Origin of the sequence: Salegentibacter agarivorans (genome assembly GCF_900113135.1) — a bacterium.
Classification (GTDB): domain Bacteria; phylum Bacteroidota; class Bacteroidia; order Flavobacteriales; family Flavobacteriaceae; genus Salegentibacter; species Salegentibacter agarivorans.
The window spans coordinates 57,672-115,342 of sequence record NZ_FOOH01000012.1 but is presented as its reverse complement, the minus strand read 5'-3'; the positions used below and the strand labels follow the sequence as shown (position 1 = coordinate 115,342).

Annotated in this window: 55 protein-coding genes, 1 tRNA gene and 1 pseudogene (2 of these 57 cut by a window edge); 36 read left to right on the top strand and 21 right to left on the bottom strand. The window is 37.3% G+C overall.

The features are described 5' to 3' along the window. Together amaB and BM084_RS19695 are read left to right on the top strand one after the other, a co-directional pair. A protein-coding gene (gene amaB / locus BM084_RS10580) for an L-piperidine-6-carboxylate dehydrogenase (protein ID WP_093304661.1) crosses the window boundary here: on the top strand, positions 1 to 1,363 show its 3' portion. It extends 191 nt beyond the left edge of the window; only the last 1,363 of its 1,554 coding nucleotides appear in the window; its start codon lies beyond the left edge, outside the window; its stop codon occupies positions 1,361 to 1,363. A gap of 463 nt (positions 1,364 to 1,826) precedes the next feature. Then, a pseudogene (locus BM084_RS19695) lies at positions 1,827 to 1,931 on the top strand (YkvA family protein); the annotation flags it as partial. Positions 1,932 to 2,090: 159 nt separating this feature from the next. Here BM084_RS19695 and BM084_RS10570 read toward each other — a convergent pair. The 4 genes from BM084_RS10570 to BM084_RS10555 all read right to left on the bottom strand — a co-directional run bounded on the left by BM084_RS10570 (position 2,091) and on the right by BM084_RS10555 (position 6,051). Continuing rightward, on the bottom strand, positions 2,091 to 3,095 hold the full coding sequence (locus tag BM084_RS10570; RefSeq protein ID WP_075325296.1) for an acyl-ACP desaturase: 1,005 nt from the start codon (positions 3,093 to 3,095) through the stop codon (positions 2,091 to 2,093). Positions 3,096 to 3,259: 164 nt separating this feature from the next. Further along, a complete protein-coding gene (locus BM084_RS10565) occupies positions 3,260 to 3,988 on the bottom strand; it encodes a metallophosphoesterase family protein (protein WP_075325295.1) in 729 nt (242 codons plus the stop codon). A 1-nt stretch (position 3,989) separates the two neighbouring features. Further along, complete coding sequence (locus BM084_RS10560) at positions 3,990 to 5,126, bottom strand: ATP-binding protein (RefSeq protein WP_075325294.1); 1,137 nt, start codon at positions 5,124 to 5,126, stop codon at positions 3,990 to 3,992. A 175-nt stretch (positions 5,127 to 5,301) separates the two neighbouring features. Further along, entirely contained in the window at positions 5,302 to 6,051 is a 750-nt protein-coding gene (locus tag BM084_RS10555; RefSeq protein WP_075325293.1) for an SDR family NAD(P)-dependent oxidoreductase, read from the bottom strand. 153 nt (positions 6,052 to 6,204) lie between these two features. Between BM084_RS10555 and BM084_RS10550 the strand changes: the two genes are divergently transcribed. The 11 genes from BM084_RS10550 to BM084_RS10500 all read left to right on the top strand — a co-directional run bounded on the left by BM084_RS10550 (position 6,205) and on the right by BM084_RS10500 (position 18,420). Beyond that, positions 6,205 to 7,023: a DUF4382 domain-containing protein gene (locus BM084_RS10550; RefSeq protein ID WP_093304658.1), complete on the top strand. Its 819-nt coding sequence runs from the start codon at positions 6,205 to 6,207 to the stop codon at positions 7,021 to 7,023. A gap of 135 nt (positions 7,024 to 7,158) precedes the next feature. Continuing rightward, positions 7,159 to 8,163: an AAA family ATPase gene (locus BM084_RS10545; RefSeq protein ID WP_093304656.1), complete on the top strand. Its 1,005-nt coding sequence runs from the start codon at positions 7,159 to 7,161 to the stop codon at positions 8,161 to 8,163. Positions 8,164 to 8,229: 66 nt separating this feature from the next. Continuing rightward, positions 8,230 to 9,096 carry a DUF58 domain-containing protein gene (locus BM084_RS10540; RefSeq protein WP_075325290.1) on the top strand — a complete coding sequence of 289 codons (867 nt, stop codon included), beginning with the start codon at positions 8,230 to 8,232 and terminating at the stop codon, positions 9,094 to 9,096. Between the two features lie 6 nt (positions 9,097 to 9,102). Continuing rightward, positions 9,103 to 10,737, top strand: a complete 1,635-nt coding sequence (locus BM084_RS10535; protein WP_093304654.1) for an LPXTG cell wall anchor domain-containing protein — start codon at positions 9,103 to 9,105, stop codon at positions 10,735 to 10,737. Further along, entirely contained in the window at positions 10,737 to 11,741 is a 1,005-nt protein-coding gene (locus tag BM084_RS10530) for a vWA domain-containing protein (RefSeq protein ID WP_075325288.1), read from the top strand. Before BM084_RS10535 ends, BM084_RS10530 begins: the two co-directional genes overlap by 1 nt. A 20-nt stretch (positions 11,742 to 11,761) precedes the next feature. Beyond that, entirely contained in the window at positions 11,762 to 12,808 is a 1,047-nt protein-coding gene (locus BM084_RS10525; RefSeq protein WP_075325287.1) for a VWA domain-containing protein, read from the top strand. Positions 12,809 to 12,866: 58 nt separating this feature from the next. After that, complete coding sequence (locus tag BM084_RS10520) at positions 12,867 to 13,757, top strand: tetratricopeptide repeat protein (protein WP_232228885.1); 891 nt, start codon at positions 12,867 to 12,869, stop codon at positions 13,755 to 13,757. Between the two features lie 58 nt (positions 13,758 to 13,815). Further along, a complete protein-coding gene (locus BM084_RS10515) occupies positions 13,816 to 15,570 on the top strand; it encodes a BatD family protein (RefSeq protein ID WP_093304651.1) in 1,755 nt (584 codons plus the stop codon). Position 15,571: 1 nt separating this feature from the next. Beyond that, complete coding sequence (locus tag BM084_RS10510) at positions 15,572 to 16,321, top strand: tetratricopeptide repeat protein (protein WP_075325284.1); 750 nt, start codon at positions 15,572 to 15,574, stop codon at positions 16,319 to 16,321. Positions 16,322 to 16,435: 114 nt separating this feature from the next. Beyond that, positions 16,436 to 16,690 (top strand): hypothetical protein, encoded by a 255-nt coding sequence (locus tag BM084_RS10505; RefSeq protein WP_075325283.1) that lies wholly within the window; start codon positions 16,436 to 16,438, stop codon positions 16,688 to 16,690. 170 nt (positions 16,691 to 16,860) lie between these two features. Continuing rightward, positions 16,861 to 18,420 (top strand): SulP family inorganic anion transporter, encoded by a 1,560-nt coding sequence (locus tag BM084_RS10500; RefSeq protein ID WP_075325282.1) that lies wholly within the window; start codon positions 16,861 to 16,863, stop codon positions 18,418 to 18,420. A gap of 130 nt (positions 18,421 to 18,550) precedes the next feature. On the opposite strand, the gene BM084_RS10495 is transcribed toward BM084_RS10500, so the two are convergent. After that, positions 18,551 to 19,096 carry a CvpA family protein gene (locus BM084_RS10495; protein ID WP_075325281.1) on the bottom strand — a complete coding sequence of 182 codons (546 nt, stop codon included), beginning with the start codon at positions 19,094 to 19,096 and terminating at the stop codon, positions 18,551 to 18,553. A 202-nt stretch (positions 19,097 to 19,298) separates the two neighbouring features. Here BM084_RS10495 and BM084_RS10490 point away from each other — a divergent pair, with 202 nt between their 5' ends. The 4 genes from BM084_RS10490 (at position 19,299) to BM084_RS10480 (ending at position 21,345) form a co-directional block, all read left to right on the top strand. Then, a complete protein-coding gene (locus BM084_RS10490) occupies positions 19,299 to 19,655 on the top strand; it encodes a hypothetical protein (RefSeq protein WP_075325280.1) in 357 nt (118 codons plus the stop codon). Positions 19,656 to 19,721: 66 nt separating this feature from the next. Then, positions 19,722 to 20,741, top strand: coding sequence for a phenylalanine--tRNA ligase subunit alpha (pheS, locus tag BM084_RS10485; protein WP_075325279.1), 1,020 nt, complete (start codon positions 19,722 to 19,724; stop codon positions 20,739 to 20,741). Positions 20,742 to 20,782: 41 nt separating this feature from the next. Then, on the top strand, positions 20,783 to 20,950 hold the full coding sequence (locus BM084_RS19180) for a hypothetical protein (protein ID WP_156858127.1): 168 nt from the start codon (positions 20,783 to 20,785) through the stop codon (positions 20,948 to 20,950). Further along, entirely contained in the window at positions 20,950 to 21,345 is a 396-nt protein-coding gene (locus BM084_RS10480; RefSeq protein WP_093304649.1) for a hypothetical protein, read from the top strand. Before BM084_RS19180 ends, BM084_RS10480 begins: the two co-directional genes overlap by 1 nt. Here BM084_RS10480 and BM084_RS10475 read toward each other — a convergent pair whose 3' ends face one another. Further along, complete coding sequence (locus BM084_RS10475) at positions 21,346 to 22,341, bottom strand: NAD(P)H-dependent glycerol-3-phosphate dehydrogenase (protein WP_093304647.1); 996 nt, start codon at positions 22,339 to 22,341, stop codon at positions 21,346 to 21,348. Between the two features lie 372 nt (positions 22,342 to 22,713). On the opposite strand from BM084_RS10475, the gene lysM reads away from it, so the two are divergent. Continuing rightward, positions 22,714 to 23,217, top strand: a complete 504-nt coding sequence (lysM, locus tag BM084_RS10470; RefSeq protein WP_093304645.1) for a peptidoglycan-binding protein LysM — start codon at positions 22,714 to 22,716, stop codon at positions 23,215 to 23,217. Positions 23,218 to 23,374: 157 nt separating this feature from the next. Here lysM and nadD read toward each other — a convergent pair whose 3' ends face one another. The 4 genes from nadD to BM084_RS10450 form a co-directional block, all read right to left on the bottom strand. Continuing rightward, the gene (gene nadD, locus BM084_RS10465) at positions 23,375 to 23,959 is read right to left on the bottom strand and encodes a nicotinate (nicotinamide) nucleotide adenylyltransferase (protein ID WP_075325275.1); all 585 of its coding nucleotides are present in this window, start codon (positions 23,957 to 23,959) and stop codon (positions 23,375 to 23,377) included. After that, positions 23,952 to 24,545 (bottom strand): guanylate kinase, encoded by a 594-nt coding sequence (gene gmk / locus BM084_RS10460; protein ID WP_075325274.1) that lies wholly within the window; start codon positions 24,543 to 24,545, stop codon positions 23,952 to 23,954. Before gmk ends, nadD begins: the two co-directional genes overlap by 8 nt. Further along, entirely contained in the window at positions 24,546 to 25,403 is an 858-nt protein-coding gene (locus BM084_RS10455) for a YicC/YloC family endoribonuclease (protein ID WP_093304643.1), read from the bottom strand. Positions 25,404 to 25,465: 62 nt separating this feature from the next. Beyond that, positions 25,466 to 26,452: a YheT family hydrolase gene (locus BM084_RS10450; protein ID WP_075325272.1), complete on the bottom strand. Its 987-nt coding sequence runs from the start codon at positions 26,450 to 26,452 to the stop codon at positions 25,466 to 25,468. Between the two features lie 55 nt (positions 26,453 to 26,507). Between BM084_RS10450 and BM084_RS10445 the strand changes: the two genes are divergently transcribed. Continuing rightward, positions 26,508 to 27,032 carry an acyl-CoA thioesterase gene (locus BM084_RS10445; protein WP_093304640.1) on the top strand — a complete coding sequence of 175 codons (525 nt, stop codon included), beginning with the start codon at positions 26,508 to 26,510 and terminating at the stop codon, positions 27,030 to 27,032. A gap of 144 nt (positions 27,033 to 27,176) precedes the next feature. Further along, positions 27,177 to 27,734 (top strand): hypothetical protein, encoded by a 558-nt coding sequence (locus tag BM084_RS10440; RefSeq protein ID WP_093304638.1) that lies wholly within the window; start codon positions 27,177 to 27,179, stop codon positions 27,732 to 27,734. A 3-nt stretch (positions 27,735 to 27,737) separates the two neighbouring features. Here the strand turns inward: BM084_RS10440 and BM084_RS10435 are convergent, their stop codons facing one another. The 3 genes from BM084_RS10435 to BM084_RS10425 are packed head-to-tail and all read right to left on the bottom strand — an operon-like array spanning position 27,738 to position 29,787. After that, the gene (locus tag BM084_RS10435) at positions 27,738 to 28,637 is read right to left on the bottom strand and encodes a DMT family transporter (protein WP_075325269.1); all 900 of its coding nucleotides are present in this window, start codon (positions 28,635 to 28,637) and stop codon (positions 27,738 to 27,740) included. Continuing rightward, a complete protein-coding gene (locus tag BM084_RS10430) occupies positions 28,630 to 28,983 on the bottom strand; it encodes an arsenate reductase family protein (RefSeq protein ID WP_075325268.1) in 354 nt (117 codons plus the stop codon). Before BM084_RS10430 ends, BM084_RS10435 begins: the two co-directional genes overlap by 8 nt. 12 nt (positions 28,984 to 28,995) lie before the next feature. After that, positions 28,996 to 29,787 (bottom strand): DUF3298 and DUF4163 domain-containing protein, encoded by a 792-nt coding sequence (locus tag BM084_RS10425; RefSeq protein ID WP_177195692.1) that lies wholly within the window; start codon positions 29,785 to 29,787, stop codon positions 28,996 to 28,998. Positions 29,788 to 29,875: 88 nt separating this feature from the next. Here BM084_RS10425 and BM084_RS10420 point away from each other — a divergent pair, with 88 nt between their 5' ends. After that, entirely contained in the window at positions 29,876 to 31,018 is a 1,143-nt protein-coding gene (locus BM084_RS10420) for a cystathionine gamma-synthase (RefSeq protein ID WP_093304634.1), read from the top strand. A gap of 141 nt (positions 31,019 to 31,159) precedes the next feature. Here the strand turns inward: BM084_RS10420 and BM084_RS10415 are convergent, their stop codons facing one another. Together BM084_RS10415 and BM084_RS10410 are read right to left on the bottom strand one after the other, a co-directional pair. Next, positions 31,160 to 32,386 (bottom strand): cysteine desulfurase-like protein, encoded by a 1,227-nt coding sequence (locus BM084_RS10415; protein WP_075325265.1) that lies wholly within the window; start codon positions 32,384 to 32,386, stop codon positions 31,160 to 31,162. After that, complete coding sequence (locus tag BM084_RS10410) at positions 32,386 to 34,779, bottom strand: S9 family peptidase (RefSeq protein ID WP_093304632.1); 2,394 nt, start codon at positions 34,777 to 34,779, stop codon at positions 32,386 to 32,388. The genes BM084_RS10415 and BM084_RS10410 overlap by 1 nt, the downstream gene beginning before the upstream one ends. Before the next feature lie 142 nt (positions 34,780 to 34,921). Between BM084_RS10410 and BM084_RS10405 the strand changes: the two genes are divergently transcribed. Further along, on the top strand, positions 34,922 to 36,472 hold the full coding sequence (locus BM084_RS10405; protein ID WP_093304631.1) for a M20/M25/M40 family metallo-hydrolase: 1,551 nt from the start codon (positions 34,922 to 34,924) through the stop codon (positions 36,470 to 36,472). 218 nt (positions 36,473 to 36,690) lie between these two features. On the opposite strand, the gene BM084_RS10400 is transcribed toward BM084_RS10405, so the two are convergent. From BM084_RS10400 to BM084_RS10385, 4 genes are read right to left on the bottom strand one after another with little or no spacing between them, the layout of a single operon-like run. Continuing rightward, positions 36,691 to 37,065, bottom strand: a complete 375-nt coding sequence (locus BM084_RS10400; RefSeq protein WP_093304629.1) for a hypothetical protein — start codon at positions 37,063 to 37,065, stop codon at positions 36,691 to 36,693. Between the two features lie 43 nt (positions 37,066 to 37,108). Then, positions 37,109 to 38,098 (bottom strand): DUF1028 domain-containing protein, encoded by a 990-nt coding sequence (locus BM084_RS10395; RefSeq protein WP_093304627.1) that lies wholly within the window; start codon positions 38,096 to 38,098, stop codon positions 37,109 to 37,111. A 50-nt stretch (positions 38,099 to 38,148) separates the two neighbouring features. Then, entirely contained in the window at positions 38,149 to 38,844 is a 696-nt protein-coding gene (locus tag BM084_RS10390) for a DUF2490 domain-containing protein (protein ID WP_093304625.1), read from the bottom strand. Positions 38,845 to 38,895: 51 nt separating this feature from the next. Further along, positions 38,896 to 39,195: a hypothetical protein gene (locus BM084_RS10385; RefSeq protein WP_075325259.1), complete on the bottom strand. Its 300-nt coding sequence runs from the start codon at positions 39,193 to 39,195 to the stop codon at positions 38,896 to 38,898. Positions 39,196 to 39,315: 120 nt separating this feature from the next. Between BM084_RS10385 and BM084_RS10380 the strand changes: the two genes are divergently transcribed. The 14 genes from BM084_RS10380 to BM084_RS10315 all read left to right on the top strand — a co-directional run bounded on the left by BM084_RS10380 (position 39,316) and on the right by BM084_RS10315 (position 55,781). Beyond that, positions 39,316 to 39,387 (top strand) — tRNA-Arg (locus tag BM084_RS10380). A gap of 259 nt (positions 39,388 to 39,646) precedes the next feature. Next, positions 39,647 to 40,252: a nicotinamide riboside transporter PnuC gene (gene pnuC / locus BM084_RS10375; protein ID WP_075325258.1), complete on the top strand. Its 606-nt coding sequence runs from the start codon at positions 39,647 to 39,649 to the stop codon at positions 40,250 to 40,252. After that, complete coding sequence (locus tag BM084_RS10370; protein WP_075325257.1) at positions 40,221 to 41,234, top strand: acyl-CoA dehydrogenase family protein; 1,014 nt, start codon at positions 40,221 to 40,223, stop codon at positions 41,232 to 41,234. Before pnuC ends, BM084_RS10370 begins: the two co-directional genes overlap by 32 nt. Before the next feature lie 108 nt (positions 41,235 to 41,342). Further along, positions 41,343 to 42,005: a hypothetical protein gene (locus BM084_RS10365; protein ID WP_075325256.1), complete on the top strand. Its 663-nt coding sequence runs from the start codon at positions 41,343 to 41,345 to the stop codon at positions 42,003 to 42,005. A gap of 64 nt (positions 42,006 to 42,069) precedes the next feature. Continuing rightward, positions 42,070 to 43,092 carry a hypothetical protein gene (locus BM084_RS10360; protein WP_075325255.1) on the top strand — a complete coding sequence of 341 codons (1,023 nt, stop codon included), beginning with the start codon at positions 42,070 to 42,072 and terminating at the stop codon, positions 43,090 to 43,092. A 40-nt stretch (positions 43,093 to 43,132) separates the two neighbouring features. After that, the gene (locus BM084_RS10355) at positions 43,133 to 44,224 is read left to right on the top strand and encodes a Gfo/Idh/MocA family protein (protein ID WP_075325254.1); all 1,092 of its coding nucleotides are present in this window, start codon (positions 43,133 to 43,135) and stop codon (positions 44,222 to 44,224) included. Positions 44,225 to 44,496: 272 nt separating this feature from the next. Continuing rightward, positions 44,497 to 44,757 carry a hypothetical protein gene (locus BM084_RS10350; RefSeq protein WP_143083648.1) on the top strand — a complete coding sequence of 87 codons (261 nt, stop codon included), beginning with the start codon at positions 44,497 to 44,499 and terminating at the stop codon, positions 44,755 to 44,757. An 86-nt stretch (positions 44,758 to 44,843) separates the two neighbouring features. Continuing rightward, positions 44,844 to 45,620: a hypothetical protein gene (locus BM084_RS10345; protein ID WP_075325252.1), complete on the top strand. Its 777-nt coding sequence runs from the start codon at positions 44,844 to 44,846 to the stop codon at positions 45,618 to 45,620. Between the two features lie 5 nt (positions 45,621 to 45,625). Continuing rightward, the gene (locus tag BM084_RS10340) at positions 45,626 to 48,412 is read left to right on the top strand and encodes a TonB-dependent receptor plug domain-containing protein (RefSeq protein WP_075325251.1); all 2,787 of its coding nucleotides are present in this window, start codon (positions 45,626 to 45,628) and stop codon (positions 48,410 to 48,412) included. 18 nt (positions 48,413 to 48,430) lie between these two features. Further along, the gene (locus BM084_RS10335) at positions 48,431 to 49,594 is read left to right on the top strand and encodes a DUF4249 domain-containing protein (RefSeq protein WP_075325250.1); all 1,164 of its coding nucleotides are present in this window, start codon (positions 48,431 to 48,433) and stop codon (positions 49,592 to 49,594) included. A gap of 10 nt (positions 49,595 to 49,604) precedes the next feature. Next, a complete protein-coding gene (locus tag BM084_RS10330) occupies positions 49,605 to 51,317 on the top strand; it encodes a hypothetical protein (protein WP_143083647.1) in 1,713 nt (570 codons plus the stop codon). Positions 51,318 to 51,397: 80 nt separating this feature from the next. Further along, a complete protein-coding gene (locus BM084_RS10325) occupies positions 51,398 to 53,539 on the top strand; it encodes a glycoside hydrolase family 97 protein (RefSeq protein WP_093304621.1) in 2,142 nt (713 codons plus the stop codon). A gap of 280 nt (positions 53,540 to 53,819) precedes the next feature. Then, entirely contained in the window at positions 53,820 to 55,187 is a 1,368-nt protein-coding gene (locus BM084_RS10320; RefSeq protein WP_093304619.1) for a short-chain fatty acid transporter, read from the top strand. 123 nt (positions 55,188 to 55,310) lie between these two features. Beyond that, positions 55,311 to 55,781, top strand: coding sequence for a hemerythrin domain-containing protein (locus BM084_RS10315; protein WP_075325246.1), 471 nt, complete (start codon positions 55,311 to 55,313; stop codon positions 55,779 to 55,781). A 20-nt stretch (positions 55,782 to 55,801) separates the two neighbouring features. Here BM084_RS10315 and BM084_RS10310 read toward each other — a convergent pair whose 3' ends face one another. After that, a complete protein-coding gene (locus tag BM084_RS10310; RefSeq protein WP_075325245.1) occupies positions 55,802 to 57,031 on the bottom strand; it encodes a hypothetical protein in 1,230 nt (409 codons plus the stop codon). A gap of 203 nt (positions 57,032 to 57,234) precedes the next feature. Continuing rightward, positions 57,235 to 57,671: the 3' end of a BamA/TamA family outer membrane protein gene (locus BM084_RS10305; protein WP_232228883.1), read on the bottom strand. It continues 3,187 nt past the right edge of the window; only the last 437 of its 3,624 coding nucleotides appear in the window; its start codon lies off the right edge, out of view — the gene reads right to left on this strand; the stop codon is at positions 57,235 to 57,237.

Genomic DNA, 57,671 nt, shown 5'->3' with positions numbered 1-57,671 from the left:
AATTACTACTGCCACTGCAGGTTTTAAAGAATGGCGCACCTGGCCGGCACCTCAGCGTGGTGAAGTGGTTCGCCAGTTCAATGATGAATTAAGAAGATTAAAAGAACCTTTGGGGAAACTGGTTTCCTACGAAATGGGAAAATCTTACCAGGAAGGTTTGGGCGAAGTTCAGGAAATGATAGATATCTGTGATTTCGCAGTGGGACTTTCCCGCCAGTTACACGGATTAACCATGCATTCTGAACGCCCCGGGCATAGAATGTATGAGCAATACCACCCGTTAGGAATAGTTGGAATTATTTCGGCATTTAACTTTCCCGTAGCGGTTTGGTCATGGAATACCGCTTTAGCCTGGGTTTGTGGAGATGCTTGCGTTTGGAAAGGATCAGAAAAAACTCCGTTAACTTCTGTGGCCTGTCAAAATATCGCAGCAAGAGTTTTTGCTGAAAATAATGTTCCTGCAGGGATTTCTTCATTAATCACTGGCGATTATAAAGTTGGTGAAATGATGACCAACGATAAACGAGTGCCGTTAATTTCGGCTACCGGTTCAATTAGAATGGGAAAAATAGTTGCCCAGGCCGTGGCCGCAAGGTTAGGAAAATCACTTCTTGAATTAGGAGGAAATAACGCGATAATCGTAACGCCAGATGCCGATATTAAAAATACGGTGATCGGTGCGGTGTTTGGAGCCGTAGGAACCTGTGGGCAGCGTTGTACTTCTACCCGAAGATTGATAATTCACGAATCTATTTACGATAAAGTAAAAGATGCTATTGTAAAAGCTTATAAGCAATTGCGTATTGGAAACCCATTAGATGAAAATAATCACGTGGGGCCGCTTATTGATAAAGATGCGGTTAAAAATTATCAAAGCGCTTTAGATAAAGTTGTAGAAGAAGGCGGTACGATCTTATTTGAAGGCGGTGTTTTGGAAGGCGAAGGTTATGAAAGCGGATGCTATGTGAAACCAGCCATTGCGGAAGCAAAGAACGAGTTTAAGATCGTGCAGCACGAAACTTTTGCGCCGGTGCTTTATATTATGAAATATTCCGGAGATGTTTCTAACGCTCTGGAATTACAAAATGGGGTAGTGCAGGGACTTTCTTCAGCAATAATGACCAACAATTTAAGGGAGGCCGAGCGTTTTCTTTCGGTTGAAGGTTCAGATTGCGGGATTGCAAATGTGAATATTGGAACTTCAGGTGCTGAAATTGGCGGTGCTTTTGGCGGTGAAAAAGAAACCGGAGGTGGAAGAGAATCTGGTTCTGATGCGTGGAAAATCTATATGAGACGTCAAACCAACACTATTAATTATACCACTGAATTGCCATTGGCGCAGGGTATTAAATTCGATTTGTAGTATTTAATAATAGAATCGTCACCCTGAACTTGTTTCAGGGTCTAATGTGTAGATTATAAAAAACTTAGATTCTGAAATAATCCGCAGTTTCGGGAAAGAATGACGGAGTAGCTTAATTGGAATTATGAACAAAACCTCACAGCATTTAAAATCTGTGAGGTTTGTTTTTTCTCAGATTTTAGCATTTCCCTAATTAAACCTTCAATAATAATTTTATATTTTGTGGTCATCAAAAAAATAGACAATGAGTAAAATCGATAACGAAACAATTAAGAAAGAGCATAAAAAGCTTCAGGACGATTTTGAAGAAGAAGATATAGATGATGTACTGGAAGATGAAGATGCGATAAAATCTAAATTTGAAAATAAAGGAAAATTACAGCGTTATCTGGATGATGCGGTAATACTTTTTAGTTTGCTAAAAGATTATGCGAACGGGAATTACAGGGAAGTACCCTTTAACGTAATTGCAGCTATTGGAGGCGCTCTTCTTTATGTACTTTCGCCCATAGATCTAATCCCCGATTTTATTCCAATTATTGGTTATTTAGACGATGCTGCGGTAGTTGCTTTTTGTCTAAATCTCATAGAAAAAGATCTAATTTCTTATAAAATTTGGAAGAAACAGGAAGTGTAGTTTTAAAGATTTCTCACGAATAAATTCAAAAAAAAGACCTCACAGGTTTTCATAACTTGTGGGGTCTAATTTTTTTATAGACAAATTGCCTTAAATTCTTCCGTTAGGCTCAACCCATTTAAAGATATGCTGATCTTGCGGAACAGCCATACGGTCTGCAATTCTTCGCATTCTATCGGGCAATCTCATAAGATAATCCCTGGCTTTTTCAGCTTCATCGGTAAGGGAACGCATTTTATCAATTTCCCAGTATCCATTTAGTTTTTCAAGGATTTCAATATAATCGTAAGTGGTGTATACGCCAAGTCTTTGGGCTGCGTTAGAGAAGTTTTCAAAAGCTTCGGCAATTCCCTGTCCGCTTTCACGTAAAAACTGAGCTGGCATAACAATCTTTCTTTTCATCATATCGTGAAAAGCCAGCATCATTTGGCTGGGATCGTGTTCAAAGATGGTTTTTACAAATTCCCGGTAAGCCATATAATGTCTCATCTCGTCTCCGGCAATAATATTACACATTTTTCCCAGCATTTTATTGCCTTTTTTCTTAGCTAACTGGCCAACACGCTTATGCGAAATATTGGTTGCCAATTCCTGGAAACTGGTATATACAAAGTTCTTATAAGGATCACGCCCCGTTCCAATGTCAAAACCATCATTTATTAAATGTTGTGTGGTTTTTTCAATTTCACGCATATTTACCCTACCAGAGAGGTAAAGGTATTTGTTAAGCGTATCTCCGTGGCGGTTTTCTTCTCCGGTCCAGTGACGAACCCACTTAGACCAGGCGTTTTCTTCACCACGGCTTTTACCGTGTTGTTTTACCCCTTCCATGTCCATAAGCCAAGATTCGTAGGTTGGGAGGGCTTCTTCGGTAACCATATCGGCAACTAAAACTACCCAAAAATCGTATTCAAGTTCTTTTGCTTCTTCCCTAATTTGGGTAAGCTCATTCATATAATCCTCTCCCTGTAAATTTGGAAGTAAATCTGTAGGTTGCCAGATTTCTTCTACCGGGATAAGGTATTTTTCAATGAAACCGTCTACCTCTTTCTCAACGGTGTTCATTACTTCTAATCTAATATTATCGAGGGCCATTTTATGTGGATTGGAGCAGGTATTTTAGAAACCCTGCTGGGATTTATAATTATGCTACAAAAACTGTGTTTTAGTTTTTACTAATATAATTCAGCTTAAATAAAACTCAAAATCATTAAAGTACAAAGATATAAAGAGTAAAGGCGTTTTCTGGTAAAATCGTCTTAATTTCTACCTTCCTCCTCGGGATATAGCTTAAAAACTGGCTCACTTTGCCATATTTCCTTTGAATTTACATCTATAGCCGATAATTTTCCCATAAAAGCAGCGCCGGTATCTACATTCCAAATGTTTGCTTTTTTTACCGGGACATCTTCGTTAATTCGGGTAACCGGGGTATGGCCAATAAATATTTCATCAAAAAGTCTTAGGCGCTTTGGGTAATTTATATCATCTGGCTTTATATTTTTATCTAAAGAAAGTGCCATTTCCCATAGGGTTCTATCCCAGTAAAATCCGGTATCGTGGTATTCCTGTTCGGGACCATGTTGATTTGTAAACCCCGCGTGCACAAAAAGCCTGTTTTTTTTATCTACGTAATAATTAACCATCTGATTAAAAAACTCGATATGCGCTTTTATTTCTTCTGAAGAAAAATTTCTATACGCATCAATACTGGATTGCCCGCCGTGCTCCAGCCACTTTTCATTAAGCTCTCCAGATTCCAGCCAGCGATGAGTAAGATCGTCATGATTTCCCCGTATAAAAATACAGGTATTTTGCTTTGCGAATTCTATTAAATAGGAAACCACGTTTGCCGAATCACTCCAGCCATCTACATAATCGCCCAAAAAAATTAGTTCATCGTCTGGGGTGACTTCAATTTTTTTAAGCAGTTGTATTAATGCTTTTAATCCTCCGTGAATGTCTCCAATGGCAATACTTCTACCCATATTAATTGTATTTTACTTTTCTTAAAATTCGCATACTTTCCTTATAATAATTATAAACTTCCTGGCTGTATTCTTTTAAAAATGGTTTGGCTTCTTCCAGTTTGTCTATTGCCTGTGCAAAGTTATTTAAATAACAAAGTAAATAAGTTGAAGGCAAATTTTTGAGATCTTTTATTTGTTGTTTATTTAACGGAAGTTTCTTTTTAAGTCTTTCCAGAAGTTTATTGTTTGTGTTGTATATATGATAAAGTGTTTTCTTGTCGAATTCTGGTGGCTCAAATAGCAATTTGCTTTCTATCTCATAACTCACGCTGTCTTTAAAACGAATAGTTACCTCTTCTAAGGGATAAAACTGGTATTTATCGTGCAGTCCCAATTGTACATATTCCAGGATTTTAAATTGTTCTTCGGTAAGGCTAATACTCACCTGGTCCAAATCTGAATAAAACAATTTCACCTGTTCGTTTATTAATTCTATATCTACACGGGAGTAAAATGTTTCATTTTTTACCTGAATCTTTTTTCCGGCCCAACAAACCACAAAATATTCTTTAAAAACTTTATAAGTGGCGTTATAATCTTTTCTCTTCTGAAGAAAATCAAACACCCCGTCCAGGGTTAATTCTATATTATTATGGGAATGGTTTTCTATAGAATTTACCACTTCTGAATTCACATCGCTAATAGTAATATCAAAAACCTTGGGCATACTAATGCTCCCGTCTCTAAGAAAAACCGAGCCACCATAATATTTCCAAATGTTTTTTCTAAGCGAGCATATTTTTCCGTGGTTGGGCTTAATGGTCACCAGGCCAACCACAAGGTTTCCCGGCAAATGCGGAAAAGGAATATTTTCATAAGATATTAATGGCGGATTACTTAAATAAGCATTCACCAGGTTTTGAATTTTACTATCGTCAAAAAAATCGGTGCCAACAATACGGTTATCTTCGTCCTGGACTCCAATTACGATATAAGAATTGTTTTCAGGATTGGAATTAGAAAGTGCGCAAACGTGCTTTAAAAACTTGGCTTTTCCTTCGCGTTCGCCAATATTAAGCTTCAGCTTTTTATCATAAAAGCTATTCTCGTCGTTGTGTGCGAGTAAGTTTTTTATTAAAAGCCGTTTGTTGATCATATTTACTTTGTCATTTCCGTGAAGACGGAAATCTCTTTAATTATTATCTATTCTTTTTCCCATTACATATCTGCGTTAAACCATATCATTTTTCAATATTTTTATTCCTAGGGTATTCCAAAAACTAAACCTATAAGGTTTTTAAAACCTTGCAGGATGTAAATCTCAAGAAATATTAATTTTTATTCACCGTAGTGCTGTTTGCTTGCGCGGTTGGCATCACTACTAAATCTGCAATATTTACGTGATAAGGCCGGGTTACCACAAACCTGATTATATCTGCGATATCTTCCGGGCGTAAAGCTTGAAATCCTTCATAAACACTTTTCGCTTTTTCGGAGTCGCCTTTAAATCTCACTTCGCTAAATTCTGTTTGAGTAAGCCCCGGGTTTACGGCGCCAACTTTAATTCCGTGTTTGTTGAGGTCTATACGCATTCCCTGGTTTAAGGCATCTACCGCGTATTTGCTTGCGCAATAAACATTTCCGTTAGGGTAGACTTCTTTCCCTGCGGTAGATCCAATATTAATAATATGCCCGGTTCCCTGGTTTATCATTTTTGGAAAAATTGCTTTGCTAATATATAGCAGACCTTTTACGTTAATGTCTAACATGGCATCCCAATCGTCTATATTTCCATCCTGTATGGGGTCTAAACCGTGTGCGTTTCCGGCATTATTTATTAGAATATCAATTTTGCTGAATTTCTCTGGAAGTCCATTTATTTTTTCAAAAACCGCAGCTTTGTCACGAATATCAAAACAAAGGGTATAAACCGCGACCCTTTTTGACAATTCTTTTTTTAATTCGTCTAAACGTTCTTCCCTTCTTCCACAGAGAATTAAATTAATGCCTTCTCTTGCAAAAGCATTGGCGGTAGCTTTTCCAATTCCACTGGTGGCGCCGGTAATTAGTGCAGTTTTCATAAGTTTTTCTAAGTTATAAAGCTTCTACAAGAAACTAGCTTAAATGTATAAATGCAATTTAAAATCCTGTTAAATTTAGTTAATCTAGTCATCTGGATAAAATTTATTCAATGATGCTGCGTTTTCCTCTCTAAACAATTAATAAACCTATTTATGAAAAGAACGATGAAGAACCTAAAATTAAAAAGCTTATTGCTTGCGGCAGTAGTTGCTTTTGGATTTACCAGTTGTAGTGATGATGATGAAAACGGAGTGGAAGAAGGCAACGCCCAATTAACGGTTAGAATGACAGATGCCCCCGGAGACTACGATGAAGTTTGGGTAGATGTGCAGGATGTAATGATTAAAACAGAAGCCGCCGTTGGCGAAGAAGAAGCGGAATGGGAAAGCCTTTCTAATGTAGAAACTGGCCGTTATGACCTTCTACAATTAACCGGCGGAGTATCACAATTACTGGCCGATGTTGAAATTCCTGCAGGTTATCTTGATCAAATAAGACTGGTTTTAGGACCAGACAATGTGGTGGTAATTGATGGAGAAGAGAATCCTATGGCTACCCCAAGTGCACAACAATCTGGATTAAAATTAAATGTGCAACAAGAGCTGGAAGCAGGAGAAAGCTACGAATACCTTCTGGATTTTGATGTAGACGAATCTATCGTGACAACCGGGAATGGAGGTTACATCCTTAAACCTGTAATTAGAATGTCTGCTATGGCTAATACCGGTTTTATTGTAGGCGAAGTACATCCTAACGATAGAAAATCTTTGGTAAAAGCTCAGAATGCAAGTCATACTATTTCGGCTTATACTGACGAAGACGGCAATTTTGCGCTGCACGGGGTGCCGGCAGGAACTTATAAAGTTATTGTAACTCCAGATGCCGAAACTGGGTATGATGCCATTACCGAAGACAATGTCGAAGTAGTACAGGGGGAAGCAAAAGATCTGGAAACTATTTATTTGGAATAATTAAAAGATTTCCCTTATAAAAAAAGAGCGGCTATTTTTAGCCGCTTTTTTGTTTTTTAACCATACATTAACAGCAGAAACGCTAATAATTTTCCAATTTGCGGCCTCGAATTCACGGTCTTAAATACGCATAAAATGATAGATAACAACGCCTCTGTAGATATTGCAAGTTTAAATGAAAAAATAGAGAGGGAAAGTGCTTTTGTAGATTTACTAAATACTGAAGTCAATAAAGTAATAGTAGGGCAAAAGCATATGATGGAGCGCTTGCTTATTGGTTTATTGGGGCAGGGCCATATTTTGCTGGAAGGTGTTCCCGGTTTGGCAAAAACCCTGGCTATTAATACCCTTTCTCAAGCCGTTCACGGTAGCTTTAGTAGAATTCAGTTTACTCCAGACCTTTTGCCTGCAGATGTTGTGGGTACTATGATCTACAATATGAAGCTGAATGATTTCAGTATTAAAAAAGGACCCATTTTTGCAAATTTTGTCCTGGCAGATGAGATTAACCGGGCTCCAGCCAAAGTACAATCGGCTTTACTGGAAGCCATGCAGGAAAAGCAGGTAACCATTGGCGAAGAGACTTTTATTTTAGATAAACCGTTTCTGGTAATGGCCACGCAGAACCCGGTAGAGCAGGAAGGAACTTATCCTTTACCTGAAGCCCAGGTAGACCGTTTTATGCTGAAAACCGTAATTGATTATCCCGAAATTAACGACGAGCAGTTAATTATGCGCGCCAATTTAAAAGGGGAATTTCCGAAAGTGAATCCGGTGGTGAGCATTGAGCAAATTTTACGTGCACAACAGGCTGCCAGGGAAGTTTATATGGATGAGAAAATTGAAAAATATATCCTTGATATTATTTTTGCCACTCGTAATCCTGAAAAATATAATTTAAAAGATCTAAAACCTTTAATAAGTTTTGGCGCTTCTCCAAGGGGAAGTATTAACCTTGCGCGGGCTTCAAAATGTTACGCATTTATAAAACGTCGTGGTTATGTAATTCCAGAAGATGTTAGAGCCGTGGTTTTAGACGTGCTTCGCCATAGAATTGGAATTACCTACGAGGCGGAAGCCGAAAATGTAACTTCAGAAGATATTGTGCATAAAATAGTGAACGAGATTGAAGTTCCATAAACCTTGTAGTTCACTTAATTTTCGCATTTTCCAATAATTGCTGTGTAAACACACAACCGCTTCCTGATGGATACCAAAGAACTTTTAAAAAAAGTAAGAAAGATTGAAATAAAAACCCGGCGTTTGAGCGATCACGTTTTTGGCGGGGAATATCATTCTACTTTTAAAGGTCGTGGGATGACGTTTAGTGAAGTGCGGCAGTACCAATTTGGCGATGATGTTAGAAGTATAGACTGGAATGTTACCGCTCGCTACAATGAGCCCTTTGTAAAGGTTTTTGAAGAAGAACGTGAACTTACCATGATGCTTATGGTAGATGTTTCGGGTTCAGAATTCTTCGGAACACAAAATCAGCTTAAAAAAGATGTGATTACCGAAATTGCTGCAACTTTAGCTTTTTCGGCTACCCAAAATAACGACAAGATTGGGCTGATGCTTTTTTCAGACAAAATAGAGCTTTATATTCCGCCTAAAAAAGGGCGTTATCACGTGCTTAGAATTATCAGGGAATTAATAGAATTTAAACCGCAATCTAAAAAAACTGATATCGCGGTAGCCATAAAATACCTTTCTAATGTGATGAAGAAAAAGGCGATTGTCTTTATGCTTTCAGATTTTATGGATGATGATTACCAGCAAACTTTAAAGATTGCGGGTAATAAACACGATGTCACCGGAATAAGGGTTTACGATTCGGCAGAGGAGGAAATTCCAAATTTAGGATTGGTACAAATGTTGGATGAGGAAACCGGGGAATATGTTACGGTAAATACTGGCTCTAAATCGGTTAGAAGAAATTATGCAGAATATTATCGTGAAAGAGCGGCTTATTTTAACGAAAGTTTTACCCTAAGTGGAGCTGGCGTTATCAACAATCGTGTTGACGAGAGTTATGTGAAAAAATTACTGGGTTATTTTAAAAGAAGAGGTTAGAAACAAATGAATAATAGATTTACAACAACATTAAATAGTTTTAAAGCGGCGGCCTTGTTGCTTTTTTTGTTGTTGTCTTTTTCAGCTTTCGCCCAGCAACTTCAAATTAATGCTGGCATAGATTCAACTTCCATAAAAATTGGAGAACAAATAATTTATAGTATTGAAGTAGAAACTGATTCTACCAATTTGGTGGTTTTCCCTGAGGGCCAAACTTTTGACCCAATGGAAATGGTGGAATCTTTAGGGGCCGATACTACCACAGTTGAAGATCGTTTCAGGCTTTTAAAGAAATATTCGCTTACGCAGTTCGATTCCGGTGCATATACTATTCCGCAGCAAAAAATTATTATTCAAAATAGGGAATATTTAACCGATTCTTTTAGAGTTGAGGTTGCCGATGTGAAGGTGGATACCACTCGCCAGAAAATGTATCCTATAAAACCGGCGGTAGATGTTCCAAAACCTTTTAGTATTCCGAACTGGATTTGGTGGTTACTTGCCGCTTTAGTAATTCTTGGACTTGCTTTTTACTTTTTTAGAAGAAGAAAGAAAAGAAAAGAAGCAGAACCCGAATTACCACCTTACGAGCAGGCCATGTTCGAGTTAAAACAATTAGATAATTCTTCTTTGTTGCAAGACAGGGAAATCAAGGAATATTACTCAAATCTTGCCTTTATTGTTAGAAAATATTTAGACAGAAAAATTTACGATAGGGCACTGGAGAGTACAACCTCAGAACTTATTGCGTACCTGGAATTAAGAAAACAAGCGGGAGAATTAAGTTTAAAAGATAAATCTATAGATAATTTTCAGCAATTATTAAAACGCGCCGATTTAGCCAAATTTGCTAATTCGCGCCCCGATGTAATTACCGCAAAAAGTGATAGAACTAAAACCGAGCATCTTATAAAAGACATTCGCCAGGTAGTTCCTGAGCCAACCGAGGAAGAATTGATGCAGGATGAAAAATACCGAACAGAGAAATTAAGAAGAAAAAGAAGAAATAAAATTCTGGCCATAATTGGTGGTGTGTTGGTGCTGGGAATTATTGTAATAGTGGTTTTGGTAAATACCAGAGGATTTGATTATGTAAAAGATTCGGTTTTGGGAAATGAGACCAAAGAATTGCTGGAGGGCGACTGGATTAGAAGTGAATACGGCACACCAAGTGTAACCATAACCACTCCAGAGGTACTGGTAAGAAAGGCTGTAGATAGGGACAATGAGCTACAGGAATTGCTTCTGGGAAGTGAAACTTTTGATTCTGGAACACTGGAGAGTAATTTATATATTTTATTAATTACTGGGCCGGTCAATCCGCAAAGTGATTTTAACCTTGATAAGGCAGTAGACGGTATTTATGAAAACCTGGAAAACCAGGGAGCCCGTAATATTATTATGAAAGAAGAAGAATTTTCAACTTTAGATAGCGCCAAGGGAATTAAGGTTTTTGGAACTTTTAATCTTGAAAATCCAATTACCGGCGGCCCAATTCAAAAGCAATATGCTATTATAAACCTGGGAGAAAATGGCGGATTTCAGCAGGTTATGGTAGTTTTTGATGAGGATGATAAATATGCCGAAGAAATATTACAACGAGTAGAAAGTTCTATAGAATTAAGAAATCAGTCTAATTGATGTTTGCTAATTATACATTCGAAAATCCAGAATTTTTCTGGCTGCTTTTGCTGCTTCTGCCGGCAACGGCCTGGTATTTCTGGAAACGAAAGCAGCAAACTCCAGAACTTAGAATGTCTAGTGTAAAAGGTTTTAAGGTAAAGCAATCGCTGCTTTCAAAATTAAAACCTATACTTTTTGTCTTACGCTTACTAGCCTTGGCCCTGTTAATAACTGCAATGGCCCGTCCAAGAACGGTAGATGTAACCACGCAAAGCAGCAACATTAGGGGTATAGATATTGTAATGGCTATAGATGTTTCGGCAAGTATGCTGGCCCGCGATTTTGAACCTAATCGACTGGAATCTGTAAAGGAAGTAGGAGCTGAATTTATAGAAAATAGGCCTACAGATAGGATTGGTTTGGTGCTTTTTGCTGGAGAAAGTTTTACAAAAACGCCCATTACCAGCGATAAAAGTATTGCTTTAAGAGCCATTGAAGAAATTGAATACAGTAATGTATTACAAAACGGAACGGCAATTGGTTCAGGTTTGGCAACTTCGGTTAACCGTTTAAAAGATAGTGATGCCGAAAGTAAAGTGATCATTTTATTAACCGACGGGGTAAATAACTCCGGGTTTATAGATCCTAAAATAGCCAGCGAGCTCGCTGTGGAATTCGACATTAAAGTCTATACAATTGGCGTGGGAAGTAATGGAAATGCCCTAACTCCAGTAAATATTTTGCCTAACGGAAAGTTTCAATATGGGGTGCAAAAAGTAGAGATAGATGAAGCTTTATTGCAGCAAATTGCTGCAGATACCGGCGGGAAATACTTTAGAGCTACCAATAATGAAACCCTCGAAGAGATTTATGAAGAAATAGACAGCCTGGAGAAATCTGAAATAGAAGAATTCAGGTATTATAATTATACCGAAAAATTTAGGCCTTATGCTTTACTGGCTTTAGGATTATTACTTTTTGAAATAATCTTGCGGTATACAGTATTTAGAGGCTTTATTTAAAAATTAGAAAGAAAGTTTTAATGATCTTAGAAGAAAAAATATATTTATGGCTTTTACTACTCCTTCCGGTAGTAATCTTGCTATACCTTATTTTTAGGCTTTGGCAGAAGCGTGCACGCTCAAGGTTTGCCAAACCCGAGCTTCTAAGTTTTTTATCCCCAAACAAATCGGCATTTAAGCCTGTTTTAAAATTATTGCTCATCCTTGGCGCTTTTGCCAGCTTAATTTTTGGCCTTGTAAATCCTAAATTAGGTTCACAGTTAGAAACAGTAAAACGCGAAGGTGTGGATATTGTTTTTGCGGTAGATGTTTCTAAAAGTATGGAGGCCGAAGATATTGCGCCCAATAGATTAGAAAAATCGAAGCAATTGGTAAGACAAATAATAGGCAACCTGGGAAGCGATCGCGTGGGAATTATCGCCTATGCAGGGAGCGCTTTTCCGCAGTTGCCAATTACTACAGATTACGGCTCGGCAGAGATGTTCCTGGAAAGTTTAAATACCGATATGATTTCCTCGCAGGGAACCGCCATTGGAGATGCTATAGATTTAGCTACCGGCTTTTTTGACGATAACCAACAAACCAACCGGGTGATGTTTATTCTAAGCGATGGCGAAGATCACCAGGGTAATGTTGAAGATATGGCGGAACGAGCCGCTGAAGCCGGGATTAGAATTTATACTATAGGTGTAGGCACCACCAAGGGAGGACCAATTCCTATTAAAAGGAATGGAGTGGTGCAGAATTATAAAAAGGACAACCAGGGCGAAACCGTAATTACAAAACTTGATCCGGCAATTCTAGAGCAAATTGCGAGCGAAACAAATGGAGAATATATTGATGGTAGTATAACTGCTGAAGTAACCGAAAAAGTTCAGGAAGAGTTGCTTACCATTGAAAAAACAGAATTTGAAGCAAAACAATTTGCCGATTATAAATCGCAGTTTCAGTGGTTTGTTGGTTTGGCAATCTTATTGCTGTTACTGGATGTATTTATGTTAGAACGCAAGACCGGCTGGATAAGGAAGCTTAATTTATTCAACGAAAAAAGAAAGACAGAGGAGTGATTCAATGAGAGGTTTTTCAGCAAACATATTACTCGATAATCGAGATTTAAATTTATCCTTGAGCTTTCTTCGAGTTAGTTTATGTGTGTTTTTTGGGTTGGTACTTGGACTTCCGGTATTAGCCCAGCAACAAAGTGATAAAGAAAAAGAAAAAGCCCAAAAGGAAGCCCGGCAATTTATGCAGGAAGCTGATGTTGCTTTAGGAGAAAATAATTTCCCGGAAGCCGAGGCGGCTTATAGAAAAGCTATTGCCAAAGATGCTGAGAATGCAGACGCGCGATATAATATGGGAAATATGTATTATACCCGTGAAAATGCACCACAGGCTGCACAACGTTTTAAACAGGCGGCTGAGGTTGCAGACACGAAAACTGCCAGGCACAAAGCCAACCATAATTTGGGAAATGCTTATATGAAGCAAAAAATGTATCAGGAAGCGGTAGATGCCTATAAAGATGCTTTAAGAAACGACCCAACTGACGATGAAACCCGCTATAATTTAGCCCTGGCTAAAAAGATGCTGGAACAGGAACAGGAACAGGAACAGGAAAACCAGGAAGATAACCAGGATGGTGGCGATGATGAGAATGAAGATCAGGAAAATCAGGATCAGGAAAATCAAGATCAAAACCAGGAACAGGAAAACCAGGAGCAGCAGAATCAGGATGGTGAGGGAGATAATGAAGGTGATCAGGATCAACAGGATAAGGATCAGGAAGAACAGGAAGGCGACCAGGATGATCAGGAGCAGCAAGATGGCCAGGGCGACGAGCAAGAGGAAGAGCAGCAACCAGAGCAAGGCCAGCCTCAACCCGCGCAGGGACAATTGTCTCCAGAGCAAATTCAGAGTTTACTGGAAGCGATGAATAATGAAGAAAGAAAGGTGCAGGATAAAGTAAATGCGGAAAAACAAAAAGGTGCCAAAGTGCAATCTGAAAAAGATTGGTAAAATTTTTGATACACTTCTTTCCAAAATCATACTTATCTTAAAGAAAGGAATTTTATAGATGAAGGTGAAGTTTTTAATACTTAGCATTTTATTATTTACCGGCATTGGTTTACAGGCCCAGGTAAAGTTCGAAGCAAAAGTGAGCAAGGACAAACTTGGGGTAAACGAACGCCTTAGGGTAGATTTTGAAATGAACCAGGATGGCGATAATTTTCGTCCTCCCTCTTTTGATGGTTTTACCGTTGTAGGCGGCCCAAACCAGTCGGTGAGTAATCGCTGGATTAATGGGGATCGTACATATTCAAAAACATATTCTTATTATTTACAGCCCAATTCCCGCGGAAGCAAAACCATTGCCCAGGCTGAAATTACCATAGACGACAAGATTTATAAAACCACCCCTATAGATATCCAGGTTACCGCTGCGGTAGACCAGCCAACCGATGGTGATAATTCAGATCTTATAGCTTCAGATAACCTGCATTTAGTTGCTGAAGTGTCCAATCCCAATCCTTATTTAAACGAAGGGATAACCGTGGTTTATAAGTTATTTGTGAGTCCGCGAATTAGCGTGAGCAATTTCAGGGAAGTAGATAGCCCTAAGTTTTCAGATTTTTGGAGTCAGAATATTGAAATAAGGGAATTAAGACCGGAAAATGGGGAATATCAGGGAGAGCCATATCGCTATGTAGTACTTAAAAAGGCGGTGCTTTATCCCCAGAAAACCGGTAAATTAGAGCTTGAACCACTTACTCTGTCAGTTTCGGTAGATGTACCAAGTGACAGGCGTGACATTTTTGGCAGTAGAATTTATAAAACTATAAATAAAACTGTTGCTGCGGGCACTAGAACAGTCGATGTAAGACCATTGCCCGAAGGGAAACCTGCTGGTTTCACCGGCGCCGTGGGACAATTTAGTTTAGATGTGAGCACCACTAAAGATAAGCTGGATGCTTCAGAATCCCTGGAAGCAAAGGTTGAAATTAGAGGAAATGGGAACTTAAATTTATTTGAATTACCCTCGCTTGAGGTACCATCTTCACTTGAAATGTATGATCCACAAAGAACCGAAAACGTTACCACTACTTTAAATGGAAAACAGGGAAGTATTATAGATTCTTACACTATTGTGCCTACCAGAAAAGGTCAATATCCAATTCAGCCATTAACTTTTTCATATTTTGATCCAAAAACGCAAACTTATAAGAGTTTGTCTTCCCAGGAAATTTTAATAGATGTAGAAGAAGGTCCGGTTAGTACTTCGGGTGGTAGAATTGCAGAAAACAGTAAGCGCGCGGTTAATTTACCTTCAGAACAGTTTAGGTTTATAAAAACCCAAACCAATCTTAGGCCGTTAGAGCAACAAGCCTTTTTTAGGTCGTGGACTTATTGGGGATCGTTACTTTTGCCTTTTGCAGCTATTCCGCTCTTTATTTTATTCGGAAAAAAGAGAGAAGCCATTGCCGCCGATGTACATGGAAACCGACTTAAAAAAGCGAATAAACTGGCAAGAAAATACCTTTCTGAAGCCAAAAAGAACCTTGGCGATCAGCAGGCTTTTTATGAATCTTTAGAGCGTGCAATGCACAATTATTTAAAAGCGAAACTTCATATTCAAACTTCTGAAATGAGTAAAGAACGCATTTTAGAAATTTTGAAGGAAAAAAATGTTCCCGATGAAACTTCTGCAGAATTTATTGAGGTTTTAAAAAGCTGCGAGTTTGCGAGGTACACCCCAGCGTCAAATTCTGCGCAGCAGGAAGATTACGATAAAGCTGTAAAAGTAATTTCAAAACTGGATAAAGAGATTTAGTATGAAAAAGCTGATGTTAATTTTTCTGGTATTTGTTTCGGCCACGACTCTGGCACAAAAGCCCACGCTTTTTGAAGAAGCAAATGAGGCCTATGCAAACGATGATTTTGAAACTGCCATAGCCAAATATGAAGAAATCCTGGCAAATGGAAAAACTTCAGTAGCAACCTATTATAATCTTGGAAACGCGCATTATAAATTAAATAATGTAGCCCCAAGTATATATTATTACGAAAAAGCATTACAGTTAGATCCTACAGATGAGGATGTGCAAAATAATATAGAATTTGCACGTAGTATGACCATAGATGATATTCCTGTGGTAGAGGAAACCGGTTTTGAAAAAAAAATTAATCAATTTCTATCTACGTTTTCTTATAATACCTGGGCTTATTTTTCTATTGCTTTCTCCATAATCTTTGTAGTGCTCTTTTTATTTTATTATTTCAGTAGAAAACCGCTTATAAAACGAACTTTGTTTGGATTTGCGATCTTCATATTTTTACTTGGAGGAATTTCAGTATTCTTTGCATTTCAGCAACAGGAGATTCAATTCAACAATCAATTCGCTATAATTTTTACTGAAGAAGCGGCCGTAAAAAATGAACCTTCCCCTCGGGCCGAGACTGCTTTCAGCCTTCATGAAGGTACAAAAGCTAAAGTGCTTGAAGACTACCAGGGATGGGTGAAATTAGAACTATCTAACGGCACCCAGGGCTGGACAGAAAATAATAATTTAAAGCGACTATAAAAATTATTGATATTAGTTTAACATTAAAGTATGAGTATTTTTTGCTAGTTAGACGCATTTCTTGTTATTTTTGTCGCTGTGAAAACACCGGTCTACATTCTAACTTTTATTTTTATGGCATTTCTAGCAACGCCTAGCATTGTTGCCTATATAGATAATTCTGTAGATGTTTCTTTTGCTTTTAATGTAAATGAAGAAGAAAGTTCTTCTAAAAACCAGATTAACCTGGAATTTAATTTTGAAGAGCAAAATACTAATTACGCCAGTATTCATTTTCTTCAGGAGCAGGATTATACCAAAGATTTCTATACTGAAAGTTATCCTGTAGTATTTTTAGACGTGATCTTTCCCCCACCCAAAAACGCATAATCTAATTTAAATTTTTCTGGATTTTTAAGAACTATCTGCAATTTCTGCAGTGGCTATAGCATTCGTATCTAGATTGTTATAAAAAATTCTATTCATTTTTCTAAAAATTAGATTTTAGAGACATTACTAGGCTAAATTTTGCTTAGGTCTCAATTAATAAAGCGTTTTATATGTTTAAACATTTTAATAAAGATTTCCCGGCAAGTATTGTAGTATTTTTTGTAGCGATTCCGTTATGTTTAGGAATTGCACTTGCCAGTGGAGCCCCACTATTTTCCGGTTTAATTGCCGGTATGGTTGGAGGTATCGTTGTAGGTAGTATTTCAAATTCTCAATTAGGGGTTAGTGGTCCTGCAGCAGGTTTAGCGGTTATTGTTTTAGGAGCAATACAATCGCTTGGGAGCTACGAAATATTTCTGGTTGCCGTAGTAATCGCCGGAATTCTTCAAATAGTAATGGGAGCTTTAAAAGCTGGTATTATTGGATATTATTTCCCTTCATCAGTAATTAAGGGTATGCTTGCGGGTATAGGTATTACCATTGCTATTTCACAAATTCCAAACGTTCTGGGCTTTTCCAGTGATTTAGAAATTTTTTCTATAGATGGCGGTATTGGTTCTGCATTAGGTAACATAGCAGATAACCTTCATTATGGTAGTATATTAATTACTCTTGTGGCCCTGGCAATTTTACTATTATGGGAAAAAGTTCTTACTAAAAAGAGCAAAATATTCAGTATTGTTCCGGGACCTCTGGTAGCCGTTGCTATGGGGGTAGTTTACTATCTAGTAGTAGATGGTCCTGCTTTTGGGATTCAGGATTTTCAATTAGTAAGTGTACCTGTACCAGAAAGTGCAGCTTCTTTCTTTGGGCAATTTTCTATGCCTAATTTTGCTGAAATCACTAATTCTGAAGTTTGGATTGTTGCCGTAACAATAGCTATTGTTGCCAGTTTAGAAACTTTATTAAGTGTGGAGGCTATAGATAAAATAGACCCATTAAAAAGAACCACAAATACCAACCGTGAGCTTTATGCGCAAGGTGCCGGTAATATGATTTCTGGTCTTATTGGAGGTTTGCCAGTTACACAGGTAATTGTAAGGAGTTCTACTAATGCACAATCTGGTGGTAGAACTAAACTTTCTGCAATTTTACACGGTTTCCTCATACTTTTTTCTATTATCGCTATACCAACTGTGTTGAATATGATTCCTTTGGCCGTACTTGCCGCCGTGCTTCTACTGGTGGGTTATAAGTTGGCTAAACCGGCACTTTTCAAGCAAATGTTTAAATTAGGAAAGGGACAATTTCTTCCATTTATTATTACCATTCTTGGGGTTGTGTTTTTGGACTTGCTAATGGGTATAGGACTTGGACTTGCAGTAGGAATTGGAGTTATTCTAATTAATAGCTACAAAAACTCTCACTTTCTTCACAAAGAAGGTTACGATGTTAATGATGGCCAGTACAAAATCACACTTGCTGAAGAGTTGTCTTTCTTAAATAAAGGTGCAATCCTAAGAGAGTTAAATGAAATTCCAGATAATTCTACGGTAATTTTAGATGTAAGAAAAACCCGTGTACTGGATTATGATGTACTTGAAATCTTAGATGAATTTGCTATTAAGGCAAAACGAAAGGATATAACTATTAAGCTTATTGCCGATAAAGGTGAAGTAGTGAATCCTGAAAGTTTTAGAAGATTTTTTGGACTGGACGTTCCGGTTTAAAAGTATAGAATAGAATTTTTTAGAGGAAGTTTGAGAAGTTTAGTTCTCGTCAGGCTCTCCCGAAATTTCGGGATTAGCTTCTAAAATTTTAGATCCTGAAATAAAATTCAGGATGGCGAACTAAAACTTTTTAAACTTCCTCTTTTTCATTCCTGAAGAAATCATTTTCTTCATTTAATATATCTCGTTCTCTGGCTTCTCTTATAATTGAAGGGAGTACTGCCGGGGCTATGGTTTTTACAGGAGCATATAATTTAGATTCCTCCAGGCTTTCTTCACTTACCAAATCTATTTCTTCGTTTGTAGCGCCAAAAAACATAATAACCACACTGGCTAAAAAAGCCATTTTTAGTAGCCCAAATGCACCGCCGAGTAATTTATTCACAATGCCAAGGGCAGCAAAACCGGCCATTTTGGTTAAAATTTTCCCGGCAAGGGAAATTAGAAAAACAATGAGAATAAATGTAATAGCGAAGGCGATTAGGTTAACATAATCTGAATCCCAATTCATATTTTCAGAAAAGAAATCGCTTAAAATATGAGAAAAATGAATGGCACCGTAAATACCGGCTACAATACCTACCAGGGAAGCAATTTCGGCCAGCAGGCCTCTAAAAAAACCTCTAACGAGTCCGTAAAGCAGGATTAAAGCCAGGACGATATCTACTGTGTTCATATTTCAAATATAGTAAAAACTACCTCGGAGCAAGCGTACGAGATATTCAATAGAACCAAGATTTAATTTTAGAGGCAGGCTTCGGAGTATTTAAATCGCGAGTATCGAGAAAAATACCTTTATCAAACTTTCCGCAAATTAATTCAAAGAAATCAGTCCTGTGAGAGGCTAAATACAAATACTAAGATATTATCTTTGCGGTATGACAAGAGACGAAAATTTGAAAGGGAGATGGGAAGGTTTGCAAAAAAAGCTTTCTAATCAGTTTGCCGATGGAGAATCAATGGATCTGGATGCGATAATTTACGTAATTGGCGTTCAGGAATTAGGTCAGCCACACAAGAAATTTAAGAAAGATCATAAAATAGATTTGATGCATATTGCTATTTGCCGTTTGCTGGAACCTTACGGTTACTATGAATTTGATTATTTTGATGAAGACGGATGGCCGCATTATAAGATCTTGGAGCAATTACCTACTTTAAAAGCCGGGGAACAATCGGTTTTAATGAAGGAGGCCATTGTAAATTATTTTATCAATAACGGATACATAGATTAAGGGCGACACGTGCTGCCTAAAACTACATTTTTACTAAATTTGCCCTTCTGAAAAGAAAAGGATCTCATGATAGATAAAATAAAGCAACATATAGCTGAAGTAGAAGCTTTTAAAACTGAATCGGCTAAAGAAGTAGAAGCATTCAGAATTAAATATCTTGGTAAAAAAGGAATTTTAAACGATTTTTTCGCTTCGTTTAAAGAAGTTCCCAACGAACAGAAAAAAGAGTTTGGCCAGGCCGTAAATTCACTTAAAAAAGCTTCTGAAGCCAAAGTTGCGCACCTTAAAGAACTCCTGGAAAGTAAACAGGAGGAAAGCGGGGTTTATGGCGACCTTTCAAGACCGGGAGAACCTATTGAAATTGGAGCAAGACATCCTATTTCTATCGTAAAAAACCAGATTATCGAGATCTTTTCAAACATTGGTTTTAATGTTTCTGAAGGGCCCGAAATGGAAGATGACTGGCATAATTTTACGGCCTTAAATCTTCCCGAATATCATCCGGCTCGCGATATGCAGGATACTTTTTTTATTCAAACAAATCCCGATATTTTATTGCGTACCCACACTTCTTCGGTGCAGGTGCGTTATATGGAAAATAACAAGCCGCCAATTAGAACAATTTCTCCGGGAAGGGTTTTTAGAAACGAGGCTATCTCGGCACGTTCCCATTGTATTTTTCACCAGGTAGAAGGACTTTATATAGACAAAAATGTAAGTTTTGCCGATCTTAAGCAAACTTTACTTTATTTTACAGAACAATTATTCGGGAAATCTAAGATAAGGCTAAGACCTTCTTATTTTCCGTTTACAGAGCCAAGTGCCGAGGTAGATATTTACTGGGGCCTTGAAACCGAAACCGATTACCGAATTACTAAAGGAACCGGTTGGTTAGAAATTATGGGTTGCGGGATGGTAGATCCCAATGTACTTAGAAATTGTAATATAGATCCTAAAGAATATTCAGGATTTGCTTTTGGAATGGGAATAGAACGTATTGCAATGCTGCTTTATCAAATAGGCGATATTAGAATGTTCTATGAAAACGACCTAAGATTCCTGGAGCAGTTTAAATCGTCGTTTTAATAACCTGCCTTGGCCGAAAGCTAAAGCAAAATATCTTTTTTATGAAAAAAATTGGTTTAGTAATTTTCGGGATTCTTGCCCTTGGGGTAATTGTTATTTTAGTTGCTGTAGAAATAATAGAACTGGCTTTAGGAGCTATTTTATTAGTTATTGCAGCACTTATTCTTTGGGGCTTGTTCAAATGGGCTAAAAATAAGATTGAAGATTAGTGAAGAAAGATATTGATATACCAAAGGTTGAAAAAGTTTATGTAGCGGCGGTGAAAGTCTATAACGAAGCTTTTAAGGTAGAGGAGTGGAATGCATATCTTATAAATGATAAAGATGAGGCTATCGAGATGGCTTTAATTGTGAGTAAGGGTTTTGATGAAAACAAAGTGACCTCTACCATTCGCCATAAACTGGAACATTTACCTGCGAAATCTTTCGCTAAAATCGAATTCATACAGGATGAAGTGCTTGCCCTTAATAATCAGTTTCAGGTGACTTTCTTTTCTGAAGGTAAAATGTATGAGAAGAAATATGTATTCAGGAAAAACAGCGTAAACGAAAAAGCTTTGCGCGAACTCCCAATTATCCCAAACAAAGGAATTTTAGCCAAATAATTAAGTCAGCTTTTCTGCCAGTTTTTTAATCACTTTTTTAGGATTTTTTCCTTCGTAAAGAATGCCATAAACTGCGTTTATAATTGGTGTTTTTGCACCTTTGTCTTTATTTATTTTATAAGCACTTTCGGTAGCGTAATAACCTTCAGCAATCATACTCATTTCCATCTGTGCACTTTTGACCGTGTAGCCTTTTCCAATCATATTCCCGAACATACGGTTTCGGCTAAATACAGAGTATCCTGTAACCAAAAGGTCTCCTAAATAAGCTGAATCGTTTATATTTCGCTTCATCTTATGTACTTTTTTAATAAAGCGTTTCATTTCTTTTATGGCGTTACTCATTAGAACACTCTGGAAATTATCTCCATACCCTAATCCGTGGGCAATTCCGGCTGCAATGGCATAAATATTCTTCAGCATTGCAGCATATTCGGTTCCGGTTACATCATCGCTTATTTTGCATTTAATGTATTCACTGTCCAGGTTTTTAGCCACGATTTTAGCTTTCTCTTCATCGGTACAGGCAATGGTAAGATAAGAAAGCCTCTCCAGGGCAACCTCTTCGGCGTGGCAAGGCCCGGTAATTACTCCAATATTATCGGCGGGAACGTGGTGAAATTCTTCAAAATGTTCGCCCACAATAAGGCTACTCTCGGGCACAATTCCTTTAATAGCCGAAAAGATTATCTTGTCTTCCAAAGAAACCGTTAGCGCGTCTAATTCGCGCTTTAAAAAGGCCGAAGGAATGGCAAAAATTAGATAATCTGCGGCCGCAATAGTTTTATTAATATCATTGCTTAGTTCTAACTGGTCGTTATCAAATTCAACCGAGCTAAGGTAATTTGGGTTATGTTCCTGTCTTTTAATATGCTCAATAGCGTAGGTGCTGCGCATATACCAATAAATAGTATCTACATTTTCGCTTAGCATTTTTACTATTGCAGTAGCCCAGCTACCGCCGCCAATTACGGCAAACTTTGGAGACTTATCCATAGGTTGTTTTATTGTAATTCAAAAATAAGCAATTTTCTAAGTATATCTAAAAAGACTGCGGTTATAAAGCAAAATATTAATGAATAATCAAAGAAATCAAGACTAAACTTTAACATCTATAAATTTTACCAATTTACAATTCTACACAAGTTTTTGCGTTCTCTTATAGACGATGAGGTTCTTTTTTAAAGAAAATGGATTTCTTAGTTTTTTGGTTGGTTATTTAGTTGAAAACCGCAAACTCGCAATATCTATTGTGGTTTGCGGTTTTTGTTTGAGAATTGAAAAATCTAACAAAAATTTAGGACTAAGAGTAAGACGATTACAAATTTCCTTTTGTACTTTTCTTTCACTAACTTAGTAATCAAGGATATGGGAATATTTTCATTTATAAAAGATGCCGGGGAAAAAATCTTCGGAAAAGAAAAAGAACAGGAAGAAGAAAACATAGAAATTTCTGAAGCGAAGAAAGAGATTATACGAAAAGAGAATGCAAAAGCGGCAGATAAGCTCTTAAATACTATAAAGAGCCTGGATTTAAAAGTAGAAAATCCTGTAATTAATATTGAAGATAGTACAGCTATAGTTTACGGACTGGCAGATTCGCAGTCTGTTCGTGAAAAGATAGTGCTTGTTATTGGCAATTCTGGCGGAATTGCGAAGGTAGATGATAGGTTGGCCGTGAAGAAAGAAGAACCTGAATCTGGTTTTCATACGGTTGAAAGAGGTGAGAATTTAAGCAAAATAGCCAAAGAGCATTATGGGAATGCAAATAAATATACGGTGATTTTTGAAGCCAATAAACCAATGCTTAAAGATCCCGATAAAATATTTCCGGGGCAGGTTTTACGAATTCCGCGCCTGGATAAGAAATAAAGATTAAAGACTGTTTAAAGTTTTTGAGGTTGTTACATTGAGGGCAGACGACGTCCTATAGCTTGTAGTTCCACAATGAAAAAAGTAGGTTCAATCAGCTAACCAGAACAGCTAACATAAGATTTTTAAACAGTCTTTTGTTTTTTTTTAATTTCGACTACTTATAAAAATTCATCAGTTTAATATAATCCCAAACCGCATCAGGCAACATGGGCTTTATAAACTTTCCTTCCTTTACCGCTTTTCTAATAAAAGTTGAAGAAATTTCTATCACGGGAGCCATTACGCGGGTTATTTTTGGATGATCTTTAAACTCATTTTCCACCTTTCTGCCTGAAATTCTTGGGTAAACATATATTTGATGATTTTCCAAAATCACCTCGTAATTCTTCCACTTGTGGAAGGTTTTCAGGTTATCCTCCCCCATAATCGGGCAAAATTCGTTTGTAGGATATTTTTCCTGAAGATGTGCCAGCGTAGTACTTGTATAGTTGGGTTGCGGTAAACCAAACTCTATATTAGAAGGTTTTAAATGTTCAAAACCTTCGCAGGCTTTGTATACCATCTCCAGCCGGTGATGATTTTCAAGTAAAGTACTTTTCTTTTTATGCGGATTATGAGGAGTAACCACCAGCCAAACTTCATCTAAATCTGAAAATTCAGCCATATGATTGGCAATAATAAGGTGTCCGATATGAACTGGATTGAAAGTCCCAAAAAACAAACCGACTTTCCTATTCATTTTTAGCCGAATTTTTTACGCCTACATAAGTTGCCACAAGATCGTAAGCTTCCTGAAGTGCGGTATCTAAATGATGATTTTCAATAATAAAATCGAATTGTGGTGCGGTTGCCAGCTCAATGGAAGCTTTTGCTACTCGCATATTTATTTTATCGTCACTTTCCGTTTTTCGCTTTTTCAACCGAATCTTTAATTCTTCAATACTTGGTGGTTTTACAAAAACCGCCAGGGTTTTATCCGGATAGATATTTTTAATATCCAGTCCGCCTACAACATCAATATCAAAAATCACGTTTTTTCCGTGAGACCAGATGCGTTCTACTTCGCTTTTTAAAGTTCCGTAGAAATTATCGCGGTAAACTTCTTCCCATTCCAGGAATTCGTCGTTTTTTATCTTCCTTTTAAAGTCCTCTAAAGAAAGGAAATAATAATGCTGCCCGTCTTTTTCTTCACCTCTTGGCTCACGAGATGTGGCAGAGATAGAAAACTCCAGGTCCAATTCTTTGTGCTTTAATAAATGTTGGACTATCGTGGTTTTTCCCGATCCTGAAGGCGCCGAGAATACGATAAGTTTACCATCGCTCATTTAGAGTACGTTTAAAAGTTGTTCTTTAATTTTTTCCAGCTCATCTTTCATTTGCACCACCAACTGTTGCATTGGGGCATAGTTAGATTTACTACCTATTGTATTGATCTCCCGGCCCATTTCCTGAGAAATAAAACCGAGTTTTCTCCCGTTTGAATCCTGTGAATTTATGCTTTCGTTAAAATAGGCAAGATGGTTTTCCAGCCTCACTTTTTCTTCGGTAATGTCGAATTTTTCAATGTAGTACACCAATTCCTGTTCAAAACGGTTTTCGTCTACATTCTCTTTAAGATCTGCCACTCCTTTTCTAAGACGTTCCTTTACCGCCTCAACCCTTTCTGGGTCAATTCTTAGAACTTCCTGCAGTAATGCTTCAATGTTATTTACACGAAGTTTAAGGTCTTTCTCTAAAGCTTCCCCTTCATCTGTTCTAAATTGGTTGATTTCTTCCAGGGCTTCAATCACCGCGGCTTCAATTGCTTTAAATTCAGATTCATCAATTTCTTCGCGCTCGGTAGTCACTGCATCAGGCATTCTTACTGCCATTTTTAGCAATTCGGTTTCATCGCCATCAACAATACTTTTTAATTGTTGCATATAGTTTCTCACTACTCCCCGGTTTACAGAAGCGGTAGTTTCCTCGCCGGTTACCTCTACAAAAAGGGAAAAATCCACTTTTCCGCGGGTAAGCGATTTAGAAATTGTATTTCTTAGTTGAAGTTCTTTTTCGCGGTATTGCGAAGGGATTCGGGCGTTTACGTCAAGGTTTTTGCTGTTTAGCGACTTGATTTCAACGGTTACTTTTTTTGATGGGAGTTGCGTTATGCTTTTCCCAAAACCTGTCATTGACTGAATCATGCGTGATTTTTAAGCTTGCGCAAAGATAATCAATTCTGTAGCAGCGCAAAGCCGGCCAAAGCCTATTTTGAAGATTCTGAAATTATTGACTTGCTTGAAGTTATAAATTCTAAGGCCCGCTGTTCGTGATAATATATTTTTTTATGCTGAAAAAACCCTACGTGTCCCCCGTGTTTTGGAATTTCTAAATGAAGAAATTCAGAATTTTTTGCCACTTCTATGGGATAGGAATTTGGCGAAAGAAAAGTATCATTTTGTGCATTAAGCAAAAGTGTGGGAACTTTAATATAAGGTAGAAAACCTATACAGCTGCATTTTTTATAATAATCTGAAGCATCTTTAAAGCCGTGCGCTCTACTGGTATAAAGTTCATCTATGGCGAGTAGTGAATTACATTGTGTGATCTCTTCTTTACTAATTTCCGAAGGAAAATGGATTTGCCTAAGCTGGAGTTCTTTTTTTAGATTTTTAATAAAGCGTTTTGAATATAAAAAATTATGCGTTTTATTAAGTTCTTCCAGGGAAGCACCTAAATCACAAGGGGTAGAAATCGCGACTGCTGATTTAATTTCTGAAGGAATCTCATTTCGTTCTCCCAAATATTTCAACATTAAATTGCCACCCAAACTAAACCCCACCAGGCCGATTTCTTTATACTTTTGTTCTTGCTGAAGATGATTTATCACCGCTTCAAGGTCTTCAGTAGCACCCGCGTGGTAGCTGCGGTATAGTCGGTTTATTTCTCCACTACAACTTCTAAAATTCATGGAAGCTATATCCCAGCCGTTTTCCTGAAAATACTTTGCCATTCCCAACATATAAGGGCGATTGGCGTGTCCGGCGAGGCCGTGTAATAAAATGATTATTTTATCATTTTCAGCAGAATAAAAACTACGCTCCAAATCCAGGAAATCTCCATCGCTTAATTCAATGCGATCTTTTCTGCCAAAACTAAAACTTACTTTTCGTAAAGTAGCGGCATAAATACTTGAAACATGGGCATTTTTAAAAATACCAGGAGATTTATATTTAGTGTTTATTATAGGCATATGGCGCTAAGGTAAGGATGTAAATTTTTAAAATAATTATGCGTGCATAATATTTATGCTTAATTTTATTAAAAAAATAGAGAGAATGTACACCAAAGAATTTGAAATACGCTGGAGTGATATAGATGCAAACAGGCATTTGGCCAATACGGCTTATGTGAATTTTATGAGCCACACCCGGATGGCTTTTTTAATGGAAAACGGGTTTGGACAAAAGGATTTGGCGAAGAATAATATTGGTCCGGTGGTTTTTTACGAGCACATTTATTATTTTAAAGAAGTTTTTGCGGGAAAACCCATAAAAGTGACTTTACAGTTAAAAGGCCTTGCTGAAGATGGCATGTACTTTGAATTCCTACATAATTTTTATGATGAAAAAGGTCGAAATTTTGCCAGCTGTGAAATGATGGGTGCGTGGATAGATTTAAAGGAAAGAAAACTTACCAAATTGCCTAAAGCCCTGCGAGATAATTTAGACAGTTTAAGCCACACCGATGATTTTAAAATTTTAACTAAAGAAGATACCAGGAGATTTGGAAAACGGCCTCAACATTTAGATCCGGAAAAGTTAGGTTTTTAAACCCTTCTTCAGCGAAATTGCTTAAATTCCCGCATCGAAAAACATCAATTTTATATAAAACCACAAAAAGAACAAACCCGGGAAATCCTTAGATTTTCCGGGCTTGCTTTTTTGATATTTCTTGGATTTGTAATTATTGCACTAATGCTGGAATGGTATTATTTGCCATTATTTGTAGCTCCGCTAATCCTATCGGTTTTGGCGCCGTTTATAGATACACCCCAGGGAAAGAAGCAGGGAAAATTGATTTATCATTCTCCACTTTTTATTACTGAAAAAGAGAAAAATGGTAGAATTATTATTCACGGCGGGACTTTATTTGATTATTACTACGTGATTGATAGAAACTGGAAAGCGAAGCAACGCATAAGATATATTTTAAGGCAGTATATTTTAGGACTGGTGAATCTTACTGAATCTTATACCGAAAAGGAAGCCGCTGAAATCACTCTGGAAGGTACCAGCTATATTTTAAATAAAAGAACAGCTGAAAAACTGGGTTTTACAACAAAAAGAACCGATATACTTCAGCAAATTATACTCATTTATAATTATTTACAAATATTACTTGCAAATTCTATGGCCAAAGGGAAATTGAGTTTTCCAGACGTAGGTAAGGTAAATACTTATACCGCTTCCCTTTCTTCCGTTAAGAAAAATAAGAATTACTTAAAAAAACTTGCGGAAAAACTGGCAGATTAAAACCTAAGCTCTTATTTCGGTTTTCTTCTTGGTAACCATATACACTCCTACAAAAACCAGAATTGCTGCCACTACTTTTACCATATTCAGCTCATCTGCGCCGGTTAAAATTGCATAGGTAATTGCAATAAGCGGTTGCATATAGATAAACACGCTTATGGTTGAAGCCGAAAGTTGTTTTAGTGCATAAATATTCAGCAAATAGGTAGAAAAGGTGGTTCCTGCTACTACAAAAGCCATTTTCCAAATCGCATCAAAAGGTAAACTTGTCCAATTTACATCGGTAAATTCACCAATGGTTATAGGGAAATTGATGATTACCCCAATTAAAAATAGCCATTTCATTAAGGTAAACGCGTGATATTTTGCGGTTAGGGGTTTTACCAGAATTAAATAAAGTCCGTAGCTAAAAGCGTTTACAATAAATAGTACGTTCCCCATAGGAATGTTAGGTGCATTTCCGGCACTTTCAGCGCTAAAAAGAACCAAAACCAGGGCACCGGCCAAACCAACGATTATTCCCAGGGTTTTTAATAAGGTAATGCGTTCCCTGATGAGAATTGAAGCCAGGATTAACACCATAACCGGCGAAAGCGTGACAATAACCGAACTATTTATAGGTGTTGAAAGGCTTAATCCTTTAAAGAAGAATAGCATATTAATTACCATTCCAAAAACGGCACAACCTAAAATTCTTGGCCAGTCTGAAGTTGCAATTTTTTCTTTTGGCCCCAGGAAACTAATTACCCAAAATAGAACAGCAGCGCCGAAAACCCGTAAAAAAATAAATCCGAAGGGTTCAATATAAGTAGGCATTACGCCTTTAGCAATCGTATGGTTAAGTCCGTAGATCGCACTTGCGCCAATGGCCGCAAAGATGGCTAGAATACGTTTGTTATCCATGAACCGCTGCTTTGGCCGCCGCGACGGTTTTCTTAGAATTTCCTATAAAAATTTCCTCATTATTAATAATTACCGGTCTTTTCAGGAAAGTATAATGATCTAAAATTAGTTCTTTATAATCGGTTTCAGAAAGTTCCTTTTCCTTAAGCTCTCTTTCGCGATAAAGTCTTGCCCTGCGGCTAAATAAAGCTTCGTAACTACCGGCGAGCGCTTTCATTTCTTCCAGTTGTTTTTCAGTAATTTCTTCTTCTTTTATATCCTGAAGCTCAAAAGAACCTGGCAATTCCAGTTCTTTTAAAATCTTTTGGCAGGTGTTGCAGGTAGAGAGATGATATACTTTTTTCATAGCTAATTTTAATTAGTAGTTAAGCCATTCGCTTACTTTATTCTTCGGAAAAGAAAGTTTTAATTCCCCTTCGGCATAACTGGCAGCTTCGTACCGATTATAAATCAGGATAACCCGGTTTTTGGTTACGGCAATATTTTCCGGAAGTGCAAAACTATCCTTTTCAAAGAAAAATCCGTTGGAATTTATATTTTCTCCTTCAGGAATCTCATATTTCTTTCTGAATTCTTTTTCAGCAAAATTCGTAAAAGCTTCCAAATCTGAAAATAAATCGTTTTTATAAAGTAATTCGCCTGAAGTAATATCGTAATTAGCATAACTCGTGGCACCGTAACCGTGCGCACCACCGGTGAAAAGGTAGAAATTGGTTTCCAAAACCAGTAATTTCTTCGTCTGGCTTAATACCGATTGAGAGATTTCAACTTCATATTCGGCTTGAGATTCGGGGAAATCCCTTTTAAAATTCTGAAAATCCTGGATAAATTCATTAACCACGGCCTTTACATTTTCAGCTTCAGAAGCTACTTCAGTATTATTAAAAATTTTAATAAGGTTCTCCTGGTTGTAACTATTCATTTCTTTGGCAGCCTCCCTATCTTCTCTAAATTTTAAATAATTGACTCGTATTTTAGGGCATGTTTCGGTTTTACAGGCTTCAAAATCTTTTGGTAAAAAGCTTTCTTCGTAGAAACTAAGCGCTTCGGTATCGCCCTTCACCTGTTTTACGCCGGCGTCAGATTTTTCGTCCCGACAGGAAGTGAATATTAGGAAAATAACCAGGAGGGAAAGGATTTTTTGAGACATAGAAAAGGCTGTTAAATACGCGAATAAAGATAAACCTATTTTGTTTAAAGACAATGAGCGCGCTACATTTGCTGTAAACGCAAGAATTATGAAATTTAATACTAAAACCATACATGGAGGGCAGGAAAATATAGATCCCGCATACGGCTCTGTAATGCCGCCTATATACCAAACAACTACATATTCACAAAGTACACCCGGTGGCCATAAAGGTTTTGAATACTCACGAAGCGGAAATCCAACCCGTTCGGCTTTAGAAAAATCCCTGGCTAGTTTAGAAAATGGGAAATTTGGACTTGGTTTTGGTTCCGGACTTGCGGCGATAGATGCGGTGATGAAACTTTTTAAACCCGGTGACGAAATAATCTCTACCAACGATCTTTATGGTGGTTCTTATAGGTTGTTTACCTCCATTTTTGAAAATATGGGGATTAAATTTCATTTTATTGGAATGAATGAAGCCGGTAATATTGAAAAATATATAAATGAAAACACCAAATTACTGTGGGTTGAAACACCGACCAACCCAATGATGAATATTATTGATATAGAAGCGGTTTCTAAAATCGCAAAAGCCCATAATCTACTGCTTGCGGTAGACAATACTTTTGCTACGCCTTATCTACAACAACCTTTAGATCTTGGGGCAGATATTGTGATGCACAGCGCAACAAAATATTTAGGCGGCCATAGTGATGTAGTTTTGGGTGGATTAGTTGTAAAAGATGAAAAATTAGCTGAAAAACTATATTTTATTCAGAAAGCCAGCGGTGCAATTTGCGGTCCGCAAGACAGTTTCCTGGTTTTACGTGGAATTAAAACTCTGCACCTTAGAATGCAGCGTCACTGTGAGAATGGAGATGCCGTTGCAAAATTCCTGAGATCACACCCAAAAGTAGGAAATGTTTACTGGCCCGGATTTGAAGATCACCCAAACCACGATATTGCAAAGAGGCAAATGAAAGGTTTTGGCGGAATGATCTCTTTTAGCACAAAAGAAAATACTCTAGAAAGTGCAACAAAGCTTGTTGAAAAGCTAAAAATTTTCACCCTGGCCGAATCGCTTGGCGGGGTAGAATCTTTAGCCGGCCACCCCGCCACTATGACTCACGCTTCTATCCCAAAAGAAGAACGAGCAAAAACCGGGGTTGTAGATTCCTTAATTAGATTAAGCGTGGGAATTGAAGATGAAGAAGACCTGATAAACGACCTGAAACAAGCTTTAGGGTAGCTTGTTTTTTTAGAGAGAATTTAAAATTCAATTAGAATCGTCATTGCGATCCCGTTTTTATCGGGAGAAATAATCTCAAACCTGAGTAACAGAAATGGACAGATTGCTACGCAATGACGAAACTTTATTATACTAAATTTACTAAATCACCTTTTTTAAAGTCCATATTAATCGTTGTACTTCATCCAGGGTGTTGTAATGCACTAAACTTACTCTAACCACGCCATTTTTCTCTTTTAAACCAGCATCTTCAATAAGTTTTTTGGCATAAAAATCTCCAAATCTAATACCTATTCTAAAATCATCAACCTTTTCAACTATTTGATCACTCGTGAGCTCATTATGTACAAAAGAAATGGTAGGCACTCTTTTTTCCCTTTCTGCAGTATTCTGGCCAATTATTTTAATTTTTGGATGTTCATTTAAATAAGAAATCAAAGGTTTGCTTATTCGCTCTTCGTGCCTGCCAATCAGCTCAAAAATTTTATCCAATTTTTCCTGAAAATCGGTTTTCTTTTCCTTCGGAAATTCGTGCTTAAATAATTGATCAAAATATTCGATAATTCCGAGTAAACTATAGGTTAATTCAAAATTAAAATTTCCGGGCTGAAATTTATATGGCACATCTTTTTTAGTGAAAAAATAATGGTTAAATCCTTCCATTTGGTATAATTGATTATACCTGCCATACATCACCGCTAAATGCGGCCCATAGGTTTTATACCAGCTAAAAACATAAAAATCTACATCCAATTTTCTAACATCTACCCGTCGGTGGGGTGCATAGGCAACTCCATCTACACAAATAAGTGCTCCTGCTTTATGTACCGTTTTTGCAATTTCTTTAATAGGATTTATACTTCCTAAAATATTTGAAGCGTGGGTAACGGCAACCAGTTTGGTGCGCTTGTTCAGTAATTTTTTTAGATCGCTTATTTCCAGTTCAAGACTGTCGGGATTGGCTTTCCAAACCTTTATATTAATGCCTTTTTCCTTTAAATCTGTCCAGGGAGAAACATTGGCTTCGTGATCTGTATTGGTAACAATCACCTCGTCTCCTTCCTGCCATTGTTTGCTAATACAAATACTTAAAATTCGTAATAGCATAGAAGAAGAAGGCCCTATGACCACTTCTTCTGGTTTGCCGGCATTTATAAACCTGCTGACTTGCTTAGTGGCGTAATTCAGTTTTTCTCCAGCTTCCCGGGAAACTTTATAGGAAGCTCCTAGTTGTACGTTATGATGGAGTAAATACCCGCTAATGCGCTCGGCAACCTTTTTTAAGGTTTGAGAGCCACCAGCGTTATCCATAAAAGTAAATTCCTTTTCCAGAGCTGGAAACTGACTTCTTACAAATTCAATATCCATTAGTCTAAAAGGCTTTCATTGAACAATTCAAGGATTCTACGGTACTCATCGGTCCAACTGCTGGGTTCAACAAAACCGTGATCTTCTACGGGATAAATTGCCATTTCCCAGTCTTCCTTGCCTAATTCAATTAAACGTTGTGAAAGCCTAACCACATCCTGAAAATGCACATTTACATCTACCATTCCGTGGGCGATCAATAAATCTCCTTCCAGACCTTCAGCAAAATAAATGGGTGAAGATCTTCTATAAGCGATTGGGTCTGCCGCAGGTTCATTTAAAATATTAGAAGTATAGCCGTGATTATAATGCGCCCAATCGGTTACCGATCTTAATGCAGCGCCGGCTTTAAAAGTTTCAGGTTCGGTAAACATTCCCATTAACGTGATAAAACCGCCATAACTTCCGCCATAAATCCCGACTTTTTCAGGATTTATCCCATGATTTTCAACTAAATATTCCACCCCGTCAACCTGGTCAGAAAGGTCTTTTCCTCCCATGTGGCGATAAATCCCTGTACGCCAGTCACGACCATAACCAGCACTTCCGCGGTAATCAATATCTATTACGGTGTAACCAAGATCGGTTAATAAATTATGGAACATATATTCTCTAAAATAACTGCTCCACCATTTGTGAGCGTTTTGCAGGTAACCTGCACCGTGCACAAAGACTACCGCAGCGTCATTCTTTACATTTGCTTCGGGTTTGTATAACCTGGCGGGAACCATAGCGCCATCTTCGGCTTCAAATTCTATTAATTCGGGTTCTCTCCAGTCGTAGCTGCTAAATGCTTCAGATTGTCCTTCGGTTAGTTGTTTGACTTCAGCATTTGCTTTCGTTTTCTTTAAATATAATTCCCACGGCTTGTTACTGTAGGAATGCAAAATGGCCATGTTTTTTTCATCGGGAGAAAGGAAGACATTGTTATTCCCTTCCATTTGGGTAAGTTTTTCCATTTTACCACCCATCACCGGCATTTTATAAAAGTGACGTTCTCCGGGTCCAACTTCAGAGGTTGTTAAAAACCAATGTTTTTTATTGTTTGAAAGTTCAGGATCAAAAACTTCAAAATCACCTTCGGTTAGTGCTATTTTATTTCCGGTATTCACGTCTAATAAATACAAATGCGAATACCCGGTTTCTTCACTTTGAAAATAGATATGTTTATTGTCGGGTAACCAACCCATTTCTTCACCGCCGTAGTAAGCGTAGCCAATTCCCGGCCCGGCAATCCAGGCTTCATCTCTTTGGCGGTCTAAAGTGTTTAGCTCGCCGGTTTCCAGGTCAATTTTAGCGATCCACCGGTCTTTATTGTCTTTAGAACGTATATTGACCACCGCGTGTTCCCCATTTTCTGAAAAATAAACCGTTGTGGGTGCTACCTCCCTGTGGGTTTCTTCCCATTCCTTATCGGGATAATCTTCTACGTAATCAGGCAAATCGGTAATTCCTGGTAAATTATCAGTTTTTAAAGTATAAACAGTATCCTTTTCAAAATTGTAAATCGCCAGTTCAATACTGGTTTTATCTTCACCAACTTTACTTCTGGCAGGTAGGTTAGCGGTATAGCCAGATTCATCTACATAATTTGGTACATCGGTGCTTCCATTTCGCTCCCGGGTAATAAGTTTGAAAGTTGCAAATTTCGCATTTGGTGAAACCTGTAAATTACTAAGATCGCGATCTTCTAAGTAAAAGGTATAGTCCTCTTTTTCAGCCGTAGCTTCACGGTAGGTTTCCCTACTTTCTTTTTCAGTTTTACGCTGATTTACAACTTCCAGGAGTTCCAGGTTTTCATCCCGTACCCAGGCATCTTTTTCTGAAGTTTTATCTTCTTTTTCCTCTTCAGCTTTACCATCAGTGATATTGGTTAGTTGTTTAATACTTCCCGCTTTTCTATCGTATATAAAAGCATTGTTACCGGAGTTGAAGCTAATTTTATTTTCGTCTGCGAGGAATTCAGCATTGCTAATAGCTTCCGATAGGTCTAATAATTGAGTAGTTTCGCTAGATTTTACATCGTAAATAACGAGGTTACCATCCTTGCTGAAAATCTTTTTACTCCGGTTTTTATTGAAATCGCCGTAGGATGGAATTATTCCTCGCTCTTCTTCCAAACTCACTTTACTGATTTTAGAAGTATTGTTCAACTCTATTTTATAAAGCGAATCCTTTACATTTTTCTCAGGATTATAATCAAAATAGATGGTTTCGCTATCGGCACTCCATTTTACGTTTGACGGGAAAGTACCCATCCAATTAGGATCTTGCATAATTTTTTCTACAGAAAGTTCGCTAGTTTGGGAAATTCCGGAAAAACTTAAACCTAAAAATATTAAAAAGAGAAACTGAAATTTAAAATTGAAGGGGTTTTGTAGCGTTTTTTTCATTGATTTAAGGAGTTGTGGGTTTATTTTTTAAAAACACTGCCAATATAGTTAAATAGATAATATCTGTAAAGAATCTGTAGGAAATGCCCACCCGGATTTAATTAATATATTTACGCTTAAAATTTAAATTTAATAATTCAGGATGAAGAAAAATTTCCGCACACTTTTTAGTTTATTCCTTGTAGCCGGGGCATTGCAGGTACAGGCACAGGAAGAGATGGTTAACAAAATTGTAACCGAGGCCAATGAAAATTCAAAATTAGAAGAACTTGCCCACGAGCTTGTGGATGTGGTAGGACCACGTTTAGTAGGGACACCACAGATGAAAAATGCTCACGACTGGGCAGTAAAAAAATATGATAGCTGGGGAATTTCAGCTGAAAACGAAGAATATGGCACCTGGCGTGGCTGGGAGCGTGGCATTACCCATATTGACCTTGTAGAGCCAAGATTAAGAACGCTGCAAGGTAGGCAACTTGCCTGGAGCCCTTCAACCGGAAAAAAAGGGGTAACCGCTGAGGTTGTGCTATTGCCAGAAGCTTCAGATTCTACTGCATTTGCCAATATGCTTTCTTCGGTTAAAGGAAAATTTGTGATGATCTCGGTTAATGAACCTACCGGTAGACCTCCATACAACTGGGAAGAATGGGCTACTGAAAAGTCATGGAAAAAAATGCAGGGAAGTATAAAAGAAGCCGATTCAATTTGGAGAGACCGAATTAGCAAAACCGGGTATGGTTACAGAGAATTACCTAAAGCACTTGAAAACGCAGGAGCTGCCGGAATTATAACTTCTAACTGGTCTCACGGGTTTGGAGCAAATAAAGTATTTGGAGCTTATACCAATAAAATTCCAACTTTAGACCTTAACCTAGAAGATTACGGCTTGCTTTATCGTTTAGCTGAAAATAATAATACTCCCAAAATAAAAGTGGTTGCTCAATCTAAAGATCTTGGAGAAGTACCTACGTTTAATACTATTGCAAGAATTGAAGGCAGCGAAAAACCTGAAGAATATGTTGTTCTTTCAGCACATTTTGATTCCTGGGATGGTGGAACCGGTGCTACAGATAACGGTACGGGAACTATTGTAATGATGGAAACAATGAGAATTCTTAAAAAACTTTATCCAAACCCGAAGCGAACAATTATTGCGGGACATTGGGGAAGTGAAGAACAGGGACTTAATGGTTCTCGAGCTTTTGTAAAAGATAATCCGGAGATTGTAGCTAATGTACAAGCCTTATTCAACCAGGATAATGGAACTGGAAGGGTTAAGAATATTAACGGACAGGGTTTTCTACACGCCTACGATTATATAGGAAGATGGCTGGAGCCGGTTCCGCAGGAAATTAAGGGAGAAATTGAAACTTCATTCCCGGGAACTCCATCCAGCGGAGGAACAGATCACGCTTCTTTTGTAGCAGCCGGTGCGCCTGCATTTATGCTAAACTCCTTAAACTGGTCTTACTGGGATTATACCTGGCATACCAACTTAGATACTTATGATAAAATTGTTTTTGATGATGTGAGAAGCAACGTGATCTTAACCGCTATTATGACCTATATGGCGAGTGAAGATCCAGAAACTACCTCCAGGGAAAAAGCAGTATTGCCAATAAACAGAAGATCGGGTGAGCAAATGACCTGGCCTGAGCCAAGAGATGGAGAGCGAAAAGGAGGATTGGATTAAGGGCTAACTATTAAAAAGCTTGTTTGATTTTTTCTCTTTTCGTCAAACTGAACTTGTTTCAGCTTCTAACTTGTTTTAAATCCTGAAAAAAGTTCAGGATGACGAATTTAAAAACGTCATTACGAAAGACGAGCAGTCTGTATATTAATAGCAGATTACTTCACTCCGTTCGTAATGACGTTTTATTTTTTTATTTCAGAATTTATAAAACCTCAAAATTAACTTTGAAGATCAGCTCCTACAGGAATGGAGCAATCGTGATAGGGCTCACCGTGTGGAGGGTTTTTAGAAGGTTTTGAATCCTTCAACCTAATTGGTGAAGTAGTCATTTCAGATCCTGAACCTGCATTGGTGTTGTTACTTGCTCCGCTTAAAGAAGCGCCAACCGGCATATCACAGCGGTGCCCGGGTTCACCATGAGGGGGGTTTACATCTGGGGTTTCTGCATTTCCAGATGTGTTTCCACTCATTTGGGTATTTGGAGCAGTTTGGGTTTCTTCAGCAGTTTTTTCTTCTGCGTCTTTACAAGAAGTAAATGCGGTAAGTGATACAACCGCAAGTCCAAGCATAACTTTATTAAAAGTAATTTTCATAACAGCATTATTTTAAGTTATAAAGATACTAAATCTGTGAAGATTACTTAGTAAGCATCTTCATTTCCTCTTTGCTAACGTTTATTAGGCCGGCTTTGGGCAAACGCTTTAGCATTATTCTCCAGTTTTCGTCTTCATCAAAAATCCTATCAAAAATTTGTTTCGCTTCTTGTAAACGATCGCTGTTAGCAAGAGCCACCGCTTTCCAAAAACGCATTTCCAGGTTGTTGGGAAACATACTTTCTGCGGTGCCGTATTCTTCTAAAGCTTTTTCTACATTTCCTTCTTCCATGGCAAGATCGCCGCGGTTCATAAATTCGTAGGCTCTTGCGGTTTTAAGCAAACGTTCTAATTCTTCAATAGGATTTTCGTGATCGTCTACCCTAAGATCTATTTTTTTGTCTTTCCAAACTTCGTCCACCTTATCTGGCCCCACCACAAATAAGGCCGCCGATTGTTTTCCGCGTATGTCTCCGCCAGCATGCTGGGCGGCTTTTAAAACCGCAACAACTCTTTCAGCCAAAGGTAAGTTTGCATTTTCAACGAAAGCTTCTGCCATTGCGGGAACAACTTTATCATTCAGCATCATATTAGCCTGGACCGAAAAATTATCTCCATTAAGATGTTCGGCTTCAGCTACACATTTTTCCCCGGTATATGCAGCATTAGCGCCAGATTTTCCTAAAATGGCAAGCTGTCTAAAATCGCGACCTTCATCATTATTTATAAGACTTTCTACGGCTTCTTCAGGCGTATAACCTTCATCTAAAAGTTTGAGCCCCTGGGGACCAAATGCGGGATTTACAAAAGATTGAGTAGCAACCACTCCAACCCCAGATTTCCCCCAGGCTACCAATGGACCCACCGAAAACCAGTGACTTTGAACGCCCACGGCCATTTCCCCGGTTTTTGCATCGCGAGCCACAATAGAATACGTGTGCGCGAAAGCGTCTCCGCTAATTTCAGAAGTTTGGGCTTTGGTATTTAAGGTTGAAATAAATATTAAAGCGAAAAAAAGTAAAAATTGCTTCATAATTCAGGTTTCTGATTAGAAGCTAAGATAACGAAACTCTGCTGAATAGCTTAAAAAGTATGATGCAGGCTAAGCTGAATTTGTCCTTTGCTAACCGTATTAGTAATTTGTGTCATATACCCGGCCTGGAGTTTGAGATTGTCTTTTAGGGCATAACCCAGGGCAGAATAGAACCGGTTACGGTCAAATAATTCAACACTTCTACCATCACCAATTTCGCGTTCGCCATTAATGAAGATCTCGTTATATAAGGCAAGATAAACAGCATTTTTATTAAGGTTTGGCTGATTTAAAGGCACATTTAAAAACAAATTATAGCGGTAACGCGTTCTAAAATCCTGATTTTCTACCCAACGCTGTTCGTATCTAAAGCGGTGCGTGAGGTAAAATCTATTGCTTAACTTATGCGGAAGTAAAGCTTCCTGGTAAATCCTGTTTTCGCCCGAAGTTTCGTTAGCCTCACCAAACTCACCGGAGGTAATATTTCCATATCCCAGGGTGAATTTTATATCGGCATTTTTTGGAGAATAGGTGAGTCCGCCACGAATAAGCAATTGTTCTAAATCACCGCCAAGATCCCAGTTTCTATATTGAATATCTCCCTGAAGGCCCCATTCACTTTCACCAAAATTTGTATTCCAAAAATACATATACCAGGCGCCGGTTTTTTCTTCATCAACTTGGGCATTGACAGAAAAAGAAATGAATAAACTAAAAAGAACTGCGGAAAGGAGTGATTTTTTCATTTTTGCTTTTTCCGCAAATATAACATTCCGCCTGGAAAAAACAGGTCTTTACTATTCTTTCACCTGGGTAACGAGAATATAATCTGGCCCTCCATCTACGGGGTAACCTTCAATTTTTGATCCTGAAATTGTAACTTCTTTCCCTATATATTCATCCAAACTTACTTTGTCACTCTTAAGTGCATAAAATTCATCTTCAGTATTTAAAGTATGAGTGCCATATTGGTAGGAAGTTATACCCTGGCTTTCTATAGTTCCTGTAAGTTGCATATGTTCTTCAGAATTTTGCCTGTCACAATTTGTACTTAAAAAAATGAGCCCTGTAACCATGCTTAAAATAATAGCTTTCATAAAGATTGGGTTTAAAATATAAGTTTGATTAAAATTAATAAAAGCAAAGTAACCAGCTGAAGTTTTAAATTATAATATGATGAATTTCTGAAAACATTATTATTTTTGTCCCGCTTACAAGGCCTCATAGTTCAACGGATAGAATAAGAGTTTCCTAAACTTTAGATCCAGGTTCGATTCCTGGTGAGGCTACTTTATTGAAATGGGGTGCTTGCTATAAAGTAGGCTGAGATGATACCCAGGAGTTTTACTCGATAATCGAGATTAAAACATTTAAAATGTTTTTTCTCGAATAAGATATATTTCCAAAAATGCCTTTTGGGGCTTGCCCCGAGGTTATTGACTCCAAACCTGATCCGGATAATGCCGGCGTAGGGATTTTCTAAGCATAGGTTGCATTACTGCAATTTTTAGCTATTTCATCACCTCATTTCATTGATAATTTAGAACAATGATAGAGGATTTCTTTACACAACTTACCTGGCTACAAGCCCTGGGAACCACTTTTGGAGTGGTGCAGGTGTTACTGGCACGAAAAAACAATATTCATAATTACTTATTCGGGATTGTCTCCATTCTTATTAGTCTGTTTGTAATGTACCGGTCTAAACTTTATGCCGATATAATTCTAAACCTTTACTATCTCGTAATGAGTATTTATGGTTGGTTTTACTGGAGATACGGAAAAAAAGAAGAAGAAACCCCCATTTCTTATTCCACTAAATCTGAACATTTAAAAGCCCTGGGAATTGTATTGACCTGTTTTACAATAATGAGTTATTGGCTTCGCTTCCATACAGATTCTGATGTTCAATTTTGGGATGCAGCGGTTAGCGGTTTTGCCTGGGCGGGAATGTGGCTTATGGCTAAAAGAAAAATGGAGAACTGGATTTTCCTTAATATCAGCAATAGCATTGCTATTCCTTTACTTATTTATAAAGAATTATACATATATGCCGGCTTAACCATTTTCCTGTTTATTGTAGGAACTTCGGGGTATTTTAAATGGCGAAAAATTATAAAAAATGAAAAAAGACAACAGGCAGCAAGTGCTTAGAGAGCTATGTTTGGGTGCAGATATATTTCCTGAAGAAGTTTTAACCTGGATTTCCGGAGAAAATCTCTGGAATATTTGGGTGCCTAAGAAATATGGCGGACTGGAATTTACGCTTACTGAAGGGCTTTTAAAACTGCAGGAACTGGCCCGAATTGACGGTAGTCTTGGTTGGACGGTAACTCTATGCAGTGGCGCTAATTATTTTATAGGAAACCTGGAACCTGAAACTGCAGCACAGATTTTTAAAACTCCAAATCCTACTATTTTAGGAGGTAGTGGTGGCTTTTTTGGAACAGCTGAAAAAATTGGTGATGATTATAAAATTTCCGGAACCTGGCGTTATGCGACAGGCGCAAATTATTTAACCCACTTTACACTTAATGCTGAAATTTACGAAAATGGTAAAGCCTTATTAAATGAGGATGGCTCACCCAAAATACGCTCGTTTATTTCACCTAAAAATGATGTGAAAATTGTTGAAGATTGGAACACGATGGGTTTAAAAGCTTCGGTTACGCATTCTTTTGAAGTAAAAAACGTTTTTGTTCCTAAACGCTTTAGTTTTATTTACAATGAATTTTACCAGCCGCAGGATATTTTTAAAATTCCTTTTTCAGTATTTGCCGATTTAACACTTTGGGTTAATTATTTGGGGATGGCCCAGCATTTCCTGGAAGAAGCACGCAGTTTTACTTCTAAAAGTATTCTGGAAAACTTAGAAAAATGTACTGCTGTTTCTCAAGATGAAATTTCAGCATATTCTAAAACTATTGAAAATGAGATTGCAGCCGGAAATAAAATTTTAGATTCCTATTCAGAAGAAATTCATTCTTCGGCCTCCAATTCAGTAAAAAATCTTTCAAAAAATATTATTGAAATCTATCCTTTTTTAGGCGTAAAAGCCAGTAGAAACGGTCATTCTTTAAACCAGGTTTTTTGCGATTATTTTACCGCAACCCAACATCATATTTTCAAAAAATAGCGCTTCTAAAAAGAAATAAGATTTAAAGTGAATTCATCTATTTAGTGGTGAAAAATGATTATCATGATCAATGCGGTAATTTATTTAAAAACCGACTAAATACTTAAGATGAAATATAAAATAAACATAGAGAAAGTTCAAACACTTGATGAAATTAAGGAATATTGGACGAAAGAAGATTATATAGAATTGCTAAAAAGATTTGATTATCCAGAGGCAGAAGAGTCTGATCCTGAAACTTTAAGGGAATTGCTATTTATGGCTATTTCCGATTTTGAACCCGTGGAAGCGGCAAAATTGGTTTTAGATTACAAGCTGGGCGAGGAATTATCTGAAGGCCAAATTGAGCAAATCTCCAATGATATGTTGATAGATACGGTTTGTGAAGAATATCCTGAAATGGAATTACAATCCAGGTTATTCCATGTTAATCAACTACTTTTTAAAGCTTACAACGGCAAATTCCCCAGTTCTAGCGCTACTATTATTCATTGCTCCATTACTTCCCCAGACGCCTCTGCAAAAATGGATAAAGCTACAATACTAAGATTATTGAATGATGGACTTTCTGACAGGAATATTGTGAAAAGATTGTTTGAAGAACAAATGAATGGTAATGGCGAATTTCCGGAAGCAGAAAATATTATCTGGGATTTAGAGGTTTCAGACAACGAGCATTATAAAATCACAACTTCTGGAAATCTTATTAAAAAAGATGAGATAATTGCTTCAGAATGGGAGAAAGAAATAGAAGAAAATTCAGAAAAATAAACTGAATAAGATTGCTACAGAGGGATAGAAATTTTATCTATTTTTATCTCTCTAAAATCTAATTATGAAAAAAACTTTCCTGCAGTTTCTTGCGGTAATTTTATTGCTTGTTTCCTGTTCTACCGATAATAATAATCCTGAAAGTTCAGAAAATCCTGAGACAGAAATTGAAGACACTTTCAATTATCTGGCTCTTCGTGCTAACGGGAATTTATATGAAATTGGAAATAAAACGGGAGAAGTTACGGCTGTGGGTTCAATTTCAGCAATGCGGGGTAATCTAAATATGATTCCCAGTACGGTAACGGCTTCAGCAGAGAAAATCTTTATTTACGAACATCTTTTTGATCCCTTTCACGGTCGGGTATTGGTGATGGATAAGGAAACCAGATCTGTAGAAGTTTTTGCACTTGATTTTCCGGTAGAAATATATGGTGAAAATGCCGGCTTAAATAGTTTAGATTGGGATGCTGCGCAAGGCAATCTGGTAGGAATTGTAAAAGATGAGATGGAGTATAATAACAATAATACCAGCCGTGTAGTGAGAATAGATCCTGAAACTATGGCCCTTAGTTATGAGGGGATTTCTTTTGATCATAATATTACGCTTTCAACAAGTCTGCTTGGTAATAAATTGTATGCACTAAGCTCTACTACCGGGGAGTTGGAAGATGCTGAACTTCTGGAAATTGATTTGTCTACCAAAACGCTTGAGCCTCTTGAAATTTCTGACACCGAACTTTTTATGGGAAACCTCGCCAACAATGGAAAGGATAATTTTCTTTTTGGTTTAATGCCGGTTAGAGGTAGTTCTTTGATGGGTGAAATGAAAGCCTATAAATTGAATCTTACTAATAATGAATTTGAAGCACTGCCGGAGGTAGGAAGGTTCTCTGGCCGTCACATTGCCCGAAAGAGCTTTTACAACAAAGAATTTAAAGAATTTGCTGAACTAATTTACAAGGACAATAAAAATCAGCTACTTCAATATAATCACCAGGAAAATGAATTAAGTGTCCTGGAATTAATAGGAGCCGGGGATTTTGACACTTCTGTTATAATTATAGATTATGTGAAAGTTCAGTAAAAATTCTATTATTTTTCCCGAACAATTGTAATCGAATATTATGAAAAAAGCCTGTACTTTATTTCTATTCAGCCTTATTATTACTCAAAGTTTTTCCCAGGAAAAAATAAAGGTAGCGGTGGCGGGCTTAACTCATGGTCATGTAGATTGGATTTTTAACCGGGAGGGAAAAAACGATATAGAAATTGTTGGTATTTATGAAACCAATAATGAACTCATTAAAAAATATTCAGACAACTATAACCTGGATAAAAATCTCTTTTACACTGATTTTGAAAAAATGCTGGATAAGGTAAAACCTGATGCGGTTTCAGCATTTGGGGCTACCGAAGAACATATTAAGGTTGTGAGGGCCTGTGCACCAAGAAAAATTCACGTAATGGTGGAAAAGCCACTTGCAACAACTGTCCAGGACGCTAAAGAAATTGAAAAGCTGGCCAACCAACATGAAATTCACGTGCTTACTAATTATGAAACTTCCTGGTATGCAAGTAATCAGTATATAAAAGATTTAGTTGAGAAGGGCGAACTTGGTGATATTAGAAAAGTAATGGTTAATTCTGGCCATCAGGGCCCTAAGGAAATTGGTGTGAGTAAAGAATTCCTGGAAATACTTATTGATCCCGAGAAAAATGGAGGCGGTGCCTTAATGGATTTTGGTTGCTATGGGGCTAATTTAATGACCTGGCTAATGAAGGGTGAAAAGCCACTTTCAGTTACCGCAGTAACTAATCAAAATAAACCCGAAATTTATAAAGAAGTAGAAGACGAAGCTACTATTATTCTTCAATATGAAGAAGCACAATGTGTGATCCAGGCTTCATGGGATTGGACTTTTTCCCGAAAGGATATGGAAGTCTATGGTACCCAAGCTTACGCAATAGCCAGCGATGCTACCACCATTAAAATACGTGGTGTGGAAAGTGAAAGAGAACAAACCATCAAGTTAGATCCAAGGCAGTCGCCTCACAACGATCCATTTTCTTACCTGGCGGCCGTTGTAAATAAAGACATAGAAATAAATGATTTTGGATTGTACAGTCTTCCGTTAAATGTTACCGTAGTAGAAATTTTAGAGAAGGCCAAAGAATCGGCAAGGATAGGAGAAACAATATATTTTCAAGAAGGTTGATTTCTAAAATTTTTGTATAAAAAAAGGGGGATTGACTTTCATTTCAGAATTGCCCCCTTATTACTCCAATTATACACTTCAAAATTAAATCAGATAAGGCCTATTCAGGTTAAATCAAGTTCAAGTAAATACTAAGCTTGTATTAATCCCATAGATTTGTTTCTCGGCTTAACATTCATTTAAAAATCAGGGATAAAGCCTTAATTTTTAAATAACCTTTCCAAAAATGTTTACATCTAATTTTGCTTAAAATAAAAGTAAAAAATCAAGTTATGGATTTAAGCGAAAAGAACAATTTAGCTTTGGAAACTTTAAAATTTCCGGTTAGGTACGATAGCAGGCAACAAACAATATGGGATGCAAAAGGAATGATGGTTTGTGATATTCGAGGCTGGGGAAAAATTCAATTTATGAACAAATCTGAAGCACGCCAGGATGCTATAGGTGAATTAATTACTAATTTGCTCAATAAATTTCACCGCAATGAAAATTCCAAAATAGACGAAGAACTTTTTAGGATGTTGGCCTCTTAGGTTTAAGTATTTTTAATTGAATGTGTTAAATTCATTCTTAAGTTATAAAGAATTAAATAAGGATCTTATATTTAGCTGCATTTTCCTTGAGTATTTTATTAAAAACCGCCCTTCCGGTTTACTTAACCAATCTCTATATGCGGCAATATTTTATACTTCTATTTTCTATAGTACTACTTAGTACTAATTTCAGCGTTTTTTCGCAGGAATACAGGGAAGAATTTAAAAATTTTGATGAGCTCGTAAATATTGAAAACACCAATTTATTATACGGCAAGGAGTATGTAGAACAGCACGCCACCATAAACAATAAACATAAATTTTTTCAAACCTCTGGGTTTTTGAATGGAGACGTGGTTTATAGCGGGGAAACTTATTACGATCTCGACTTAAAATATAATATTTTTGAAGATTTACTTGTTGTAAGAGTTAAAAAGGAAAACGGAGATGTAACTTACCAGTTATTTAAAAATAGGATTAATAGGTTCAGGATTGGTGGGCGAAATTTTATAAGTATATCGCCGAAAAAAAATAACAAAATTCAGGGATTTTTTGAAATAATTAGTGAATCTGCTTCTCTGAAACTGCTAAAAAATCATCGAAAGAAATTAAAGAAAATCCTCACTTCAGATTTTACTTATTTTGAATTTGAACCCGAGCCGGCGCAGTATGCCGTCGCTATTTCAGAAAAATATTTCCAATTAGAGTCTCAATCGGAGTGGATAAATGTCTTTCCAGAACATAAGGAGAAGATCGAAAGTTTTTTTAGCTCTAATCGGGCTTTAAAAGAAAGTGATCCCGATAGCTTTATGCTGCGATTGTTTAGCGAGATTTCTGAATCCTATAAATCGAATAACTCTTAATTCGAATGAGAATATTTCTAATTTTTCTATTCTTTCTCTGTAGTGTTTTAAAGCTTTCGGCCCAGGAAGCCCCACGAATAGATCTAAGTTTTGAAGATTCACCGGTAGAAGAAGTTATGATGATCATTGAAGACCGCACCGGATACAAGTTTTTTTATTCCGACGAATGGTTAGATGATAATTTAATTTCCGGGTCGTATACCAAGGAAGATTTAGAAACCGTACTTACTGAAATTTTTAATGCTACTAACCTCAATTTCTTTATCCTCAACGATCAAATAATTATTACGAGGAATAATGTGATTTATGATGAGTTGCCCACTAGTTTTTATCCTGAAAAAGACACAGATACTATAGCCAGGGATAAACCCGGGGCGGTGAGTGAAGATTCTGAAGAAAGAAATTATAAACCTGTTTTTTACCGGGAATCAGGAACTGTTGCAGCAGAAGAAATTGAAACAATTTACATAGGGAAGGAAGAAAAATCAAACCCTAGAAATCGATTTATGCTTTCAGGAATTGTTACTCATACTGAAACCGGGTTACCTATTTCAAATTTATCGGTGGTAACCGCAAATGGAAATCAGGGTTCGGTTACCAATGAGGAAGGTTATTATGAACTGGAACTTCCTGCAGGCGCCAGTATTATTGAAACTATCTCCCTGGGAAATTTGGATCTTAAAAAACGGATTGTGATTTATAATGATGGTCAACTAAACCTTAGCCTGGAAGAAAGTTTTGAGCAGTTAGGAGAAGTTTTGGTAGACTCTGAAGCCGATCGGAATGTGAGGAGCGTTATTGCCGGAGTAGAAAGTATAGACGTAAGTCAAATTAAAAATATACCCCTGGTACTTGGCGAAAGGGATATTTTAAAGGTTGCCACTACTTTACCGGGAATAACAACCGCAGGGGAAGGTGCTGCCGGTTATAATGTTAGGGGTGGAAAAACCGATCAAAACCTTATTTTACTTGATGATGCGGTAATTTATAACCCTGCCCATTTCTTCGGAATTTTCTCCGGGATAAACCCTTTTACAACGGGCGAGGTAGATATTTATAAAGGAAATATTCCTGCCGAATACGGCGGTAGGCTATCATCAGTATTTGATATTAAAAGTAAAGACGCTAATACTGAAAAATTCGCTGGCGAAGTTTCAGTGGGTCCCGTAACCAGTAATGTTGCTTTAGAAATTCCTATTGTAAAAGATAAATCTGGCTTGATACTGGGCGGAAGAAGCACTTATTCCGATTGGATCTTGAGAAACCTGGACGAAGAATCTCTTTCTAACAGCAGCGCTTCGTTTTATGATCTTATCGCGAAATATAATCATAAGTTTAATGAAAAGACTAATTTAAGAACTACGGGATATTACAGCCGCGATGTTTTTAGTATTACTTCAGATTCGTTGTTCAGGTACAGTAATCTGATTTTTTCGGCAAATTTTAATCATAAATTTAACGAGCGCAATGAGATGGAAGTGGTACTGTCTAATAGCGGTTACCAGTTTGATATAGATTATGAAAGTGAGTTTAATAATAATTTCACTTCCGGGTATAATATTAATGAAACCGAAGCGAAAATAAAGATGACTTACCGGCATAGTGCTGCCCACAATTTTGAATATGGTTTAAGTAGCAAACTTTATCTTGTAGATCCGGGGGAAATTTCTCCCCTAGGTAGTGAATCTATAGTTGAGCCTTTACAAATTGACAGGGAGCAGGGACTGGAGAGTGCAATTTTTATTTCCGATAATTTCAAGGTGAACGATGAGTTGCTGATAAGTGCAGGATTAAGATATTCCTTGTACGCAGCCTTGGGACCCAAATCTCAAAATACCTACGAAGAGGGCTTACCGAGGAACGAATCTACTATGGCAGGTACACGGGAAGTAGGAAATGGTGAAGTAATTGAAACCTATGCCAGGCCAGAGTTCAGGCTATCCGCCAGGTATGCTTTTTTGCCCGATTTTTCCGCTAAAATAAGTTATAATAATACCTATCAATATATTCATACACTTTCCAATAACACCACTATTTCACCCACTGATACTTATAAGCTAACCGATCTTAATATTAAGCCACAACAGGCAAAACAATATTCTCTGGGATTATATAAGAATTTCAAGGAAAATATGTACGAGTTTAGCGTTGAAGGCTATTATAAAGAATCAGACAATATTTTAGATTATAAAGTAGGAGCCCAGTTATTTTTAAATGAAAACGTTGAAACCGAAGTATTACAGGGTGATGGAAAAGCATACGGAGTAGAGTTTCTACTAAAAAAATCTGAGGGAAGGCTTAATGGTTGGCTAGGATACACTTATTCCAGGTCTTTGCTTAGGTTAGATGGCGAGTTTAGGGAACAAAGGGTAAATAATGGAGATTTTTTTCCGGCAAATTTTGATAAACCTCACGATGTTAGCCTTGTAGCTAATTATAAATTGACTAAAAGGTTTAGTTTTTCAGCTAACTTTGTTTATCAAACCGGAAGGCCAGTTACCATACCGGTGGGTAAATTTAATCCGGGAACCGGTCAATTGCCGGTTTACAGCGATAGGAACCAATTTAGAATTCCCGATTATTACAGGTTAGATCTTAGTTTTAATGTTGAGGGGAATCACAAGATTGAAAAATTTGCGCATAGCTTCTGGAATATTTCAGTGTATAACGTGTTGGGGAGGAACAATCCGTATTCGGTATTTTTTGTAACCGATGATGGTGATATTCAGGCATATCAGAGTTCTATTTTTTCAATACCAATTCCTACGATTACGTATAATTTCAGGTTTTAATTTAAAAGATTGGGGAACATGTTTTCAAAACAACAAATATTAATACTGCTTTTTACCGGTTTTTGCCTGTTTCAGTCTTGCGTAGAACCTATAGAATTTGAAACCGATGAATATGAAAATATTCTTGCGGTTAGAGCCACAATAACCGATGATTTAGAAACACAAAAGGTTTATTTAAGCCGAACTTTTCCTTTTGGCGAAGATGGTCCCGCACCCGAAAGTGATGCTTCAGTTTGGATTACGGATGCCGTAGGGAACGAGTATGAATTCAGGGAAACCGAAAATGGAGAATATCATTCTTTAAATCAATTCAAGGCGCAACCGGCAACTGATTATCAACTTCAAATTGAAACTAAAAATGGAATTTCTTATACTTCAGAGCCCACGCAATTAGCGAGTAGTTCGCCTATAGATAATGTAGAAGCACAGAGACTCACAGTAAAAGGAGAAAACGGGATAGCCATTGAGGTAGATAATTATAATACTAATGACGCGACTCAATTTTATCGTTATGAATATGAAGAAACCTATAAGATAGTTTCGCGTTATAGTTCCGACTCCGATCTTATTTATGAAAACGGACAATTTAAAGTCATTCCTAAAACCCGGGAAGAACGGGTTTGCTATAATACCTTAAATTCTACCAATTATATCCTGGCAAATACCAGCAATTTAAGTGAGAATAATATAGAAAATTTTCTGGTTAAATTTGTTGAAACAGCTAATCCAAAACTCTCGCAACGCTATAGTTTATTGGTAAGACAAATTGGTATTAGCAGGGATGCGCATTATTATTATAACGCCTTGGAACGCCTTTCAGGAAGTGATAATTTATTTTCTCAAAATCAGCCCGGTTTTGTTGAAGGAAATATTATTTCTGAAAATCCCGACGTAAAGGTTTTAGGTTATTTTAATGTTTCTTCGGTGTCAACCAAAAGGATATTTTTCGATTATTACGATTTTTATGAGGTAGGCGAAGATCCCAGGCCATATTTTAGCGAAGACTGTAACCCTGCACATCCTGTATTGCCTGAAGAATTGGAAAAACTCATTCCAATGTTGCAAAGTGGTTATGTGAAATTGCTTAGAACCAAATTTCCAACCTATGAAGTTGTGGAAACCGAATGTATAGATTGCAATGTATGGGGTACAAATGTTAAACCAGACTTTTGGGAAGAGTAAAAACTTAAAAATGAATAATTTATTTAAAATACTCTTAGTTTTCCTTCCGCTTTGTGAGATGTGGGCACAGCCTGTAACGCCCAATATGCAATTGCAGGAATCTTTTAAAGAACTTCCACAGGAAAAGGTTTTTGTGCATTACAATTCTTCTCTTTTAATGCCCGGAACTCAGTTTTATTATAAGGTCTATGTGTTAAATACTGCTGAAAATAAATTAAGTGAACTCAGTAAAGTAGCTTATGTAGCATTGATAGATAAGAGCGGTGAAGAAGTTTTCAAACATAAAATTTACCTTGAGAATGGAGTAGGAGCGAGTGATTTTTTTATTCCAAATTCGGTCAATTCGGGTCATTATAAGTTGGTAGCCTATACCCAATGGATGCAAAACGGAGGTGTTAAAAACAGCTTTAGAGCAGATCTTTTATCCATAAATCCATACCAGAATGAACAGGATATTATTGATACTGATAAGGAAATTAGTGCTGGGAATTTAAAAGATAATAATTCCGATGAATTTCTTTCGCTTTCTGTACCGAAAACTACCTATGAAAAAAGGGGAAAAATCAACCTGGAAATTATAAATACAGAAAAGATTACAGGAAATTTCTCGGTTTCAGTCAATAAGCTCGCCGAATTTGAAGTTCCTGAAAAGCCTACCAGCGCTAACTATGGCAGAAATTATGAAATTGATAATAAATCTACTTCAGAATATTTTATTCCGGAGTTAAGGGGAGAGTTGCTAATGGGAAGTATTTCACCTCGGCCTATTAATTCAAATCGTAAACCACAAGTTGCTTTATCAATTAACGGGAATCAACAAATTTTTAGAACTTCTGTAGTGAACAACGCCGGTGAGTTTTTCCTTAATCTTGATGAAAAGTTTGATGGGGAAACCGCGCTTCTTCAGGTTTTGAAGGATGAGGATTCAGAATATAAAATTCAGTTGAGGGAAAAGGAAAAAATCAATACTTCAGCATTAGATTTTAAGGATTATAAAATAAGTGCGGAAGCCACCGATGAGATTTTACAACGTAGTATTCATCATCAAATAGAAAACGCTTATTTTGAAGTAAGGGCTGATAGCCTTGCGGTAGCTGAAATAGAAAATAAGGAATTGTATCCAGGGGAGTCACAGTTGTATGTACTGGATAATTATACTAGATTTAAAACCCTGGAAGAAACCTTTGTAGAAATCATTTATTTGGCAAGAATCAGAAAAGGCGAGCATGGAGAGCCGGAGTTTAGGGTAAGCGGCATTGAAAACTCCCTGGATTATGGTTTGCCGCCATTGTTGCTGGTAGACAATGTGCTGGTAGAGGATCATTCTCATTTTATTAATTATCCTTCAGAAAAAGTGGAAAGTGTAGAAGTTTTTCGCAATAATTTTTACCTGGGTCCTATGGTGGCTCAGGGTTTAATAAGGGTTAAAACTCTTGAAGGTGATTATGTTGAAAGTTTAGATAAGCTAACCGAAATTAAAATTAAAAGTCCCCAGTTGAATAAAAATTATAGTTTCCAAAACTATAACCAGCTGGAAAAATTTAATAGAATTCCCGATTTTAGGTATCAACTTTTCTGGTTGCCTCAAATTGAGCTTGAAGAGAAAAATAAGTCTATTGAATTCTTTACTTCAGATGTTAAGGGTACTTTTGAAATAAGCCTGGAAGGTTTCACTCGGGATGGAGAGCCCGTTAGTTTAAAGAAACAATTTGAGGTGAAATAAACTTTTCCCAGGGCTAATTTATTTCCCAAAACTCCTTAAAACCGTACTTTTGTAGATTCACACATATTAAAGTAGAATTTATGAAAAGTCGATTAATATTAGGCCTCTTTTGCCTGGTTGTTTTTGGTAGTTTGCAAGCCCAAAAACTAGAATCTCCTAACGGAAACCTGGAGATGAATTTCTCTCTTCAGGAAGATGGTACTCCGGTTTATAACCTGGAGTTTGAAGGACGTGCTATTATTGAAAAAAGTAAGCTTGGCTTAGAGTTAAAAGAAGGGCAGCCTCTTACCTCTAATTTTAGCATAGAAAACACCGAAAAATCTACTTTTAACGAAACCTGGACACCGGTTTGGGGTGAAGAAAGTGAGATTAGAAATCAATATAATGAGCTTGTAGTTCATTTAGATCAGGAAGATTCAGAGCGTAAATTGGTTTTGCGCTTTCGTTTATTCAACGACGGACTCGGGTTTAGATATGAATTTCCGAAGGACTCCAGGCTTGGGCATTTCGTGATCTCAGATGAAAAAACCGAATTCGCTATGACCGGTGATCACACCGCTTTTTGGATCGCCGGCGATTATGATACCCAGGAATACGATTATACCGAAAGTAAACTTTCAGAAATACGAGGCTTGATGACAGAGGCGGTAACCGCTAATGTTTCTCAAAAATCATTCTCTCCCACAGGAGTGCAAACTTCTTTAATGCTTAAAACCGAAGACGGCCTTTATATTAATTTACACGAAGCCGCTTTACTGGATTATCCTGCAATGCATTTAAACCTGGACGACGAAACTATGGTTTTTGAATCCTGGTTAACACCAGATGTAAATGGGGATAAAGCCTTTATGATCGCTCCCGGAATAACGCCATGGAGAACTATAATTGTAAGTGATGAAGCTAAAGATATTCTTTCTTCAAGAATCACTTATAACCTGAATGAACCCAGTAAGATTGAAGATACTTCCTGGATTAAGCCAATGAAATATATGGGCGTTTGGTGGGAAATGATCACGGGAATGAGCTCTTGGGATTATACTGATGAATTTGCAGCGGTTAAACTGGGTGAAACCGATTTTGAAGCCGCTGAACCGAATAGTACTCACGCTGCAACTACTGAAAATGTAAAATACTATATAGATTTTGCATCAGAACACGGTTTTGACGGCTTATTGGTTGAAGGCTGGAATGTAGGCTGGGAAGATTGGTTTGGAAATTCTAAAGATTATGTCTTCGATTTTGTAACGCCTTATCCAGATTTTGATGTAGATGAAATTAGAGAATACGCCAAAAGTAAAGATGTGGAAATGATTATGCACCACGAAACTTCGGCTTCGGTTAGAAATTACGAAAGGCACTTAGATACGGCTTACCAGTTTATGAAAGCCAATAATTATAATGCGGTTAAAACAGGTTATGTAGGCGATATTCTTCCAAGGGGTGAAAATCACTATAGCCAGTGGATTGTTAATCATTATCAATATGCGCTTGAAAAAGCTGCGGAATATGAGATTATGATCAACGCGCACGAAGCTGTTAGACCAACCGGAATTGCCAGAACCTGGCCAAACCTTATCGCTAACGAATCGGCTCGTGGAACTGAATATCAGGCCTTCGGCGGAAATAAGCCAAATCACGTGACCGTTTTACCTTTTACGCGTTTAATTGGCGGCCCAATGGATTACACTCCGGGAATTTTTGAAATGGATATCAGTAAACTAAATCCAGACAATAATTCTCACGTAAACAGCACGTTGGCTAATCAATTGGCTTTGTATATAACAATGTATTCGCCTTTACAAATGGCAGCCGATTTACCTAAGCATTACGAGCAGTTTATGGATGCATTTCAGTTTATAAAAGATGTAGCGATAGATTGGGAAAAAAGTGTTTACCTGGAAGCAGAGCCGGGAGATTACATTACGATTGCCAGAAAAGAAAAAGATGGAAATAACTGGTTTGTAGGTAATGTAAACGGACTTACTCCAAGAACTTCAGAAATTGAATTCGATTTCCTTGAAAAAGGAAAAACCTATATCGCAACTGTATATGCCGATGCTGAAGATGCGCATTATAAAGATAATCCTCAGGCTTATGAGATCAAGAAATATAGAGTGAACAGTAAGTCTGAGCTTTCACAAAAATCTGCTCCCGGCGGAGGTTATGCCATAAGCATTATGGAAGCCAGTAAGGATGAAGTAAAAGATTTAGAGAAACTGTAGATCGAAAAATGTATAGTGTATAATGTAGATTGTATACTGCAAATGATTCAATAACAAGAAACCCTCGTCAATTTGGCGAGGGTTTTCTTTTGGGAGCTAATCAAAAGCTTTTCAATTAGAAACCACATTTTATAAGAATTTAATAAATAATTTATAGTTTTAAGCAGTGTTAATAGATAATGCCCATCCAAACCCTACTTTGGGATGGGATATTTTAGTATGAGACTAATCGAATATTACAGTCAATTTTTGGTAGATCAGCACGTATAAATCTAAAAATTTGAACCTTAGCAATTTCATAGAAAATACCTTTAAAAAACTTATCCCGGCGCCCTTTACTTTAGCGGTGCTACTTACATTAATTACCCTTTTTGTCGCGTTCTTTTTTACGGAAGAAACGAACACTAATTCTGCAATTCAAATTCTCGATTTCTGGCAAACCGGGATGTGGGATCCCGCTCTTATTGTCTTTATGGTGCAAATGATGCTCATTTTGGTTTTGGGGCACATTTTAGTACTAAGCAAACCTGTTTCCTGGCTTACGAGTCAGTTAACTAAAATAGTGACCGGAAATGCGAGCGCAGTAATTATCGTTTCGGTTTCAACAATGTTAGTAGCATTTTTTAACTGGGGACTGGGATTGATCTTTGGTGCAATAATGGCGAGGAAAGTTGCCGAAGCCGCTTCCAATAGAGGCTTCAAAATTAATTATCCATTAATTGGAGCCGCCGGTTATGTAGGTTTAATGGTTTGGCACGGAGGAATGAGCGGTAGCGCTCCGTTAAAAGCGGCTGAAGACGGCCATTTGGCCAGTCTTTTCCCAGGAGCAGATGCAGATTTTCTTTCGTTATTACCGAATAATCTTCCTACTTCTATAACAATTTTTTCCACCTGGAATTTATTGATTTTCGGAATTTTATTGGTGTTAATTCCGCTTACGCTTTATTTGCTTTCCAGGATCAGCAGAACGAAGGAGGTGAAAATTGAAGCTGAAACAAAAACAAATCATATCGCAAAAATCACCGGTGCCGAAAAACTGGATCATTCAAAATCGCTAAGATTAATTTTTGGATTTCTTCTCCTAGCAGCTTTTTTCGCAAGTTATTCTGATGAAATTTCCGCGGGACACCTTACACCTAATATGCTGAATTTTCTAATGCTTTGCTTGTGTATTTTGTTACACGAGTCTTTTGCTTCATTTTTAAAAGCTCTAGAAGAAGCCATTGGGGGAGCGGCGGCTATTTTAATCCAATTTCCTTTGTATTTTGGGATAATGGGCATAATGCGGGAAACGGGATTGGTAAGTGATATTTCGGGGTTTTTTGTAAGTATCGCAACCGATGTTAGTCTGCCGGTTTACAGTTTCTTCAGCGCAGGCCTGGTAAATATTTTTGTTCCCAGTGGCGGCGGTCAATGGGCGGTACAGGGCCCAATAATTTTAGAAAGTGCTTTAAAACTTGGAGTGCCGCTTAACAAAGCTGTGATGGCTTTGGCCTATGGAGACCAGATAACGAATATGCTGCAGCCATTCTGGGCGTTACCATTACTTGCCATTACCAAACTAAAAGCCCGGGAAATCCTTCCCTATACGCTGGTAATGATGTTAGTGGGGAGTCTTGTTTATATAATCGGATTGGTACTGGTTTGATTATTAGAATTTCAATAAATTACTTTTGGGAGATAATTATCGGCAATAAGAGGAATTAATCTCGATTAACGAGTAAAACAGATTTAGATTTCTTATTTTATATAGGAATCAACAATTCTAATTATGGTACCACCAAAGACTAATCCGATAAAAAGACATAAGGCTATTCAACCTTTGAGTAGAGAACATCACCAGGGGCTTTTGCTCTGCTGGAAAATCCGAAAAGGTTTTGAAACCGGCGTGGAACCGCAACGCATAAAAAAATATACCGATTGGTTTTGGGAAAACCAGTTACGGGTGCATTTTCAGATTGAAGAAAAATATGTTTTTCCGGTTTTAGGTGCTAAAGATGTACTGGTAAAACAGGCCCTGGAAGAACACGAACATCTGGCATCATTATTCTGCCAAAATACTGATATCTCCCTTGCCTTAGAAATGATTAAAAACGACCTGGAAGGCCATATTAGGTTTGAGGAACGGGTGCTTTTTAATAAAATCCAGGAAGAAGCTTCAGCAGAAGAACTTCAGGAAATTCAACAACACCATAACAAAGAAATAACCTGCGGAGTGTGGGAAGATGAGTTCTGGAAATAAATTCATCTAAATCACCAAAATTAAGCAGCTTTTTGCATATGCTGCCTATCAGTCACTTCCTGTTTTAACCTAAAAACAGTGTCTTTTTCGTAAGCCAGAAAATAGTAGATCACAAAGAACAGGAAATACATAATCATTGATTTTTGCCTAAGAATTATACCAAGATTAGACATTACAAATGTCATTGCAAAAGACGTGGTAAAAAATAAGATTAGACTGAGTTTTACATGGCCCGGTGCCGTTTTTAAAAATCCGAAAAAACTCTTTTTAAACAATTTCCCGAACAATAATAAATAGATTAAATTCTCTATGGATACTATAACTCCAAGAATTCCGGGAGCATCAAAAAATAGTGGTCTAAACCAAAAAGTAAAGAATTTCTCTAGAAGTGAATAATCTGTCATTGGGACACCCGAAGTGGCATTATCCAGGTTATTAGAACGGTTTTCGGTAAAAGAAAGAAAATCTGCAATTAGGTTTTGAGAATTTCCAAGGTTTACCACATCCAGAATTTGTTTATGAAAAAGCAAGAGAACACCAGTTATAGCGCCCACAAAAATTGCTTTTTGTTTTAAACTAATCTGGTTTTTATTGATAAATATACTCAGCAGTCCTGCTCCTGCCAATAGTAAAAACATATGCGGCCTTATGGCAAAAACCAGTAAAGAGCCCAAACTTAAACTATAAATTCTGTTTTGTGGTTTTCTAAGGGCATAAGCAAATAACATTAAGCCCAGAAAAATAGGTGCTCCTTTGCCCAAAGATGCTGTCCAGAAGTGCATATTTGGTAGAAAAAGAATTAAAACCAAAAAATCTATTTTCTTAAAGATCTTAATATTTATAGCTATGTTTTCTTTAAAAAATAGGTAAGCATAAACAAAGCCCATAAAACCAACCCAGCTAAAAAGCAACATCATCATTTCGTAGCTAAAGCCGAAGAAATTTATAAATGGATAAGATAGAAAATCTATAAAAGAGGTGCCTGTTTCTAAAAATCCGTTCCAGGTTTTACCTTCTTTTCCCGGCACACTAAAATAGCGCTTTGAATCTGAAGGATTAAAAAAGGCGTAGGTGTAATAAACTCCGGCAAAGATTAGATGATAATAGAACAATTTATTCATCAGGTTTGCTGAGAAAAAATCGTGTTTTTCACTAATTTTTTTGAAAATATACTGGTTTGCCAGGTGCAAAAACGGAATAAGCATTACCGCCTGCAATAGGTTATGAATTAGGTTTATATTTGGGGACATTTCTTAAAATCTATTTATCCCCTTAAAACCAATTTTCTTACCTAAAATTTTTAATTATGATAGCTTTAAGTTTTAAGCCAATAATTAACTGAATTTAAGTCTTTTGTGGTAAAATGTTTTCAAGTTAACAATACTTTCAAATTTGAATACTGTGAACTTCTACAGTAATGTTTCCACAGGTGTGTAGATTTCAACACGGAAATTTAGAATTTAAATCCAAAAGTAAAGGTTAATCTTCCACCATCGTCACCGTAATAATATCCTGTGTTTGCGGTAAAAGCATTAAAGCCATTAATCCAGATTGAGCCGCCATAGTTGTTTCGCCATTTATCTGAAGTTGAATCTTCTGCCCATACCCGGCCGTAATCAAAGCCGGCACTTACTCCAATTTGCAGGGGAATAAAATTAGTTTTGAATCGGCTTATTCCAACTCTAAGATCGGTAGAGTGGTAGAAAGATTGTTTCCCATTGAAACGTTCCCAACGATAGGCCCTCAGATTTTCATTTCCGCCAAGGATAGCACCATCATAATATTCATAATTATCACCAAAGATGGCTTTACCACCAACTTTGGTAGCTAAAACCGCAATTCCGCTTTCGTGTAACGGATAATCTATAGCCAGCCACGGACTTACATAAG

Coding starts and splice junctions, on each gene's coding strand:
- BM084_RS10400 (WP_093304629.1), bottom strand. CDS start 37,065: ATGAAAATTACTTTTAATAAAGTTATGCTTGGACTTGCGGTTGTATCA.
- BM084_RS10420 (WP_093304634.1), top strand. CDS start 29,876: ATGAAATTTAATACTAAAACCATACATGGAGGGCAGGAAAATATAGAT.
- BM084_RS10340 (WP_075325251.1), top strand. CDS start 45,626: ATGAGAATATTTCTAATTTTTCTATTCTTTCTCTGTAGTGTTTTAAAG.
- BM084_RS10430 (WP_075325268.1), bottom strand. CDS start 28,983: ATGAAAAAAGTATATCATCTCTCTACCTGCAACACCTGCCAAAAGATT.
- pnuC (WP_075325258.1), top strand. CDS start 39,647: ATGATAGAGGATTTCTTTACACAACTTACCTGGCTACAAGCCCTGGGA.
- BM084_RS10495 (WP_075325281.1), bottom strand. CDS start 19,096: ATGAACACAGTAGATATCGTCCTGGCTTTAATCCTGCTTTACGGACTC.
- BM084_RS10360 (WP_075325255.1), top strand. CDS start 42,070: ATGAAAAAAACTTTCCTGCAGTTTCTTGCGGTAATTTTATTGCTTGTT.
- BM084_RS10350 (WP_143083648.1), top strand. CDS start 44,497: ATGGATTTAAGCGAAAAGAACAATTTAGCTTTGGAAACTTTAAAATTT.
- BM084_RS10410 (WP_093304632.1), bottom strand. CDS start 34,779: ATGAAAAAAACGCTACAAAACCCCTTCAATTTTAAATTTCAGTTTCTC.
- BM084_RS10445 (WP_093304640.1), top strand. CDS start 26,508: ATGCTTAATTTTATTAAAAAAATAGAGAGAATGTACACCAAAGAATTT.
- BM084_RS10330 (WP_143083647.1), top strand. CDS start 49,605: ATGAATAATTTATTTAAAATACTCTTAGTTTTCCTTCCGCTTTGTGAG.
- BM084_RS10500 (WP_075325282.1), top strand. CDS start 16,861: ATGTTTAAACATTTTAATAAAGATTTCCCGGCAAGTATTGTAGTATTT.
- BM084_RS10390 (WP_093304625.1), bottom strand. CDS start 38,844: ATGAAAAAATCACTCCTTTCCGCAGTTCTTTTTAGTTTATTCATTTCT.
- BM084_RS10310 (WP_075325245.1), bottom strand. CDS start 57,031: ATGTCCCCAAATATAAACCTAATTCATAACCTATTGCAGGCGGTAATG.
- BM084_RS10565 (WP_075325295.1), bottom strand. CDS start 3,988: ATGGGTAGAAGTATTGCCATTGGAGACATTCACGGAGGATTAAAAGCA.
- BM084_RS10505 (WP_075325283.1), top strand. CDS start 16,436: ATGGCATTTCTAGCAACGCCTAGCATTGTTGCCTATATAGATAATTCT.
- BM084_RS10435 (WP_075325269.1), bottom strand. CDS start 28,637: ATGGATAACAAACGTATTCTAGCCATCTTTGCGGCCATTGGCGCAAGT.
- lysM (WP_093304645.1), top strand. CDS start 22,714: ATGGGAATATTTTCATTTATAAAAGATGCCGGGGAAAAAATCTTCGGA.
- BM084_RS10570 (WP_075325296.1), bottom strand. CDS start 3,095: ATGGCCCTCGATAATATTAGATTAGAAGTAATGAACACCGTTGAGAAA.
- pheS (WP_075325279.1), top strand. CDS start 19,722: ATGATAGATAAAATAAAGCAACATATAGCTGAAGTAGAAGCTTTTAAA.
- BM084_RS10325 (WP_093304621.1), top strand. CDS start 51,398: ATGAAAAGTCGATTAATATTAGGCCTCTTTTGCCTGGTTGTTTTTGGT.
- BM084_RS10550 (WP_093304658.1), top strand. CDS start 6,205: ATGAAAAGAACGATGAAGAACCTAAAATTAAAAAGCTTATTGCTTGCG.
- gmk (WP_075325274.1), bottom strand. CDS start 24,545: ATGAGCGATGGTAAACTTATCGTATTCTCGGCGCCTTCAGGATCGGGA.
- BM084_RS10450 (WP_075325272.1), bottom strand. CDS start 26,452: ATGCCTATAATAAACACTAAATATAAATCTCCTGGTATTTTTAAAAAT.
- BM084_RS10515 (WP_093304651.1), top strand. CDS start 13,816: ATGAAGGTGAAGTTTTTAATACTTAGCATTTTATTATTTACCGGCATT.
- BM084_RS10370 (WP_075325257.1), top strand. CDS start 40,221: ATGAAAAAAGACAACAGGCAGCAAGTGCTTAGAGAGCTATGTTTGGGT.
- BM084_RS10440 (WP_093304638.1), top strand. CDS start 27,177: ATGCTGGAATGGTATTATTTGCCATTATTTGTAGCTCCGCTAATCCTA.
- BM084_RS10525 (WP_075325287.1), top strand. CDS start 11,762: ATGATCTTAGAAGAAAAAATATATTTATGGCTTTTACTACTCCTTCCG.
- BM084_RS10335 (WP_075325250.1), top strand. CDS start 48,431: ATGTTTTCAAAACAACAAATATTAATACTGCTTTTTACCGGTTTTTGC.
- BM084_RS10560 (WP_075325294.1), bottom strand. CDS start 5,126: ATGATCAACAAACGGCTTTTAATAAAAAACTTACTCGCACACAACGAC.
- BM084_RS10365 (WP_075325256.1), top strand. CDS start 41,343: ATGAAATATAAAATAAACATAGAGAAAGTTCAAACACTTGATGAAATT.
- BM084_RS10490 (WP_075325280.1), top strand. CDS start 19,299: ATGACAAGAGACGAAAATTTGAAAGGGAGATGGGAAGGTTTGCAAAAA.
- BM084_RS10510 (WP_075325284.1), top strand. CDS start 15,572: ATGAAAAAGCTGATGTTAATTTTTCTGGTATTTGTTTCGGCCACGACT.
- BM084_RS19180 (WP_156858127.1), top strand. CDS start 20,783: ATGAAAAAAATTGGTTTAGTAATTTTCGGGATTCTTGCCCTTGGGGTA.
- BM084_RS10545 (WP_093304656.1), top strand. CDS start 7,159: ATGATAGATAACAACGCCTCTGTAGATATTGCAAGTTTAAATGAAAAA.
- BM084_RS10475 (WP_093304647.1), bottom strand. CDS start 22,341: ATGGATAAGTCTCCAAAGTTTGCCGTAATTGGCGGCGGTAGCTGGGCT.
- BM084_RS10425 (WP_177195692.1), bottom strand. CDS start 29,787: ATGTCTCAAAAAATCCTTTCCCTCCTGGTTATTTTCCTAATATTCACT.
- BM084_RS10530 (WP_075325288.1), top strand. CDS start 10,737: ATGTTTGCTAATTATACATTCGAAAATCCAGAATTTTTCTGGCTGCTT.
- BM084_RS10315 (WP_075325246.1), top strand. CDS start 55,311: ATGGTACCACCAAAGACTAATCCGATAAAAAGACATAAGGCTATTCAA.
- BM084_RS10455 (WP_093304643.1), bottom strand. CDS start 25,403: ATGATTCAGTCAATGACAGGTTTTGGGAAAAGCATAACGCAACTCCCA.
- BM084_RS10555 (WP_075325293.1), bottom strand. CDS start 6,051: ATGAAAACTGCACTAATTACCGGCGCCACCAGTGGAATTGGAAAAGCT.
- BM084_RS10535 (WP_093304654.1), top strand. CDS start 9,103: ATGAATAATAGATTTACAACAACATTAAATAGTTTTAAAGCGGCGGCC.
- BM084_RS10385 (WP_075325259.1), bottom strand. CDS start 39,195: ATGAAAGCTATTATTTTAAGCATGGTTACAGGGCTCATTTTTTTAAGT.
- nadD (WP_075325275.1), bottom strand. CDS start 23,959: ATGAATAGGAAAGTCGGTTTGTTTTTTGGGACTTTCAATCCAGTTCAT.
- BM084_RS10355 (WP_075325254.1), top strand. CDS start 43,133: ATGAAAAAAGCCTGTACTTTATTTCTATTCAGCCTTATTATTACTCAA.
- BM084_RS10415 (WP_075325265.1), bottom strand. CDS start 32,386: ATGGATATTGAATTTGTAAGAAGTCAGTTTCCAGCTCTGGAAAAGGAA.
- BM084_RS10540 (WP_075325290.1), top strand. CDS start 8,230: ATGGATACCAAAGAACTTTTAAAAAAAGTAAGAAAGATTGAAATAAAA.
- BM084_RS10395 (WP_093304627.1), bottom strand. CDS start 38,098: ATGAAGCAATTTTTACTTTTTTTCGCTTTAATATTTATTTCAACCTTA.
- BM084_RS10405 (WP_093304631.1), top strand. CDS start 34,922: ATGAAGAAAAATTTCCGCACACTTTTTAGTTTATTCCTTGTAGCCGGG.